The organism is Paenibacillus popilliae ATCC 14706, from assembly GCF_000315235.1.
GTDB lineage: Bacteria > Bacillota > Bacilli > Paenibacillales > Paenibacillaceae > Paenibacillus_B > Paenibacillus_B popilliae.
Genome location: NZ_BALG01000228.1, coordinates 1 through 55,030, shown reverse-complemented (window position 1 = coordinate 55,030; position 55,030 = coordinate 1). Strand labels below are relative to the sequence as shown.

Genomic DNA, 55,030 nt, shown 5'->3' with positions numbered 1-55,030 from the left:
ATTGTGTTTAGATGATCATTTGCTGGTGTACTTAATTCAGACGCAATCAATGCCATGCTTGATTCCACGTCTTGCATCATGCTGTGTAATGCATGCCTTATGATGCAGCTCCACCAACCGTGATAACCCTTGTCATATCACTAGGGAATGCAAAATCCGATATATAGAGAAAGGAGAAACCTTTATTGAAATTGATAATCTTTATTAAAAGTAATCCTTTCCATATTTATCGCAATATGAGATGGATTTTTTAATATTATGAGTGGGAATCGGTTTGGGTGTAGCCCAAAGAAGCATCAAATCATGCTCCGGCCAAAATAATTCAATAAGCCTTGCAAATTGCTGTACTTGTGTATCACAATCAATAGAGATTCGAAGATCAATAAGAGTCAGTTAGCCGGAGAATTAGGTGTAGATCGTTCTTTTATTACAGAGCATACACCCGGGAAAGTGAACGCCAAGTTCGCTCAATTTGCAGCAGACTTTGGATGTAAAGTGAGACCTTGTATTGCGGGCCGACCGCGTACGAAAGGCAAGGTGGAGGCTCAGAGATTCTAGACGAAATTCATGCTTATCAAGGCAAGGTACGGGAAAAGTGCCGATCGTATAAGAAGTTCCTATATGTGTTCCGTTTTCAATGATTGTGCCTTTTTCTAATACCAATATTCGATCAGCATCTTTTATCGTACTTAACCGATGTGCCACAATCATAGCCGTTCTTCCATCAAACCAATCTGTGCAACTCTTGACTCAAAGCAGTATTCATTTGATACATTGCAGTGATTCTCCTTTCCTTTGTTGTTTTTTATTTGCCGTAGCCAAAGTTCAGTCATAATACAACAGATTAGTCCAGAAGCAGATAATGTAAGCTTTGATTTATCATGAATTAATCTTCTCAACTTCTCTGTATCTATGATTCCCACAGTAGCAAGTTTAGAATGAATTAAAAGATCATAAACCTGGGATGCGTTTTTATAAACGTATACTTCTTCCATTGCATTGATAACCTGCCTGTGATTTCTTGAAATAATTTCCTTAGGAAGTACATCTCGGTAGGCAAGGCGCAATACGGGTTTGTCTACCCACTGGCCCCCCGTTGGAATCATACGGTAACCTAATGGTAATTGCAGCGTAAATTCTAATAGCTCTCTTGAGGATAACGGATACATTAGATTCACATCATCGTTAAAAAGTCCGAGTTCCAGAACGGAATCTGTTTCGTTATCAGAACAACGTGTTAGTTCCTCTTCAAAGGAGGCTGCTGGCGGAATAAAAGTATGGGCCTCTTTCATGAGGTTCATAGCCTCATCACTCAAAAAGTGTTGATACCACGGTATTCGTTGTAACATAGGATGATTTCCATCCTTGGTTTCGTTTCTTTTGGCATACCATACCGTTCCCACAGATTCTTTTAAATATTTTGGAATTTCTTGGAGCGGCAATGATCGGATAAGTGATGTAAACGTTACATCTTGATTAGGACCAAATAACACATCCCCTAAATATCCATTGGCTACATATTTCACGCCATCTTCCAAGCATTTCTGTTTCGTTCTTTCAAATAATTTATAAAAACTGTGATTATAAGGAGCTTGAAAACTCCAATCGGTATCAAAATAAGAAGCCGTTCTAATCATATCTCCCACTTCAATATTCCGTTGCATTATCTTATGTTTACTAGAAACAGCATTTGCATAATCGCTTTCATCCGCAGCATGAATACCTGCAAACGACCAATGATAGGCAATCACCTCAAAATTCAATTTATTTAGGCCACAAAGCACAGCGGAAGAATCTACGCCTCCACTTAATAAGACACCTACTCTGTTTTTTCCTTCCATTTGATATTGAATCGAACGATCAACTAATCTGCGAGCTTCTTCAGCAAAATCTAAAAGCCTTCCTCTTTTTTGAGGTGTACGCAACGTTAAAAAATCAATCTTTTTCACCTCTACCTTTTGTTTAGAAAAGATAAGTAAGTGTCCGGCTGGAAGACGATAAATAGGATGATAGAAACTTTGGTGTGGGAGTGGGGATTCCCCCATACATGATAATAACAAAAGTTCCTTGTTAACCAGACGTTGTCCTGTTTCTTCTTCATTGAAAATAAGATCATTAGGTTCGACGGACCAGAATAATTCTTGTTCATGAAGTCGATAATAAATAGACTTTTTATAGAGTAGGCTTTTGTAAATCACAACGCTGTCCCTATTTTGAAGTGAGAAGCAAAATGAACCTTCTATTGCTCTTAGCTCCTCAGGATTGTTTAAAACCATTGCTTCTATTACATTTATAACGTTTTCATTCCCGTGTTTCAGTTCATGAACAAGTTTACCCGTTTTTTGATTATAACCCGGCCAGAGATTACCATTAAATTTCATTTCAGGTTTTGAGAAAAATCTAGACCGTCCCCATACCTTGGTTTTTAAATGCATATCCTATCTTCCCTTTCCACTACGAGGGTAATCGCTCTATCTCCATGAAGTGGGTCTTATTCGAAAAAAAATCATTCACCGGGCTGCCATCCAGTTCTACCCAAGCGTGGAAGTCATAATCACTGGCACTGTTGGCAGATGCCTTTCGTCCGATGATAACTTGAGCAGGTAATCCCATACTTCTCAATGCTGTACAGATTACAGAAGCCCTTTCTAAACAAATGGCTTGCGGGTTTTTATAATTAATAATCATCTGTGCAAATACACATATATTACGAGCAAAGAGTAGACTCTGAGTCGCATTATCGAAACGAATTTTCCGAATTGGCGAAATCCCTTGCAAACGATGTAGTAGATGACGGGCTCCCTTTTTCTTGTATGCTTGTAAAGCAGTTAAGGTTATAGCGAGGATCTTCATTTTGTCAATCCATCGAAAAACAGGTACGACGTATTCCTTTGATTCACCTGTTATTAATTGCTGGTAGTAATTCAATTCAATCCCTCTCCTTACGATTCTTTAAGAAAGACAGAGACTCAGTTAGGCCTGAGTCTCTGCGCGCGGGTCAAATCATTTTATAAAGGCAATCGTGTGAAGTACCAACCATCAGCCCTGATATAACCGCCTTGTCCAACAATTTTCTCAATGGGACCAAGCTTTTTAATCTGAGGTGTAGTAAATGCAATCTTTTTCATAGATTTCACCTCCTACTCAACAATAATTGGGTACCCACTACGATTATATCTTATAAAAATACTAAAAATCAACATAAAAAAGTAAATTGTGATAATTTTTAGGTCAATCTGATGGATGCAGCCCGAAATCTCGTATTTGTGGATGACCGGAAGGCGGTCATTATCGGGGGTAGCGACCTTATCGTCGCCCTGACTTCCAATGGATTGCTCATCTGCCCTAAATCCGAGGAGCCATGGTTGAAAAAATGGCTATCGACGGGAAAGCAAGGGGTCGACAGTCCCAACCTAAAACGATCGGCGCAGCATATTCTGATGATAACCGACTATGAAAGGGAGTGGATTCTCACTGGCCTCGAACTCTGATATCAAAATCGACGTCATCATTCCGGCCATCGACAAAGATTTGGGCACGCTTCCCTATGTAATCGACGGTGTAAGAAAATACGTGCGGCATCCCATCGGCCGGATTTTCGTCGTGGCGCCGGACAGCCCCAAAATCAAAGCCGTCTGCCATCTCAAAGGCTGTGCCTTCATTCATGAAAGTACGGTTCTCCCCCTGCGAAAAAAACAGATCGCGTACCGTTCCAAAAGATGGGAGAGATCCGGCTGGTTATACCAGCAGCTGTTGAAGCTCGGCAGCAGTTCCGTTGCGAGGCAGAGGCATTTCTTGGTTATCGACGCCGATACCGTGTTGATCCGGCCGCACCGGTTCTACGCCGACGGCAAGCAACTGTTCTATTACCGAAACTGGAGCCAGCCTGAATATTTCGTCACCTATCGCAAGCTACTCGGAACAAAAGCCCCACGTCCCCGTTCTTTCGTGACGCACTACATGTTGTTCGACAAAACGAAGCTGCGGTCGCTCAAGAACAAAATCGAAGCGAGGCACGGAACGAAGTGGTTTAAAGCCATTCTGAAAAGCGTCAACCGAAAAAAGCAGTTTGGATTTTCTGAATTTGAGACGTACGGAAATTACGTTTATTCCGTTCACCCCGGGAAAGTTCAACTCAAAAGCGCGCTTAACAAAAGTCTGTCGACCATCCCATCCGCTCTGTCGGGGTCTGCCGTCGGCAAGCTTGCCCAGCGCTACCGATCGCTGTCTTTTCACAAAAGAAAGAGTTACGCCCGAAGCTTGAAAACATCCGCTCGAAAGAACGTTTTAAGCAAATGGCTGAAAACAAAGGCCATTTTGAAAGACCCGAAAGTCCGCATGCTGGTGCCGGAAACCCGCAGAATGAACGAAAAATCGCTTCGCGAGATGCTTCGCCGCTATTCCATGGTTTACATCAAACCGGAAGCGGGCTCTTACGGTAGAGGAGTCATGCGCGTAGAACAAGGCAACGGCTCCTATTCGTATCAGAAGAAAGAAAAGAAGCGCGTATTCGATTCGTTCCCTTCCATGTATCAGTCTATCGTTCGCAACAAACGCAAACGCCCTTATTTGGTTCAGGAAGGAATCCATCTCTTGAAATACAAGGGCCGCCGGTTCGATATCCGCGTTATGGTCCAACGCAAGCGCAAGCGCGCTTGGGAGATGACCGGCATAATCGGGCGGGTCGCACACCCGAGGAAGATCGTGACGAATTACCATAGCGGCGGCAAACCGACGGAAGTTCGGACGTTGCTGAGGCCTTTTGCTTCCGGAGAGAACCTGTCCAAAATCGAGAAGACCCTTTCCAAAGCCGGATATGACGCCGCCAAAGCTCTCAGCCGCACGTATCCCGGACTCAACATGGTCGGCGCGGATATTGGCCTGGACAACCGACTTCGCCCTTGGATCATCGAGCTGAACACGAATCCCGACCCTTATATATTCCGGCATTTGGCCGACAAGAGCATCGCCCGCAAAGTGCTAAGTTACGCCAGAGCCTTGAAGCGTATCCCTCCGGCCAAGTCCAAGCCGAAGCGGTATAGCAATCGATCCCTTTCCCGAAATACTTGACCGCGGCTTGTTAGCCTTTCGCTTCAACGGATCCAAACCTTCTCGATTGGCGCCACGGTGCGTCTACGTCTTCGCCAATTCACGTAGGATGCTTTGTTTCAACCAATCGTACTTTCTAAATCATTGTTTGCAGTCAGGACAGCGAAAGCGAAACACCGGAATCGTCCACCGCTGCGTGAGCGTAAACACCGTCCGCCAGAAACAATTATGACGATGAGGACGCCGGCTGGATGGGCAACGCCCACAGCGCCGGGGCGCTTCGCTTCCGGGAGTCCGTCTTCTATTCGCTTCAAATAAGCCTTTACAACGATAGCAGCATCCACTACGATCGACATGGCAAAAAGCACGATGATTGTCGAACAGGAAGACGGGGCGGCCAGACCTTGCAGTCTCCCTGTTTCTTTTTCTCGCCCTCTACGCCGATTCATCGCACGAAATATCCGAAGAAGTGGTCGAGCTACTTGCGAGCGATGGAGCAAGGCTACTCTCTTCGTAAATGCACCACAGAGTGGCCAATGTTTCTTAAAATAGACTGGGTCAAGTCAAAGACAGCATGAATGCGCCTAACTTGTTTGACGGAGGAAACTTGTTGGATGCCGATCAAATGAAGTCCATCGGCTTCTATTATCAAAGAATCGGCTATGGTTAGCCTTTAAACCAATCCACCCGATGAATGTACCACGGTTCTGGGATATGAAGGAGTTCCCCAATTGGTCTTCCTTTAGAAACGCACTTCATTTCATAATTCTTTGGGAAGCTTCAATTGACGTTTAGCCCGCCGATTGCATTTTTGAAGCACAAGATGAAATGACCTTTTGAACAACTCAAAAGGAACAACCTTAGCTTTCTTTGAAAAAGTCGAATAATCGGCTTGAGTTAGACCGCAAGCAACGGCGCGGTCAGCCCCGTCTCGAAAGCCATCCCATTGTGACGGATTTGAGTACATTGAGTATATAAAGAATAGGTTTGACCTTTAATAAATCTAAGATATGGAAAATCTGCATTAAACCGCGGATGTTCTTTTATCATTAAATCAAGGCTTTCTATACGGTTTATTAGTTCCCCATCGCATTTGTTATTAAAAGCCCTGGACATTTTCATGTTCTTCACCGAAGAAAGTGCGTTGAGATAATTAGCAACTAATTTGAATATGACTAAAGCTAGCAATGAATAGAGAAACATTGGGAAGTCCCCGCCAAAAAAACTATCCACTATAATTTTTGATTAGAAGATATCAAAGTACGTGCCCAGAGAGCTAAATAGTAACACCAGAAGTGTTAGTATCACCGTGGTTTTATCAAATCCATACACTTCAATAAATGAGCGCAAAGAGAAGTTAATTACATTGAATATTCGTCTCATTTTTCACCTTTTCTATAGCACGGATTAAAGGTTGCAATAACTCCACTTCCATGATGGCCACGCGCGTTAGGATCTATTTTTTACCTTCTCCCTTTTCACTAATTCCGTCACATTTTCTATTATCAAATTCGCACATTCCTCAACGGTCATGTCTCGCTTGATGGCCTTTTGTAACGACGTATCTAACATTTCATACAGATCACCATAAAACTCAGTAGATAACCATTCAGGGAATGTGCCCGGATGACCATCGATAGATTGCCTCCAAATATTCGTCAAATCAACTCCTTTGTAATTATTTGCATATTTTTTAAAAGTTGAAACTGTATTAAACCTTTCATTATCCTTATATTGAATGACTGCCTCTTCCCCCATCAACATCTGAATAATTTCCCAGGCTAACTCTTTCTGAGATGAGCCTTCGGGAATGGAGAGCACTCGATAAAAAATTATACTTCGACTTATCGATTTATCGTTTACGCCCACCGGCGAGGAGACAAATCCCCACGAAAATGGATGTTCAGTTCGCAATTTCTCAACGGAATTTACAGGCGCAGCGTAAAGCGCTGATTTTCCTTTGAAAAATAAATCCCCTGCTCCCTCTGCCACCGAATTCGTTTGATTTGCCGTGACAACAGCCTGAACAGCCTTCAGCCATTGCTCTTTGTTCCATGATGTAACTTTTCTTTTTTCATCAATAAAGTTCCATTTGTTCGTCTCCACCATTTGCATAAGTAAAGCGCCCGGGGATGAAATTGTACTTTCAAATCCTACAATGCCTCCGTCAAAACGACTTGCTAGCGCGAGCATTTCGTACCAATCCATCCCATCTTTAGGATAATCAATATGCATATCATCAAATAGCTCTTTGTTATAAAATATGCCATCTATATATACATTAGGTGACAGGCCATATAACTTGCCTGCCGGTTGATCGGTTAGCGCTCGAATCATCTCCGGTTGATAACGTTCGGTATCGAAATGATCCCGCTTGATTAGCGGATTAAGATCCAATAAATAGGAGTTATCCGCCATTTTCCTGTATTCATCTATACCTATAATTACAAGATCAGGTGACTTTTGATTATGTTCCCCATCCTTATCCCAAGCAAAGTCTTTAGAAGTAAGTACCCGCAAATTTAACCCGGGGAACTGTTGCAGAATCAAATTACCGTACATGCTGTAAAAAAACTGTTCATGACTTTCGAAAGCATAAATCGTAATCTCTTGATCGGAGTAATCTTCTTTTTTATCCTTATGATGTGCTGGACTACAACCATACACGATAACAAGCGACAATAACGCAATCGTCATCAGAACTTTTCTCATGTTTCCTCCTGCTAAGCTTTGTTAAGGATTAGACCGGCTCTCTTGCCGGATGATTTCCGCAACATCATGTTCCCATTTCAGAACCGATTCATCTCGTAGCGCTGTATTATCGCTGTCCAGACGTTGGATTTCGGTTCGCAAATACGTTTTTATCGCACCTTTTACACGCAACGGCAAATCATTGCGTTTGGTCACAAACACCGAATCAGGTGCAATCTGATAGAAGGCGGAAATGTTTTTCAATTCCTTATCCTGGACTATGCCGGATCGAATCGGGAGTGTCATAGGACAAAAGCTGCCATTATGCTTTATCTTGGCCATTTCTTGCCCGTTAAGGTATGCCCATACTTCCAAGACCACTTCAAATTGCGATGTGAGATGGTTTATGCCATTCAACGTTTCAAAAGAATAAAATTGACTTTTCGTTGCTCCATCTGGCGAAACAGGAGCCGTGACAAGCGCCCAGTTTATTTTTTTCTTACTTTGCTTCAAGCGGTCAACCAATGCGTAATCATCAAGAACCATGGCAATTTTCCCATCAACAAACCCGTCTGAGTACATATCGTCTGTTGGCGGTATCCGATGATCGTCTTTATCTTTTTGCACCAATTGTTTTACTATCGTTTTCCATGCCTCACTTCCGAACAAGGTCGCATGATTTGCCGGATGATACCAGGTCAATCCTTCGGCAGTCCCAAGATGTAAAAACAAGTCGGCGATCCCATGGTGAGGTGTAGTTAACCCTTGAATAGAATCTTCCCTGCCACGCTCCGCAACTTGATGAGCAAGCGCAAGCACATCCTGCCATGGCATAAAATCTTGCGGCCCAGGGAGCCCATACTGCAATAATAGGTCTTTGTTATAGTAAATGGCTTCCGGAGCAAACGTATTTGATAAGAAATAAAGTTCCCCCTCTCCCATTGCCCGTAATTTTTCCAGTATTGGAGCAGCAATCCCCTGAGCATCATACTGGTTGGCATAACCGGTTATCTCCTTCAACAGATTCGCATCTAGCACACGCTGATATACGGGACATGGAAAGAAGAGAATGTCAGGCTGCTTCGCCTGTATCAACTGGAGCAGCGCTTCCTCATTCCACTCCCCAGATGAGGAGGGACATAATTCACATAATTCATATCATTCCACACCCCCTGCCCGAGAACAGGATTATATTCTATGATGTGAAATGTAAGATCCGGAAATTTTATTTGCAGAAATTTGCCATAGTCCCTATCAAAATCTAATTTGGAGCTATATAAAATAGAAATACTTTTTTTCTCCTCTTGTACATGAGACGGCACGCATCCAACCATTAAAGCGATCAGCAATAGAATTGGGCATCCTTTAAAAATCGTTGAGCAGTAATATCCCATCATATACCAACATCCTTTATGCGAATTTGGAATTCCAGTTGAGTAGAGAACGAGGGTAAAGTACCTCATTTCACTGAATCGTTCTCCTTCTCTTTCTTCTATCATTTCTTATGTGTGAATTAATAAATGTGTAGTAGGTAGTTCCAGCTAAGTTGATAGGGTTGTTTTGGTAGGGCTGTAAATTTTATTGTGAAGGTAATTTTTATTATAGGATAATAAATAAAATTATCAACAATTTATTTTTATATCTTTTTCTCTCTTAAAATGTAAATTTTTATATATATATTTAGAATGATAAATATATAAAGGAAAGTGAGTCCGAAAAACACACGGCACCGTCGAAGCGATCTGGATCCCTTTATCGTATTGCTCTATGCTTCCTGATCAAAAAAACAGACCGGAACTCTCCGGCCTGCCTGTCTTTCGTCCTGATTCCCTTTTTATTCCATACTCAGTTCGAATCTTGAATTCCCGCATATTGAAGGTAGGAGATTCGCCGCCTGCTTCGGCATGGTGAACGACGAATGGGGTGACGACTCTCCATAGCTAAAGCTAGGGGTTTTACGGCGCTAAGTTATAAGCGCCTGTCCCAGCTCCACCGTCAGCCAATGCTCGCTGCGGCACGGTTCAACGGTTGATAGCAACAGCGGCTAGCAGCAGCAACGCTTCACGCCTAACTGCCTGGATTCGCACTCGCTATCGCCTGAGCATGCTCTTCAGCATCCACTTCCGTTCTTCCCGCTTCTTGTAACGCGGCAGCGAGCGATAGATGGCAACAGCCTGGTTCCGTGCCTCCCCGGCTTCCTCCTTGCGGCCAAGCTGTTCGTACAACCGGCCGAGGCGATAATACGATTCGCATGATGACGAATGAACCTCCTGATAAGTCTGCAACGCCTCAATCGCCCGGTTCTTGTCCGCCTCTGCATACAAAGAGGCGAGCCGGAGATGCGGCTGGCCGTATTTGACCCGGGGGTTCAGCTCCAATGCCTTCCTTATCGCGGCTTCTCCCCGTTCCGGCTCGCCGGTGTGCAGCCAGCAGGTTCCGAGATCATCCCAGAATTCAGCCGAATGATCCATCGTCTCCTGCAACGGCTCCAGCCATTGTCTTGCCTCCCGGTAGGCTCTGCGCTCGATCAGCAGCCGGGCAAGCTCCATCTTGGCGGACACCTCATGCGGGTTGGTGCCAAGCTGCTGCTTCAGCTTCCTGATCCGGTTCCTTCGTTTGAGCGGCTTGAACAAGCTCGGTGACAGCCCGATGAAGCGCCGATCAAGCACATATAGAATAAGCAGCAGTACGATGATGGCTACAATCGGATTGCCAAAAAGCCAAAATAGCATGCCAAAGGCCAAAAATTTGCTCACGTTCAAATCACCCCTATGAATAATAATCCGATTATACCATATATTAAGCACCGCCAATGCTTGCCCTGTCCCTATCCCTCGCTAGTCCGTTGCTATGAATTCGGCTGCGGCTTGCGATGGAAGGAGACCATGTTTGGCTCTCCCGTGACGGGAGACCTTATACTATCCGTAGATGATGCCGGAGGATGCTGGCCGCTTGCAACCGGTGCGCCGATGGATTCATAATAAGGAGAGCTTGTGACTTATACTACGACTAGCGGAGGAGACATCCATGGCTTCGGAAAAGGAGAAGATGATTCAGGGCGAGCTGTACCGTGCCGGAGATGAAGAGCTGGTGCGCGACCGCGAGCGGGCCAGACGATTGACCCGGCTGTACAATCAGACCGTGGAAACGGACTACAAGGAGCGGACAAGTCTGCTGCAATCGCTCTTCGGCAGCTTGGGAGAAGGGTTCTATATCGAGCCGTCATTCAAATGTGATTACGGCTACAACATCCATGTCGGAAGCCGATTCTACGCCAACTTCGACTGTGTCCTGCTCGATGTATGCGAGATTCACATCGGCGACGACTGCTTCCTGGCGCCGGGCGTTCATATCTATACCGCAACCCACCCGCTAGATCCGATAGCGCGCATCTCCGGGGCAGAGTTCGGCAAGCCGGTAACGATCGGCGATCGGGTCTGGATTGGCGGCCGGGCCATCATTAATCCGGGCGTCACGATCGGCAACAATGTTGTCATCGCCTCGGGAGCCGTCATCACGAAGGATGTGCCTGACAATGTCGTCGTCGGAGGCAACCCGGCTCGCATCATCAAGACGATCGACGTCAAATAGCACAGCCGAAACGGACAGCGGTTCAGCGAGCAAATCAGCCGAATAAGCACCTTTGCGGCTTCGCATCCGGCTGGCGCCGATCGGTCAGTCCATCATTTCATGCTAAAAATTAGGCTGTGGCGATGTTCGTCTCATACGCCGCGCTTTTAGAGCAGACCAGACGCTCCGCATTCAAAACTTGACGCTTCGAATTGCTCCTGCGGCTGTGATATGATGGTACAAGACCCTAGCGCAAAAAGAAGGGGGACGAGGCATGCAATACCGCAGATTAGGACGGACCGACTTGAAAGTATCCGTCATCGGGATCGGGACATGGCAGTTCGGCGGCGAGTGGGGACACGATTATTCGCAGCAGGAAGTCGATTGTATTTTATATAAAGCAAAGCAGTTCGGCATCAACCTGATCGATACCGCCGAATGCTACGGCGACCACCTGTCGGAAGCCTTTATCGGCGATTTCCTGCGACGGGACAAGCGGGAAGACTGGGTCATCGCCACCAAGTTCGGGCATCAATTCCATTCCCATCTGAACCGCACGGACCGGTATGGGGCAAAAGAGGTGCGCAGGCAACTAGAAGCATCGCTGCAGGCGCTGAAGACCGATTATATCGATCTGTACCAGTTCCATTCGGGCAATGATCAGGCGTTCGACAACGATGACCTGTGGACGATGCTCGATAAGCAGGTGCAGGCAGGGACGATTCGGCATCTCGGCCTGTCGTTGAACAAGCGCAACAGCATGCACCAGACGGCTTCGGCGACGCGAGTCGGAGCGAGCGCGATTCAGCTTGTCTACAATCGGCTCGATCGCGGGCCCGAGGTAGAGGTATTCCCTTCTTGTCTAGAGCAGGATCTCGGCATATTGGCGCGGGTCCCGCTCGCGAGCGGCTTCCTGAGCGGCAAGTACAAGCCGGGAACCGAGTTCGCCACCAATGATGTGCGCCATCGCCATCGCCGCGAAGAGCTCGACGAGCGGCTAAAGCAGGTGGAGGAGATTCGGAGGAACGAAGTGCCCGACGGTATGGACATGGCTGAGTGGGCTCTGTCCTGGTGTCTACGCCATCCGGCGGTCACCTGCGTCATTCCCGGCTGCAAGAACGAAGAGCAGGTGGAGAGGAACGCCCGGGCGGCGCGGCATGCCGCGGACGATCATCCGCAGCTCTGGGCGGTCCAATAACGGATAAGCCGGCATTGGCGACAGCCTTGGCATCCACTGCATGACAAGCAATTTGTATGGAGATACGGAGTTGTCCACAATACAGCACCCATGACCGTCTTACCGGTATGGAGCCTGTTGAACCGGCTCCGCAGGAGAGGATACATCCGCAGAAGCGAAGGAAGGTGTAAGAATGGCAGAACAGCAACATGAGCCGAAGAAAGTTAATTTGGCGGATGCGATGAGAGAAATGCTGGCCAAGAAGAAGCAGCAGCAGGCGAATCAAAGAGGCGGTTTTTCCGGTTCATCGGCAACCAAAATGTTAAAAAGCCAAAATACGAAGAAGCCGAATAACCAGCGGCGCCGCACGGGGGGATCCTAGCAGCGTTCCGCACACAGCTCAAGGGGATGCGCAGGCCGCACCCCCCTTGTTCGCGTTGATCGATACTTCCGCTCTTGATTTGCGCCATTGCTTTGGTCGGCTGCATTCTTTATCATAGAAGCAAGTGTAACCGAGGTAGCTCCTTAAAGGGGCATTTATCAACTCCTTCAGACGATGGGAGCGGTACGAGGAGCTGCGCGACATCAGCGTCGCCATGATGGCGGAGCAGACCGTATTATTTCGATTGATTCCTCATTATGACTAAGCGACTAGAACGTGTTGACACAGGCCAGGTATCATCACGAGATCTTCTACATGTACAGAATGGAGTGGCAGCAATGGCTCAACTTTACTATCGCTACGGGGCGATGAACAGCGGCAAATCGATCGAATTGCTTAAGGTTGCCAACAATTATGAGGAGCAGAACAAGTCAGTGCTTATCTTTACCTCGGCAGTGGACAATCGGGACGGCGTCGGGTATGTATCGTCCCGCATCGGCTTGAAGCGCCCGGCCCGACTTGTTCACGCCGATACGAATATATACCGTGAGGTCTCCCTGCACGGAAGCCCCGTCTCTTGCGTGCTCGTCGATGAAGTCCAATTCCTGAGTAAAGCGCAGATCCTTCAGCTTACCCGCATCGTCGATGAGTTGGATATTCCGGTCATTGGCTTTGGGCTCAAGAACGACTTCCGCAATGAGCTGTTCGAGGGCAGCCGCTATATGCTGCTGTATGCGGACAAAATCGAGGAAATGAAGACGATCTGCTGGTTCTGCCAACGAAAGGCGACGATGAATCTTCACGTCGGCGACGACGGCAAGCCCCTCTATTCCGGCGATCAGATTCAGATTGGCGGTAATGAGCGGTATTATCCGGTATGCCGCCGCTGCTATTTCCATCCGCCCTTGTAACGGATATTCAAGATGGGATCCCCACTTTCTAGAGTGAAAGGAAGGCTAAATCATTTCAGCCCGGCATACCTTGTCGTACAACATATGGTATCTCCTGCTCTTGCTAGTCTTGGCAGCATGACCTCACTTTTCTCGGAGTTGCCACTCCCTATTACATTGGATCGAACGCCATGCTGAAGGAGCGTGTTAATATGAACTGGTTGGCTGAAGTCAAGAAAAGAAAAGAAGAACTGCTGCAAGACCTGCAAGGCCTGCTCCGGATTGAGAGCACGAAGGATAATGCTACGGCAGGGCCGGGACAGCCGATGGGACGAAATATCGCCCAGGCGCTGGACTATATGCTCCGGCTGTCGGAGCGGGAACAATTCCGCACCGGCAATCTTGACGGCTATGTCGGCTATGCCGAATACGGGAATGAGGCCGCCTCGCAATATGTCGGTGTGCTCTGCCATCTGGATGTCGTCCCGGCGACTGGGCAGTGGACTACCCCACCGTTCGAGCCGGATATCCGGGACGGGAAGCTGTTCGCCCGGGGTGCGATCGATGACAAGGGCCCGACGCTGGCAGCGTTCTACGGTCTCAAGATCGTCAAGGACCTAGGATTGCCACTCAAGTGCCGGGTGCGCGTTATCTTCGGAACGGACGAAGAGAGCGAAATGGAGTGCATGAAGACCTATACGGAACGGGAACCGATGCCGGTGTCCGGGTTCACGCCGGATGCGGACTTCCCGATTACTCATGCGGAGAAGGGGCAAGTCAATACGAAGTTCTACCTCTGCAGCTTCGGCGGTTCTTCAGCCGGAGACGCTGCGGCGCCGCAATACGAGCTCGTCCGCTTCGATGGCGGAGGCATCGCTAATATGGTGCCGGAATCGGGGGTCGCCGTCGTCGCGGGCAAACCGGAAGCGCTCGCCTCCCTCGCCAAGCGCTATGAGACGTATTGTTCCGCTGCGGGACTGGCCGGCACCGCGGAAGTGAGCGCAGGTCAAGCGACCCTGCGCATGCGGGGCACATCGGCGCACGGGATGGTGCCGCATGTCGGCGTCAACGCCGCCTTGAAGCTCATCCGCTTCCTTGGCGGTTACACCTTCCAGCCGGACGCCACCCGGTATATCGGGTTCATTGACAAGCATCTGGTCGATGATCATCTGGGCACCGCACTCGGCATCGCCTGTGTCGATGACATTACCGGGCCCCTCACGGTCAATGCCGGTATTTTCCAATATGATGGCACGTCGGTTCCGTTCTTCCATCTCAATATTCGCTTCCCGGTCTCTTACAGCTCTGCCGATGTGCTGAAGCCGCTGCAGGAGAAGATGGCGGAATACGGCTTCGAGATGGATCGCGAGATGGATCTGAAGGAGCCGCATCATGTCGATCGGAACCATCCGATGATTCGGACGCTCCAGAAAATCTATGAGGAAGAGACTCAGTTAGAGCCTGCACTGCTTACGACCGGCGGCGGCACTTACGCGGCCTTCCTCGACAACGGCGTAGCCTTCGGCGCCCTCTTCCCGGGACGCGAAGAGACGGCGCACCAGGTCGATGAGCACATTATCATTGACGATCTGCTGAAGGCAACAGCCATCTATGCCCGCGCCATCTATGAGCTGGCCAATCTGGATTAATTGAAGCGGATGGCTCGCTGTTCCCGTCCTCTCCCTGCCTCGCATTTCAATGAAATCGGACCCTCCTGGGCATATTAGGGATATATCGATGAGGAGGGATTGGGAACGTGAGTGATCTGTTGAAAAAAGCGGTCTCCTTGGGCTGGGGCCTCGCCGTGCTCAGCAAGGAGAAAATCGAAGCCGCCGTCGACGAGCTTGTCCAGAAAGGACAGCTCGCTCCCGAACAGTCCAAGGAGCTCGTTAACCATCTGATGGAACGGGGAGAAGAGGAGCAGGCCTCCTTCAGCACCTCCATTCAGGATATGGTGAAGCGCAAGCTGCAAGACTTCGATGTGGCCGCCATCTCCGACCTGATCGCGTTGAAGCAGCGGATGCTGCTGCTGGAGCAGCGGGTTGCCGCGCTCGAAGGTGCTAGCCCGGAAGAACCCCGCGAGCAAGATGGACATCCGAATATGGAGACGGACGGCCGTGCGGATTAGGCATGCCGGCCGCTACCGTGATATCGCCATGGCACTGATGCATCATGGCTTCGGCTATATTGTGGAGGAAATTGGACTGCGCCGGGTACTGTCCTTGCCCCGCCGCTTGATTACGCATGAGACGCCGCAGACGAAGACGCTGGGCGAACGGATTCGCCTCGTGCTGGAAGAGCTTGGCCCGGCATTCATCAAGCTGGGCCAATTGCTTAGCACCCGGGCCGACCTGCTGCCGGGCAGTATCATTCAAGAGCTGGAGAAGCTGCAGGATCAAGTGCCACCCTTCACGGGCATGGAAGCTGGCCGAATCATCGAGGGCGAGCTGGGCCGACCGCTTGGGCAGCTGTTTCTACGCTTCGATGATATCCCGCTCGCCGCCGCCTCCATCGGCCAGGTTCACAAGGCTTGGCTGCCTAACGGCGACGCGGTGGCCGTCAAGGTGCAGCGGCCCGGGATTACATCCATTATCAAGCGGGATCTGGAAATACTCCAGGGACTGACCGAAGCGGCTACGCGCCATTGGTCCTGGGTGTCCGAATACCAGATCCCGGAGATGGTTCAGGAATTCGCCAAGTCGATGATCTCCGAGCTCGACTATCAGCATGAAGGGCACAACACCGGCAAGATGGCGCAGTTGCTGCGCAGAGACCCGGGCATCCATATTCCCCAGATCGATTGGGATCGCTCCTCAGCTAAGGTGCTGACGATGGAATATGTTGACGGCACGATGCTGAACTATTACACGGAACGGCTCCCGGACGGACCAGAGCGCAAGTCGATCGCCGAGCGCCTCGTGCACGCGATGCTGCATCTGATCTTCATCGACGGCTTCTTCCACGCCGATCCTCATCCGGGCAACATTATGGTGCTCGATCAGAACCGGATCGCCCTGATCGACTTCGGCATGGTCGGCCAACTGAACGGGGAAATGAAAGAGTATTTAGCGGAGCTGCTTATCGCGCTGATGCAGCATCGAACCTTGGGTATGCTCCGGGCGACTGCGCGGCTCTGCCTCATCTCCGACAAGACGGACATGGATGCGCTTCGCCGCGACTTGGACCAACTGCGGAACCGGTATTACGACGTGCCGTTCTCCGAGGTGAGTCTCGGCCAATCTCTTCATGACTTGTTCGCCGTCGCCAAGAAGCACCGGATCGTCTTCCCTCCCGATCTGATTCTGCTGGCCAAGGCGCTGCTCACTTTGGAAGGCATCGTGGAGAGGCTCGATCCAACCCTCTCCATCCTTGATATGGCCGAGCCGTTCGGCATCAAGCTGCTGAAAGAGAGGTACAGCTTCCGCCGCATCCAGAAGAAGCTGGTCGGCGGCACGCTCGATCTGGTGCAAGCGGTGTCCGATCTGCCGATGCAGGCGCACCGGCTCTCCTCCCTAATCAGCCAGGGCAAGATCAAGGCTGAACTGGAGCTGCGCGAGCTGGATCATATGCTGTACAAGCTCGATCAAATCAGCAACCGGCTTTCCTTCAGCATTGTGCTGCTTGCCTTCAGCATCATGATGGTCGGGCTTATCGTCGGCTCCTCCCTCAACGTGAAGCCGACGCTGCTCTGGGACATTCACGTGATCGAGATCGGCTTCATCATCGCGGCCTTGATGTTCATCTGGCTGCTCCTGTCTATCTTCCGATCCGGCAGATTCTAGCCCGGATTCCCGACAGTTCTGTCCTGATAAGAGAAGACCCATCGCGCGATGGGTCTCCTCCCTATCGATAGGGTTAGCGATACACCGGTCTCTTATGCCCTGAGAAGGATGAACGCTTCCCGGGAATCACGACCCTGTGCCGACATGGCCCGCTTGTCTGTCTGGTGCGTAGAGCATGGTCTGAACCCGCGCTATATCCATGCACGCCGCCCCTTTCCCCACTATGATCTTATCGGCCCGCGCCAACGGGAGATTCTGCGGCAGGAGCAGCAATGGGATCAGCTCGAACGGTTCTGGCTGACATAGAACAAGCGGGGCGCCTTGCCACCCGCTTGTTGTTCATCCGTCTTGATGCAGAAAGTCGTTCGTCACGGCCAAACCGTATCCTTATTATCGAAGTCGGGTAAAAAAGATCGTATCTGACTCGCAACCCGTTCCCGCTGCTCCAACGCCACAAAATGCCCGGCCTGTGTTCAGTTCCTCCCATAAACTGCGCATGGTCTGATATCCGAGACGCATATGGAAGAAACCGACAGGCGCTACGTCTTGTACGCGAGAATTTTGTCGCTGCACAAAGAGTCCAAGGGATACCTTCAACTGAATTTCCTGTAAATCACATCTGCCTTAGCTTATCTCATAGCTGCGCTGAATCAATGCTTTCGCCTGCTCCAGTTGATCGGCATTGGCGATCGTAATCTCCAAATCCCCCGTGCCGTAATGGCCAATTTGGCGCACATCTCTCGTAAAGGATGGTTCTAATTCTATCGAATCGGGATTGAGTTTCACATATACAGAAATGCACTTGTTCTGCGGATGAATCTCCACACAGGCAAAGTTCTTTATCCGTTTGAACGCAAAGTAATACTTCAACGTGTTCATCTGCACATCGTCTCCAAGCGCCATCATAAAGGCGCGCAACGCTTCAAACCGATCGGTCAGTTCCTCGCTTGCTTGGGCAAGGTAATCGGAGACGGTCTTGGATGAAGACGGGGTCTTGGCTTGCAGAAGTTCCCCGTCCTCCGTTTCCAAGTGAGCCGTTGTTACATTCACCAAATCGAGCAGTAGCAGTTCGTCACCATAACGTTTATATGTATATAATTCAATATTGCGGTTAATTTGCTGTACGGCATGCTCGTCATACTTGGTAAATCCCCCGGCCACACATAACAGTCTGGGAGCGCTCCAATCGATGGATTGGGCTATCCCCTGACCCAAACGATTCATAACCAGTACCATAAAGTCCGCCTGGTGATCCATCAGCCAATCAAGATAATACAAGCCTTGATTAATGACATTTTCATTTGTAGACCGCTTGTATTCAATAATAACCGGCGAGTTATTCTCATCAATACCAAGCGTGTCGATTCTTCCCCGATGCTTCTTGCCTGTAGAATATTCAGAAGCCAGAAATCGAATGCCTAACAACGCCTCCAAGTTTTTCTCCATCAACGTTTGCAAAGATTTTTCTACCGTAACCGTATATCCGCTTAGCTCTTCTACTCCATGACCTACTAGCCGAAATAATTTCATATCTCCCATTGAACAACAGGTTCCTTTCCTTACTCCGAATCTATAGACAATGCAGCAGCTTTCCGTTCAAAATACCAGCACAGCCGATACTCGCAAATCTCCTTTGTCCACGCATATAATCGTGTCTGATCCGTTTCTTTCGTCGTAATGCGTATGTCGAAAGCACCATCTGAAAAGCGGATCAACTGATTCCCCTTCGCCCAATGGGTCATCGGCATACGGGCGATAAGTTGGGCCGTACGTTCCACCGGATTGTTCCATAACTTTTGCGTCTCATTATCCGAGAAATCAATCTGTTTGCGGTCTGCGTCGCTCATATAATATTGATAAAACAATGGAGCTGCTTCTTCAGCCGTAATCGGCTTCATCCAATCGCTTACGCCTCGCTCCAACATCACAAGCAACAGTACCATCTTATAGCTCTTGCGGATCATTGTGCTTTCTACTTCTTGTAGCCAATCTGCATATCTCCTTGCCGTTCCCGCTTCTTCCTTGGTGAGCTCGCCTGCTTGCCGTAAGAACGCATAGTAGGAATCGAATAACTGCCGATATGCTTGACTATCCGCCTTTCCGAATTGATGCAGTTCCATGTAGGTAGGGCGATGGCCCAATCGCTTCTTGAGCTCGCGGTAGGCACTTACCGCATGTTCTTTTCGTTTTCCCGATCCGATAAGGCGTTTCTCTTCCGCAATCGCATCTTCCAATTGCTTGACGAAACGCTCCACTGTCTTTGAGCCGACACCGCTAATCTTCTCGGTCAGATTCGATAGATCCTCGGGAAGCTCATGAATCGCCGTTACGTTGCACGCATCCTTCAGATATTGCAGCAGACGGGCACAGCCGCTCATAGGCAGGTCATCGAGTCCCATGTCTATCATTGACGCCGGAAAGATCAGCTCCTTATTGTGGAAAGACTTCCGCAACTCCGTTTTCTCGTCGTTGACGCTCTCTAGGTCTCGAGCAGATTGTGTCGCATCTGTATGTATGGATTTTCCTTGAGACGGTGGTCTAACTTGCACTTGCGTTCCGGTCTCTCCCCCTGCCATAGATGATGTGCAATGGCCTTGCCCAGCAAGTTCCTCTAACATTACCGCATGCTCTGTTAGGCCAGGCTCTGCAGATGCTACAACCGCCGCAACGGCTTCCTGCGCAACCGCTACTTCCTCGGTGCTCCCCTCTTCATCTGGGATGTCGACCCAGCGCAATCGGCTCGGGTCTTTCCCCATCATGAACCAGGCAGGCTTCCGCTTCGTCGACTGACTCCCATTCTTGACATACTTGAAAAAGATCCCTTGCGGCTTGAGGGAGAACAATACCTCCTTCAGCTCCCAACCGCCAACAACCCACAGCGCCCCGCCATTAGGCCGCTTGTCGACCACAGTCAGTCCTTGATTGGAGAGGTAGTCACCTACTTCTACCTCTTCTCCCTCTCTATTGTTTGTCGGTTGCTCTGACGACCGACCCGCAGGAATACCTGCTTCGATGTTCGCAACAACCGCATTCATTCCCTGCGGTGGTGTCCCAACGAAGGCCGCAGGGTTCGCAGCCTCTGTCCCCGGTGACGATGTTCCGGTTGTCGAGGCAGCACCGTTCATCCCGGCCACTTGGCTTATCGTTGCATGCAGATGCTTGAACTGCTCCGTAATTGTAGGCAAGATTTTGGCTTCCAACTGCGCACTCAATAACTGTTCCAACTGCTCGCCTACATCCAGCTTCGGTTCATTTGACTCATCATTGCGGCTCACAGGCAGGTTCGGCATCGTATAAGTCGGAAGTTCAATCTCAAGCGGCCCATAGGATTCCACATACCATAAGGCCAACGTGAACATGTGCCGATGGGCGGTTAAGGCCAGATCCGGCGGCACGGGCTTGACATCATGGGCGGCTGTATTCCCGTTCCGGCGCAACCATTCGAAGCTATCCTTCATCTCATCCGCAATAATATCTTTGCGGGCTAACAACTGAACACGTTCGCTGGCTTTAATGAAATAGACGGGTTCAACCTTCTCCAGCTTGGACACTGTCGTCGCCATTTCTTCGCTAAATAATCTGCCTTGGGTCAGGGTCGCGCGCGGGTTGCTCCACATATCCGCCTCCGCTTGTACCGCCACAGCATAGAGCTCCTCGTTCACCTCACCCAAAAATGAAAATACGGATGACATAAGAAGTCGAGTATCCTCCTCTCTTACAACGTTGATTAAATGAGCATATCTTCATAACTAAAATATAAGATCTCAATAGTGGAATTGTTCCAACTCAGACTTCCCCATGACTTCCGCCTGCTCGATTACGAGATCAATCGCCATTTGTGCTAAATCCGGCGGATATCCGTATTTTTTCAGCAAATGCTTCACAATGACTCTCATCTGCGCCCGGACATTCTCGCGCAATTCCCAGTCCACCTTAATATTGCTTTTAATCGCTTGCGTCAGCTCATGTGCGATCTGCTTCAAGACAACGTCACCCATCATCTGCTTCGCAGACTCATTTGCAGCCAGCGCATCATAGAAAGCAAGTTCTTCCTTAATAAGGCCCAGATCTTCTCCGCGCTTGACGGCGGCATTCATCTCCTTCGCCATCTGGATCAACTCTTCGATCACCTGTGTCGTCTCGATCGTACGATTGTTATATTTCCGAATCGCTTCATCCAGCATCGCGGAGAATATGCGGGACTGGACGACACTTGTACGGGACACCGCCTTCACCTTGCCTTGAAGCAGGCGCCGCAAAAGTTCAACAGCCAGGTTCTTCTGCTTCAGACCTCGTACATGCTCCAGAAACTCATGGGACAATATCGCGATATTCGGCTTTTGCAAGCCTACCGCATCCATTATATCCACGACTTCTTCCGAAATGATCGATTTCGAGATCAACTGATTCAATTGCGCATCCAGTTCACTCGTTGTCTTTTTCTTATTCTCTGGTGTAATCAGCTTAACGATTCCAGACTTGACCGCTTTATAGAAGCTGATCTCCACATTCAATTGCTCTGCCGCTTCCGTTGTCGCACACAGCGCAAAAGCGTGCGCCATCTCCACCGTCCAATTCAGGAAATTACGTTTATCCTCTTGGCCTAGACCAAGGATGTAGTCGACTGTCCCCACGATTGCCTGCATCCGTTCCGCTGCTTTCTCCGATGCGAATTTCGTATAGTTGTGACCATACAGCAGCTCACGGATTAATTGAATTCTCTCTACCATATAATCAACGGCCCGATCCGTATCGATGCCCGCGGTTTTGCGATCATGTTCGGTATATTGCTGCAATGCCGATTTGAGGTTATCGGCAATACCGATATAATCGACGATGAGTCCGCCCGGTTTATTTCCAAATACGCGATTGACACGGGCGATGGCCTGCATCAGATTGTGCCCCTTCATCGGCTTGTCGATGTACATCGTACTCATGCTCGGAACATCGAAGCCGGTCAGCCACATGTCACGGACGATGACAAGCTGGAGAGGATCGTTCACGTCTTTCATCCGCTTCGCCAGGTGCTCGCGGCGGCGCTTGTTCCCGATATACGGCTGCCAATCCGCCGGATCGCTGGAGCTGCCCGTCATGACGATCTTCATCTTGCCTTCATTGTCATCATCACTATGCCATTCCGGACGGAGCGCAATGATGGCCTTGTACAGATCAATCGCAATGCGCCGGGACATAACGGCGATCATCGCTTTCCCTGCCATCGCCCCCTGCCGTTGTTCGTAGTGGGTGACGATATCTTGCGCGATTTGGTTAATGCGTTTCTCTGCTCCTGCTAATGCTTCGAGTCGCGCCCACTTCGACTTCAGCTTTTCTTGCTGGCTGAATTCTTGATATTCCGTAATTTCCTCATAGTCATTATCGATCCGCGGACGCTCTTCATCGGATAGCTCCAGGCGAGCAATACGGCTTTCATAGTAAATTTTAACCGTCGTCCCATCTTCGACGGCACGCGTCATATCGTACACATCGATATAATCGCCAAATACGGCTGGCGTATTTTTGTCTGCGAGTTCAACCGGCGTTCCCGTATATCCGATATAAGATGCATTTGGCAGCGCATCGCGCATATATTTCGCATAACCGTATTTAATAGCTGCTTCGGCATCTTTGCCTACCATCTCGGCATGGAAGCCATATTGACTGCGATGCGCTTCATCCGCGATGACGATGACATTCCGGCGATCGGTCAAGACAGGATACGCTGCTTCGCCTTCTTCCGGGGTGAATTTATGTACCGTCGTGAAAATGATGCCCCCGGACTCTACCGACAACAACTCTCGCAGCTGCGCCCGATCGTTGGCCTGCTGCGGGGTCTGCCTGAGCAGTTCCTTCGACTTGCTGAACGTAGCAAAGAGCTGATCATCCAAGTCGTTCCGATCCGTTACCACAACGATGGTAGGATTGTCCAACGCCAGTACGAGTTTACCTGCATAGAAGACCATAGATAAGCTCTTGCCGGATCCTTGCGTATGCCAGATGACCCCGATCTTGCGATCCCCTTCTTGCAGCGTCGCTCGCTCTGTGCTGGCGATTGCTTTATTGGTGGCATGGAACTGATGATATCCCGCCACTATTTTATAAATATGCTGGCCATCGGTCTGGAACAAGACGAAGTGCTTCATCATATCGAGCAGCCGCTGCTTCTCGAACATCCCCTTAATTAATACTTCAAGCTGCGGAATGGTGGCCGCGGCGACATCCTCACCGTCGATCGTTCGCCACATCATGAACCGCTCCTCATCTGCTGTTAGCGTGCCCACTCTGGCATTGACTCCATCGCTTATGACCATAAATGAGTTATAGGTAAATAACGACGGAATCGTCTGTTTGTATGTCTGCACTTGATTGTAAGCGTCGCTGATCCCGACTTCTTCATGGGAGGCGCTCTTCAACTCGATGACGGCAAGCGGCAATCCGTTGACGAAGACAACGATGTCCGGCCGCTTCTCCGCCTGCTGCTCAATGACCGTGAACTGATTGACCACGAGAAAGTCATTATTATGGATTCGATCAGGATGCGAATCGAAGATCCAGACCTTCGCCGTCAAGTAATCTCCGTCGGCATTGCGATAGGGCACATCAATGCCATCGGTTATCATCTTCTGAAATGCTCGATTGTTGATTAACAGACTTGGGCTGCGCGGAATCGTAATGATCCGCACCGCTTCCTCTATGGCTTCTCGCGGTACCTGCTTGTTTATGTGAATAAGTGCATCGCGAAGCCGATCTTCCAAGATAACATCCTGATAGTATTGTCGTTCCGGATATTCGCCTTCCGGGGAAATATCCGGACCATAGGCCTTGTCGTAGTTCAGTTCTTCAAACCATTCTAGCGCGGCTTGCTCGAGATCGCTCTCTACATAGGAAACCGTATATTGCGCCATGCCTTTAACCTCCTATAGTTTATTAGGCCTGATCTACGCGGATCTCTCCCGACATGAGTTTGGGGAGGAGGGTGTCTCTTATAAGATTTAAGCTATGCGTTTCCAAATCATTTTTTTTCATGAGTTCAAATCCAGGGTGAACTGTATTCCCAAATTTCCTAAACAATTCAAATGTATCAGGAATAGCTACTGGATAACTACTAACGCTTGCTTCAGGAACGCGTTGGCGTCCGGAAGTACCTGTCATGTTATTAATAGCATACAATCTAAACTCATCCGATCTTGCAAGAAAATAAGCAAATAAATGGGGAATACCTTGATGGCTTCTCAAAATAATGTATTCAGTTGATCCCCAGCCAACTTGATTTTCTTCCAAAAAATCAACATAGGCCGTCTTTCCATTCTCTAAACAAGGAGTAATCCTAGCTAAGAGGACATCACCATTCATAAACTTTGTCCCAGATTTAAACTCCCTGTTATATTGTTCGGTGACTCTTGCATAGTAATTCGTTATACTTTTCATCTCTACGTACGGAGCATTGACACCTTTTTTTAAAGTTCTTTTGGGATTAACTTCTAAGATTTCAATTAAAGGACGTACCCTCCACCCCTTCGGTATCAATCCCAACTCACTCTCTTCAAACTCACCGCCACTGGACTTATAAGGCTCTCCATTTTCATTAGGAAATTCAAAATCTACAAACCAACGTTTAAACAGAGCTTGGGCCATTTCTTCAAGGTTTTTGTTGATGGCGTTGTTGAGTTCGATTTTGTCATCTATTTTGGAAAATACTTCTGATATTTTCCTTTGTTCCAGGATCACAGGAACGGGCACCTTTAATTTTACTAAATCACTACCTCTTATACCTGCAGCTGCGACTTGTTCAACAATCAAAGAAATAAGCTCTTTTCCTATTTTTGATTTAAATAGGTAGTAATAAAACATTGGATCAGCTATTTCTTTTTGTAACCGTGCTCTTATCAAATGAGATTCAAATGTCATTTCCTCGTCCGTCATTACAATTGAACATTTCCCCGCACCTTTTAGTGTCAGCGACTGTCTTGCAAAAAGCAGATCGCCTTTTTTAAGAATATATTTATCGTATTCTTTTTCAGAAACGGGAACCCTGTCCATATCTTGTTTAAATATTCTATCGTAGGCAAATATCTCGCCCATATTGACCATTTTTATTCCGTCTCCACGAACCCGCTTAGGTCTTGTCAAACCATTTCGAGTAGGTTCTGCAAACAACTGTTCAAATGGCTTAACATCCCAAACTCTTGGGATTCCTTCATTAAAACTCAAACCCGATCCCCCCAAGCTGCTTGCGAATCTCGTCTTCCAACTGCCGCGACTTTGCGAATTGCTCCGCCAACTCCGACGTCAGACGCGCCATCTTATCCCCGAACGGCTCGCTATCTTCTGCCACATCTTCAATGCCGACATAACGGCCCGGCGTCAAAATATATTCATGCTCCTGCACTTCCGCAAGCTTCGCCGCCTTGCAGAAGCCTTTTACATCTTCGTACGTCCCCGCTTCCGCTTGTCCACGCCACGCATGGTACGTATCGGCCACCTTCTGTATATCTTCCGTGCTCAGTTCGCGATGCGTGCGATCCACCATATGCCCCAGTTTCCGAGCATCAATGAACAGAATTTCTCCTCTGCGGTCGCGCCATCCGCGCGGAGTTTTGTTCTTTGCTAGGAACCAGAGACATACCGGAATTTGCGTGGAATAGAACAACTGCCCCGGCAATGTCACAACACAGTCCACAAGATCGGCGTTCACCAGCTTGCTGCGAATCTCCAGCTCCGCCGTCGTGCTGGTGGACATCGAACCATTCGCTAGAACGAAGCCAGCTACACCGCTTGGGGCCAGCTTGTTCACCATATGCTGAATCCATGCATAGTTCGCATTTCCCGCAGGCGGAACGCCAAAGGCCCAACGCACATCTTCCGTCAGTCGATCGCCGCCCCAATCACTAATATTAAACGGTGGATTAGCAAGAATATAATCGGCCTTCAAGCCCTTGTGAAGATCATTATGGAACGTATCCGCATGGCTCTCCCCCAATTTGCTGTCAATGCCGCGAATCGCCAAGTTCATTTTACAAAGACGCCATGTCGTTGGATTCGATTCTTGACCGTATACCGCAATATCTCCACGCTTCCCGTGGTGCTCTTCGACAAACTTCCCGCTTTGTACGAACATACCGCCCGACCCGCAGCATGGGTCATACACCCGGCCTTTATACGGTTCGATCATCGCAACGAGCATCTGCACGACACTGGAAGGCGTATAGAACTCCCCTCCATTCTTCCCTTCCGCGCTTGCGAACTTGCTGAGGAAATATTCATACACCCTCCCCAGCACGTCCTGGGAACGGCTCTCTTCATCCCCCACCTTGAAGGAGAACAAGTCTATGACCTCGCCCAAGCGAGACTTGTCTAGCGCAGGTCTAGCGTAGTCCTTCGGCAATACCCCTTTCAGCGAAGGGTTCTCCCGTTCGATGTCCATCATCGCTTGGTCGATGATCTGTCCAATTTCCGGTTTTTTGGCGTTATCCTTAATATTTTTCCATCTCGCATCCTTAGGTACCCAGAATATATGGTCAGCCAAATATTCATCCCGGTCTTCCAGAACGGCATAAGGCATAGTCTTCAATGCTTCATACCTCTCTTCAAATGCATCCGATACATACTTGAGAAATAGCAGCCCCAATACAACATGCTTATATTCTGCGGCATCCATGCTTCCGCGCAATTTATCCGCCATACTCCATAGCTTCTCTTCAAACCCGAGATTAGCTGTAGCCATAATGTTGTCATCCCCCTTAGAATATCTCGCTGTATAGATTGTTCTTCGCTAGAAGAAATTTACAGGTGTAGTGGTAAAGAACTATCGACATGGCGGTCTTTTTCCTTGAGATTGACTGTTCATCTCTCTAATCGTAACGTGTATGCTGTCGCCCGGCTGTTTGCCAATCTTCGCGCGTATATCCTTAAGAACACCGATGACATAACACACCGAGCCGTCGGCGTTTTTCACACCCATATTGACGATGCTCCCGTCATAAGGCTCACCATCAAATGTCGCGTGAACTTTTACTCTGCCCTTGCCGAATTCCTCACGAACATCGTATGGAAACGGGACATAAGCGCCGCCATTGTCGGCGGGCTGGATTGCCGCGTCGTATTCGTAGATTTTTTCGTTCATTTCGCATTGTACCTCATTCCGATATAGTCGTTGCGCTTTTCATACACTTACTTTCCTGATAGGATGCCGTATTACCGTTTTCAGCTTCTCCGGCGCGACCTTGCGCGGGTCGGAGAGATAAATCTCATGATGACGGCTAACTTCGTTAATGTCTATTGCATAGCCATTTTCGGCGGCATACTGCTCCATCGCAGTGATTGTCGCGGGCTCATCGTCATATGAGCCAATGTGCATGACCTGCACGCACAACCCTTCGGTTCGTTTTTCAAGCCGCGCTTTCGATATGTCGAGGTTCGGCTTTTTCTTTGCGAGCGAGGACTTGGCGGCTTCAAATACCTCCGCAGTAACAAAATCCGGCTGACGAATCGACATCGTCCATACGAACTTATTCTTATCGGTTATAACCGCCCCGCCACCTTTGAAGTCATCGGCAACGCTCCAAAAGCCTTCTAACGGAGGGACGACGTATTCCAAAATCGACTTATTACCCATTTTGATAGCGTAGGACAATCCATACAGCGACTCAACGGCGTCGGCATAATCTGCGCTCGTATTTGGGTCGCCTTTACCGTCAATGGCAATGAAAGTCATCTCAGGCACGTCAATAACTGACGGCGTGGATTTGGGTTGATACAGGGCTTTGAAATCCTTTTTAAAGTCAATCATTTTGGACCCCCCAGTTTTTTCAATGCTTCGCTTACCTCGTTCACGAAATACAAATGCCCTCCATTGTTGCACTCGTACATATATAATCGTGGAGCGGCTTGCTCGTATATCCCGAAAAATCACCAATTATAGCGAGCCGATAATCGTAGTTGACAAATGAACTCTTTTAACTTGTGTGTCAAAATTGATGCTGTCATCAGAAGCGATGATGTCTTTTAACCCAAGACGGTAATGTTGTCATCCCCTATAAAATCTTGCTGTATAGGTTATTCTTCACTTGTTCCCATCTCACCGTAGCCTGTTGTATGGCAGCCAAGTATCGTTCTTTCTCCTGAATATAGCGATGAATCAGCTCGTCCTGCTCTGCTTCCGAACGAAGCGGCAGTTCAATCTCGCCTACATCGGCCGGATTGAAGTTCATGACTGTTGTTCCCCGCTGATAGCTCTGGAGAAGAGCCCTACCCGTTGGACTTTCCAAAAATATTTTGGCAAAATGACTTCGTACCGTCGCCCTAAACCGAATGACGATTATATTCGCAGAAGCAATCACGATGGAATCACACGGTGGAAACACAGCCAGCTTCGTCACGGTTCCCCTACACGTTATCACCAGATCACCAGGGACAATCTCGTACCGCTTCACTTTCCGTTCTTCTTCATCCATCGTGTCAAGTTGCCCGAGCATCACTTCGCCATCCTCAATGTTGGATATATTGAGTACTTTAATCTTGCCCGGCCTCAAGTCATTCTTCATAATCGACTTGCCACGAAATATTTCTGCAATCTCGCTTATTTTCACTTTCGGCACTTGGGCTTCGCGAAATGCGCGCAACGCACCCTGATTGTGATCCAGCAGCAGGTCAATTCGCCAATCGGACAAAGCTGCGAAATGATCGGTAGACATCTCCGCTTCCTGCCCGATGACAAGCCCCGTTCCCTTAGCGTGCATTCGCACCAGCTTCACTTCTTCTGGCGGCCTAGTCCCTGCGATCACTTGATACAAGCGAACAGAAGTGTAGGGACGGAGGAGTCCATCCGGCAACGCCGCTATGGCTTGGACAGGTGCCGCCTTGTGAACCTGCTTGCGCCAGTCCGCATATTCCCCCGCTTGGAACATCATTCGCGCGGGCAGTGTTACGCTTAGCGTCCCGTTATCTTGCAGCAACGGAAGCAAGTGATGAACCGCCACACCTTCCGCATCGCGAACCATTGTGCTCTCTTGCTCACCTATTTTCATACCGAAATGCGGGATCGCCAATATCGCATCGTACTTCTCTTCTAATGGCAAGGGCTGATAGATCGTACCTTGCATGACCGATACGTTGGGATAAGGTGCAAAGTAGGTTCGAAATACTTGCGCCAATATATAACTTTCGGTCAATAATGTTATCTGATAAGATGCCTTCTTATAACACTGTGTCTCCCCTATTCCGCGTATATATTTCTCCGCTTCCGCGATAAGGACGTACTTGTCATTCTTCTGTTCACATCGTTCAATGAACATTGTCATCATACTCGTAGGCACGATGACAGTCCCGGTTATTCGATCCTGCTGTAAGGTTTGAAGCGCATACTCAAGCAGATCCAACGTCTTGCCGGCATGATACAGTTTATAGAATAAATCCCGATCACCGGGAAAATGTCCGAACGGTTGCACTTCAACATGCTCCTTCATCCATTGGAACAGCTTCTCCGGTTCTCTTTCTAATTGAAGAGGCGCTGCCGCACCTCGCTCCAGACTTTGCCTCGTCCTGATCACTCGCAATGCTTCACGAAGGAGCTGATCTCGGGTGTAGATATTATGCAGCAAGCAAATATTCCAAAATTGTTCGATCAAAGTGCCACCTTCTTGCCGCTAGGTATTTTATACCCTAAATATACCATTTACTAATTTAGTATTTCAATACTAAAAAATAATTTGCTAATATTACTAAAGTCCTGCTTTGCCACCCTGTTCAAATATCCTAAAATATAAAGAATATAGTTTCTATTCTATCAAAAAACAGGTGTATATGAATCAGCCATCCCTGCTCTCCGGCAGAGATGGCGCTATGTCCATATTTTAGATGTTCAGGACCCATACCCCTTACTTCACGGCAAACAAATACGCCTGCAGGCTCTCGACCACACATTCCATAATCAAGCTGATAAATGGATGCCATTGACCACGAACGCTCGCTTCTTCCAAGGTCTCATAATACCGCAGCCGAGCGGCATCGGCTGCCTTAACTATCGCTGGTGGATAGCCATGCTCCATAAGGATAAGGTTCATAAGCAGTCGCGCAGTCCGGCCATTTCCATCTGAGAACGGATGGATAAATACAAATCGAAAATGGAACTCTGCAGCTAACAGCACAGGATGAAGCACGTCCCGCTGCTCCATATACCACTTCATCAGCCGCTCCATCTGTTCTGGCATAGCGGTATAATGCGGGGGCACATGTTGTGAACCCGATATCCTGACATTGACCATGCGATACCGTCCGGCATCATCAGCGATGTTTTTGAGCACAAGATGGTGAAGGGATTTGATCACATGTTCTGTAAGCTCTTGCTTACGGTGAACCAGATCTTGAATATATTGTATCGCTTCCGCATGGTTGATCACTTCCAAATGCTCCCGAAGCTTCTTCCCCCCGATGGTTAGCCCCTGTTCCAGCACGAGCTTCGTTTCGAGCAACGTCAAGGTGTTCCCTTCGATCGCATTGGAATTGTAGGTCCACTCCACACGGAATACCTCTTCCAGATTGTGAGCAGCCGCAGCAGGCAAGGGGCGAAGCGAATCCAGTTCTCGTTTCAATCGCTTGATTTGTTCAAGCTCCACACCGTCCACCTGCTTTCTCGTGTTATCGTATGGCTCTATTATATCAGCTCTGTAATGAATTTAGACAACTGAGAAAATATCTCTGGTTTGAATGTTCCGAAGCAATATAGAACAACCGGAACGCACAAGGCGCCCCGGTTGCCGTAATCCGGCTTGCAGCAAGCCGGCGATGATTATTGAATGGCCGCTCCGACTTCTTTCACCATTTCTTCGACGGAGACAAGACCGCCACCCGACAGATACCAGTAGTTCGGATCGAGGTAGACAATATGTCCTTCTTTGTAAGCCTTGGTCGTCTTGACCAGCTCGTTCTCTACCACTTGCTTCGCTGACGATTCACCGCCTACAGCAGCGCCTCTATCGACTATGAACAAATAGTCCGGATTTTTCTCCACAATATACTCGAAGGAAACGGGGTTGCCATGAGTCGATGTTTTGATTTCAGCATCGGCGGTCGGGAAGCCGAATACGTCATGGATGATGCCGAAGCGGGAACCGGCGCCATAGGCGCTGATTTTGCCCTCGTTCGCCATAATAATAAGCGCGTTTTTGTTCACCGCCGTCACTTTCTCATGTAATTGCTTGATATCCATATCGATCTTCGCAAGCTCCGCTTGGACTTCGGATTCTTTATTGAAGATTTTGCCGAGCGTTTCCATGTGCTCTTTGAAAGAATCCATATAACGGTTCGTGTCGATATCCATGTAGATCGTCGGTGCGATTTCCTTGAACTCATCGTATGACGACGCTTGTCTGCCGGCAATAATAATCAGGTCCGGCTTCAGGCTATGAATCTGCTCGAAGTCAGGCTCCTTCAATCCGCCTGCATTTACATACTTCTCGTCTTCGAATTTGTTCAAGTAAGGAGGCAGGCTGTTCTTCGGCAGCGCCGCGATGTCAACTCCCAGTTTGTCCAGGGAATCTACGATTCCGTAGCTGAATACAACGACTTTGGACGGGTTCTTCTTCACCGGCGTGTCGCCAAGTTCATGCTGAACAACGATTTCTTCCACCGGCTTGTTCGCATCGGCTCCAGTTGTTGTCGAACCATTGCTGCTATCTGTCTTATTGGAGCCACATGCGGCAACGAGGGTTGCCATCATGGCAATGACCAGAATCATGACTGTTTTCTTCAATTTCTTTCACCTCTACATCTATTTTTTAAAATATTTATCGTCGTTAATATCACAAATTCGTATTCATATTGCACGACATTGCGATATTATCGAACGGTGTGATCCCGACTCCGCGCTGGCTATGCATAGTAGACACAGATTTTGTTATCATTGAAGTGCTCGATGCTCATGTTCATCTCATAAATGTCCTGAAGAACCTCGGTGTCGATAATATCATTAGTAGTGCCCTCCTTGATGACTTTGCCGTTCTTCAACGCCACGATATGGTCGGAATAGCAGGAGGCAAAGTTAATGTCATGGATGACGATGACAATCGTTTTGCCCAACTCATTGACGAGTCTGCGCAATATTTTCATAATCTGGACCGAATGTTTCATATCCAGATTGTTAAGTGGTTCGTCAAGCAAAATGTACTCCGTATTTTGCGCGATGACCATCGCAATATAAGCTCGCTGCTTCTGTCCGCCGCTCAACTGATCCAGGTACTTGTGCTGCAACTCGGCAAGCCCCATATATTCAATCGCTTCATCGACATACTTCCAATCTTCGTCGGACAATCTGCCTTGCGAATAAGGGAAACGGCCGAACGAGACCAGTTCCCGAATCGTAAGCCGCAGATTGATATGGTTCGACTGCTTCAGAATCGAAATCTTTTTCGCCAGCTCCTTGCTATCCCACTGACTGATTTCTTTCCCGTCAATGAGCACTTCTCCGGAATCCTTCGCAATGAGCCGGCTTATAATAGACAGCAGCGTACTTTTGCCTGCGCCATTCGGACCGATGAAGGACGTGATTTTACCTTTGGCAATCGTAACGGAGATGCCCTCGATCACGTTGTTGCCGCCATATTGTTTGGATACGCCTTTTACTTCTACCATGATTTGTTCTCCTTCAATAGCAGATAAATAAAGTAGACCCCGCCAATGAAATTGATGATGACGCTTAGCGTCGTGGAGAAGGTGAACACCCGCTCCACGATGAGCTGGCCGCCCACAAGGGCGATAATGCTGATGAGAACGGAACCGGCGATAAGATAGCTGTGCCGATGCGTCTTCAGAAATTGGTACGTTACATTCACGACGAGCAAGCCGAGAAAGGTAATCGGCCCGACTAGCGCCGTGGAGATAGAAATAAGAACAGCGACGACAAAGAGCAGCCGCTTCACGACATCGTCGTACTTAACGCCGAGGTTAATCGCCTGCTCTCTGCCCAGTGCAAGCACATCCAGGTACTTGATGAAGCGCAGAAAGTAAAGCGTGACGAGCAGGAGCAGCACGCTCCCCATCAGCAGCAGCTTCGTGTTGATATGGTTGAAGCTGGCGAACATTTTGTCCTGTACGATCATGAACTCTGCCGGGTCGATCAGAACCTGCATAAAGGTGGACATGCTTCCGAAAAAAGTGCCAAAAATAATGCCAATAAGCAGCAGGAAGTATAGGTTCTGATTTTCGCCCTTGAATATGAGCTTGAACAATAGACCCGAGAACAGAACCATCAGGCCGACGGATACCAGGAAATCCACATTGCTGTTCATCATCATCAGCGTCTTCGAGCCCAATACGAAAATAACGATCGTCTGAATCAGCAAATATAGCGAATCCAAGCCCAATATGCTCGGAGTCAGTATGCGGTTGTTCGTAATTGTCTGAAATACGGTCGTGGCAAATGCGATCGAAGCGCCTGTCAGAACAATCGCCAATACTTTGATTATTCGTTTCGGCAGCACGTAGTCCCAGTTGTCCCCCAGCTTGAAGAACAGGAACAACCCTATCAGCGCGAGAGCAAGGACAGCAAGCACCCCCGTTTTCGCTTTATAACCCATGTGCCCTTCTCCTCATTAACATATAGACGAATATGGCGCTTCCGATGACGCCGACTGTCAGGCTGATCGACAATTCGTACGGAAAAATGATGATGCGCCCCAAAATATCGCAGAACAGAACGAATACGGCCCCGAGAAGCGCGGTGTGCAACAAGCTATTCTTCAAATTATCGCCTCTGTATATGGAGACGATATTCGGAACAATGAGACCCAGGAAAGGAATCGTCCCCACCGTAAGTACGACCGTGCACGTAACGAGCGCCACCAAGATCAAACCGATATTGACCACGCGCTTGTAGTTGAGCCCCAGGTTTTTCGAGAAATCCTCACCCATCCCTGCTACCGTGAACTTATTCGCATACAGGTAGGCAATCACGATAAGCGGAATGCTGATATACAGCAGCTCATAGCGCCCCTTGATAATCATCGAGAAGTCGCCCTGCAGCCATGAGGACATGTTCTGAATCAAATCATACTTATACGCGAAAAAGGTGGAAATGGAACTGATAATATTCCCGAACATCAAGCCGACGAGCGGAATAAAGATGGTATCTTTGAATTTAATTCGATCCAATATTTTCATAAACAGCATCGTGCCTAGCAAAGCGAAGACGAACGCAACGAGCATCTTCACCAACGGGCTTGCCGTCGTGAACAGCATCAAGGAGACGAGTATCCCCAAGCGGGCCGAGTCAAGCGTTCCTGCCGTCGTGGGCGAGACGAACTTGTTCCGGCTGAGCTGCTGCATAATCAGGCCGCATATGCTCATGCTGATCCCGGCGAGAATGATGCTGATAAGCCGCGGCACCCGGCTGACGAGAAACGTATGGATCTGGTCATCGTTCAGTTGGAACAAGTCCTGTGGCTTGATGTCTATGGCCCCGATAAACAGGGATATGAAGGCAAACAGGATAAGCGCAATAACCAGATATCTCTTCTTCATGTCTCTTTCCTTGCAATTAATAGTATACGCATCCCGGATGTATAATAATGATATTCATTATCATTAAACGCGTTGTAACAGTTATGATTATAGCGGTTCCCCCAGGAAAGTCAATGGATTGGGGCAAAATAATGATTATCATTATCAATGATAGCGGTTATTCCCGCTGGTGAGGCCGGATGCAACCAAGAAAATAGCCCGGTGAACGTATCACCGGGCTCTCGCCTGTTCCGACTTAAGGATATCATGATGAGCTAGTTGGCAGATGGCTCTTGGCGTACCCGCTTCTTCTTTACGCCGTGAATGATCTGTGCAATCGCACCGTCTCCGGTTACGTTGGCTGCCGTTCCGAAGCTGTCCTGTGCGATATAGAGCGCAATCGCTAGGCTAACCATTGCTTCATCGAAGCCGAGCATCGACTGAAATAATCCAATGGCCGCCATCACTCCGCCGCCTGGCACGCTAGGAGCGGCGATCATCGCGATGCCAAGCATAAGGATGAAAGGCACCATTGTGCTCAACGTCAGTGGCACGCCATAAATGTACAAAATGGCACTCGCGACCGAGGTGATCGTAACCGCCGATCCGGTAATATGAATCGTCGCACACAGCGGCACGACAAAGTTCGCCACCTCTTCGTCTGTCCCGAGCTTCTTCACTTGCTGCATCGTCACCGGTATCGTCGCTGCCGAGGATTGGGTGCCGAGCGCCGTGAAGTACGCCGGCACCATCGTGCGCAGCAGCGCCAGTGGGTTGCGCTTGTTTACTGCGCCCGCGAACGCATACTGGCATAGGATGACAACAAAATGCATCAGGAGGATGACCGCGAATACTTTTATGAATACATGCAGAATGAACGCGACTTCGCCTGCCTGCGTCATATTCATAAAGAGCCCCGCGATATGAAATGGCAGCAACGGTATAATTATCGCTTGTATCGCTCTGGATACGATGTCCTTAAATTCCAGCGAAGCGGTAAGAAGCGCGTTTGTCTTCACGAAGGTGATGCCGACCCCGATCAGGAAGGACAACAGCAGCGCCGTCATAATGTCGAACACGGGCGGCATAGGCAATTCGAAGTAGCTGGTCAACAGCATCTCCTCCGGATTTTGAGCTGCCAGCCCGGAAGCCCCGGACAGTAGCCAGGGAAAAGACGACGCAGTAACGCCATAAGCCAGCATCGCGGATAGTACCGTAGATATATATACGATGAATGTAGTCAATCCAAGGAGCTTTCCCGCCCCCCTGCCAAGCTCCCCGATCCCCGGAACAATAAAGCCCAAAATAATGAGCGGTATAAGGAAGCTCAAGAACTGCCCAAATACGTGATTTAACGTCACAAAAATTCGTATGAACCCGTCCGGCATGATAAGTCCTGCTCCAATGCCGAGTAAAATCGCAATGATAATGCGCGGAAACAATCCCAATCGCATATGTATACCCCTTCTCCCTTCTGCCTCAGAAAAACAAAATCACGATTTGTCTCCCTATCAAATACAATTGTTCCCCTTGTGAGTACAGTTTAATATACTAACATATCATGCATGCGCTTGACAATTCCCAAATAACAAAAAGTCCGATGAATGATTCATCGGACCTTTTCATCGGTTTATTTATACTTGTGCCAATCCATGCTGCTATTGTTCAGCAAATAATGAAAGTCATTGTCCAGCCGCTTCTGTTCTGCCGCTCGGGCTTGCTCCACCTGGCGTCTCGCCTCTTCCTTCCGCTGCGCTTCCTCCGCCTTCAATACGGTAGACTGCGCCTTCAGTTGTGCTACGACATCAGGGCGCAGCAAATCCTTCAGCGTCGCCGGCTGATCTTGAGCAGTATGGGCAGTCCCTTGCACAGCGGCTTTCCGGCCTCTCTTCTTCGCCATCGCACTCACCTCATCCCCATTATAGCAGAATCCCCCTTATGCGGCACCGCGGGCAGGGTCCAATCACGACTCGGACCGAATCCGCAGCCAGCGGGTCCGGGCCGATGAAGACTCCCATCCTGTCCAGTGCACGAGCGGGTGGGAGGCGATGGCTTCGGTTACGCCTCCGCACCTCGCGCCGGATCAACCTGTACCATCGCTTGCTTGCCGCTCAATTGAATGCCGGTGCGCTTCGTTCCCGCCGGACGCAAATCCTGCAGGAGCCGATCAAGCAGCTGCTGCGCCAGCGCGCCTTCCTTACCCTTCATGCGAATGACGAGCTGCACCGAATCTCCGGCGCGCAGGATCCGTTCCGCCTGATTTTTCTTCGTCTCATAGTCATGATCCTCAATCTGCGGCGTCAGGCGAATCTCCTTCACTTTCGGCTGCCGCTCCGCCTTACGGCCCTGCTGCGCCTCCCGCTTGGCCGCTCCCGCTTCGATCAGCTTGCAGGGAGGCGGACTGCTCATCAGCGACAGGCAGACGAGATCTACCTTCAGCTTTCTCGCCATTGCCAGCGCCTCCGGGGTCGGCACGATGCCGAGATGTTCCCCGTTCAGACCGGTCAATTCGACTTCGGCAGCCCGTATCTTCTCATTCTTAATCATTGTGAATCCTCCTGCCCATCCGCTATAATGAACCCATATTACCGTCTGAAAGGAGATATATCAATGTCTCGCAAAGAAATCGAAGAACAAATTATCCACAACTATGAACGGGACGAGCAGATGATGATCCTCGTGTTCGCCCAGTGGTGCGTCAATCATCAGCTCGATCCGGCCGCGCTCTATCAGCAGGCCTATCCGCAGCAGGGCCCCAATCCTGCGCTGCAGCAGGCCATCGGGCTCACCGTTCCGAAGGAGGAGGCCGGCGACATACCGGACGACACGGTGCTCGGCGTCCTGTCGCTCTACGGCAACGATCATCTGGCCTTCGTCGTAACGGAGGCGATTAAGAATCGGGCGGCTCGCACCAAGGCTGCCGGCGATAACGAAACCTCCTGACAGACAGGGCACGCGGCCTGAAATGTGCCGCTCAGCTAATGCAGCAGGAGGCATGACCGCCGTGCTGCGCATACTGACGCCCGCTGTGCAGCAGCGCTATCACCGCCAAGCCCAGCGGGAGAGGCAAACATTCGCGCCCACCATCCCATGCCAAATATCCGCGTCCACTGGTGCGTCCACAGCCACTGCCATAGCCGCTGCCGCAAATGGGTAGTCGCCATTTCCGTCATAGGATCTATACCTTCGCTTCCCGCAGGTTCCGTATTTAATAGGTATGTACGGCACAAGAAGCCTCCCGTTCCATCACGTCCCATGAATGACGCTGTTCACAATATTCCTGCCGAACGCTCTGCACAATTCTTTGTCCGAGTCGGACGGGGTCAGCTCGACTTTCAAGCCGTCCTGGACGATCTCGCTTCCCAACTCCCGTAGCCGTTCCATGAGAATATCGACCGCCTTGCCTACTTGGGCATAGCATGAATCGCAGGAGCCGAACACGGCCGCTTTGGCACCGCTCAGATCAAGCCCTTCCATATCATCGTAAAAATCGAGAAATTCGTACGGAAGCTCTCCGTCTCCCCAAGTGTAGGCGCCAAGCAGGATTCCGTCATATCCGGCCAAGTCAGCCGCATCGGCATCCGTTACCTCCATTACCGTCAGATCCTCTCCGGCTTCACGAACCCCTGCTGCAATCGCATCGGCCATCTCCTCGGTATTGCCGCTCATACTGGCATAAATTAAAATGATTTTCGCCATCCTCTCATCCCATCCTTTCCTTATCTCGACCATAACCTCTCTGGCATCGCCAACGCTGCTATGGGAAATCGTCAAAACTTGTAAATCCCCTTCTCCTGCAAAAAACCGCATGCAAACTGAGTTAGTGATACAGACCGCTGCCCATCGGACCCTCATTCATGACCCCGAGCATCAAGCGCATAAAATCGAGCGAGGGATAATAATGCTCCTCCTTCGGGCGGAAGGCATACACCGAGCCGTTCATCAAGGCATATATTTCGATTCGGTCCGGCAGCCAGCCAAAAGCCTTGTATACGAACACGAGTGCAAATTGGACGTAGGCTTTAAACACTTGCGGCTCATCGGCGACCACATATTTCCGAATGACGAGGGACGAATCGGAGCACTCGGCAACTTGGAGCGTCATCAATAGATCCGCTCCCAATTCCACAGCCTGTACGGTCAGCTTCTCTCCTAGCAGCAGCGCATGGCCGGGGGATTCACCGGTCAAGTATTCATCCAAATAGCGGGATACCGAACGCTTGATTCGCCAATAATGCTGCTCTGATGGGAAACGCTCCCGCTCCAGTGTCCAATATCTCTCCATATCGCATAGGACGGAAGCGACCGTTCTTGCCTCGGGAGCGCGTGAATAATACGCATGCACGATCTGATTAACCGACGCTTGCGCCGCATACACCCAGCTCGATTCATGAGCGTTCCGGCACTTGCGATAATAACAATGCCGGCAGCGGACGAACCGTTCGATGTCCTCATCACTGAGCTGCTCCTTCGGCACCGGTATTCCCGGCAATGACATGGGATTCCTCCTTATCTCATCATTATTTGATAATGATAATCATTATTAATGACAACTCTATTTTATTACAACCAAAGCCACGCTTCAACCCGTAAGATCGCAGCGAAGCTGTACGCAGCAAAAAACACAGGCAGGCCGGCCTGTGTCTGTCCCTTGTATGCCCCAACGTTAGCATAATCCTGGGCGTTTAAGGCGGAAGAATCGTTTTCCTTGACTTTTCCCATATTTCGGCGGTAAAAGCGTGCTCATCCCAGAGCACAAATTTCCTTACTACTTCATCTCTTCGCTCCGTCCTGCGACGCTCCAGCGATGCGCATACTGCCGCAGCCGCGGATGCGTCTCTTCCGGCTCGGATGCCAGTAGGAGACGGAGCCTCCCGATCCATTCCGCGAAGGAGGCGAAGGAGGCGAGTTGGTTCGCTATCTCCGGTGTCACATATAAAAAATATGGAGAGGGGTACTTCTCCGTCAGATGGCGAAGCACGATATCGAACGGGGTATACTTCTTCCGCTTGCCTTCCCAATCTTCGACGGCCGCCTTCGCCCCGCCTCGCTCCCGAGTCCATTGCTCCAACCGGTTCACTCGCTTATAATAGGCGGTCGCGGTTCCCTTTGCCATTCGCCTCAACGTCTCCTCATGAATTGGATACAGCACCAGCATTTTGAAGGCATACATCGCGGCATATTCCGCTGCCCGATCGAGCTCTTCCTCTGTGGCGCATTCGAAAGAATCGTAGTAAATCAGCGTTCCTTTCTCCTTCTCGACCGGCGGCTCATAGCCATACGGTACGGTTATATTGCTGCGTTCCATGGCTGCTCCCTTCTGGGCGAAGATTCTTTATTCGTCCGCCTCGGCATAATGATCGCTGCAGAACAAATTTACCGCCGCTATCTCATCGTCTTCCAGATCGAACTCCAGATAGCGGTCGGTCGTCCGCTCGTACAGTTCGTGCTTCACGATATAGGCTCGATCCTCTTCGACGGCATAGATAACTCTGACGTAGACGCCGTATTCCGAATACAATTCATCTTCCTCGGATACTTCGATATCGAGTCTGAATTCATAACGCCGTCCGGCCAAAATGCGGAACGGATCCTTCACCAGTTCTGCGCTATAGTCTGTTATGTTCAACATGATCTCATCCCTTCGCTGCATTGCCTGCTTGTATTCGGCAGCTTCCTGCCGCACTCTTGTTCCGGTGCACATTTACGATATCGCCAGGATCGATATTCAATTCATTGGCGGCATATGATCGCCAGTTGGTCCAGCCTTCCGGGGCGTCATCGCAGTCTTCCCAGAATCACCAGCTATCCGTTCGACCACCGGATTTATCATAGCAGAAATCGTCTCTTATATAAATTCCTGACGGCCTGTGGTGCCTCTCAAGTATCGGAGTACCTGATTCTCGCGCAACCCTTCCCATAATGAATCGTGACAGCAGCACCGCCGCAACACGATGTAAGCCACATGTATAAACGTTTCGATGAAGGAAAAAGCTATACCGTAGTCTGGAAGAGGCCTCTTTTCCTACAATTCTGTAAAGAAATGAATCAGGCATTATGAGAGCCAATAGTAAGATATACACGTGTCATGAAGCAATGCCTTATCCGCAGCAGATAATAAAAAAATAACATGCGATATTTTTCACAGACACATTCAACATTGTTCCGTAAACTGTTAATCAAGCAAGTACTTACTTGATGGGCGGAAGGGGGGAGGATATCCGTGAAACAGACGGTTAGAGAAAAAATGCTGGCAGCCGCTTTGGACAATATGGCGCTGCATGGATTCAAGGGTACAACAACCAAGTGTATCGCCCAGCAAGCAGCCATTAATGAAGCGACGATATTTAAGCATTTTAAAGGCAAAGATGATCTCATTCATGAAGCGCTAGAACAGCAAATGACCCTGATAAAAACAAAGATCAACACCTTCTTCCATGCCGATCACGAAAACATCCGTGAACTGCTACTGGCGAAAATTGAGTTTATAAATAATATTTATGAAGAACACAAAGCTTTCTTCTTAGTCACTATGAAAGAAATGGGCAGCAAAGAGCTGGCATTTATGTATCCCTCGATATTTGAATATATCACGGAGGAACTTGAAAAAGAGATTGCCAAGATGGCAGATAATTTCATCGCTGAAGATGAAATTAGCGGTATCGCGCTTATTGCGCACAGTGTGCTAATGACCATTATTCTTGAGAAAGTGAAGGCAGAATGTTTTGGATACCCGATTAGACTGGATATGAAAAAGGAGGTGCTCGTTGAATTTTTGCTTCGGCTTTGGGGCGGATATAGATTAACAAAAAAAGAGGTGCACTAAATGAAATGGATGGAGAGAACACTGGAAGATATCTTTAAGACGCTTCGAACCAATAGAGAGAACGGCCTGAGCAGCAAGCAAGCATCCGAGCTGCTGCAACAGAAGGGCTACAATGAGTTTGAAGAAGAGAAGAAAGAGAGCATTTGGGCGAAGCTCTTGCATCAGTTATCAGAGGTTACAACAATAATCTTGATTGTAGCCGCCATCATTTCCACTTATCTTGCGGTGACAGAGGGACATGACTTTGCAGAGCCGATCGTTATCATCGCCATCGTCATCCTGAATGCGGTGCTTGGCATCCGCCAGGAGCTTAGCGCGGAAAAGGCTCTCGATGCGCTTAAAAATATGAATGCTCCTCTCGCCAAGGTTGTGCGTGATGGAATGCTGCAGCCAATCAATGCGAAAGAGCTCGTACCTGGCGATATTATCGTGATCGAAGCTGGAGATATGATTCCGGCGGATGCCCGGATTATAGAGAGTTCCAATCTGCTTGTTGAGGAGTCTGCCCTTACGGGTGAGAGTGTGCCTTCGGAGAAAAACCCACATGCAGAGGTCAAAGAATCTGCTCCGCTCGGAGACCGGGTGAATATGCTCTTCTCCGGCTGTCTGGTCACTAATGGACGCGGCAGAGCGGTTGTCGTAGCGACTGGGATGGAGACCGAAATGGGCAAGATCGCTTCCCTTCTCAACAATACGAAAAAGAACAAAACTCCGCTTCAAACGCGCCTCATGGAGCTGGGGAAGAAGCTAAGCGTTGTTGCTATCGTATCGGGTGCGCTTGTCTTCTTCATTGGCCTCATGCATGGCGAGACGATGATGGAAATGCTGATGACCGCCGTGTCCTTGGCCGTAGCTGCCGTACCGGAGACGCTTCCTGTTATCGTTACCATCACCCTGGCATTTGGCATTCAAAATATGGTGAAGAAAAATGCAATCATTCGCCGTATACCAGCGGTGGAGGCGCTTGGCAGCGCGTCGGTTATCTGTTCGGATAAGACGGGAACACTGACACAGAACCGAATGACGGTTCAGCAAATCTGGGCTCCCTCTCATGAGCCGAAGGAAGCGGGGGCTGAGTTTAATGATACCGAGAACGATCTTCTCGTCATGTTCAGCTTGGCAAGCAACGCATCCATCGAAGTAAAGGATGGAGAAGAGACGATTATCGGTGATCCAACCGAGTCTGCGATTATTCGCCTCATGATGAATAAAGGGATGACCAAGGCAGAGCTTGAAGCGAAATATCCGCGTGTGCATGAGCTTCCCTTTGATTCTTCACGGAAGCTGATGACGACGGTTCACCGTACAGCGGATGGCTATATTTCCATCACCAAGGGTGCCTTCGACCGTATTCCGATGGATCCGAAGGCAGCCTGCACGATTCAGCATCAGGCACAGGCGCATCAGGTTCACGATCAATTCGCAGAGCAAGCCCTTCGCGTCCTTGCACTAGGGTACAAGCACTATGTTGAGCTGCCTGAGAAGCTGGACGCAGAAGAGTTGGAGCAGGGTCTCCTCTTTGCCGGTCTCGTAGGAATGATTGATCCTCCGCGTCCGGAGAGCAAGGCTGCGGTACAAGCTGCCAAGGATGCCGGAATTAAGACGGTCATGATTACAGGAGACCACATGGCAACGGCATCGGCCATCGCCCGTGAGATTGGCATCCTCGAAGAGGGAGACCTCGCGATATCCGGTGAAGAACTTGCACGCATGTCCGATGAGGAGCTCACCCGCAAGGTGAAAAATATTGCCGTATACGGACGCGTCTCCCCGGAGGATAAAATTCGTATCGTACAAGCTTGGCAGGCAAATGATGCTGTCGTAGCGATGACAGGTGATGGGGTGAATGATGCTCCTGCCTTGAAGGCTGCCGATGTCGGTACGGCGATGGGCATTACCGGTACAGATGTAGCGAAGAGCGCTTCGGACATGGTACTGACCGATGATAACTTTGCAACGATCGTCGATGCCGTTGGTGAAGGAAGACGTGTATACGAAAATATACGCAAAACGATCTACTTCTTGCTAAGCTGTAACTTCTCTGAGATCATGATTATGATTATTGCGATTTTGCTCGGTTGGGGCGCACCGGTCATCGCTATTCAATTGCTCTTGATCAACGTCGTCGCGGATGGTATCCCGGGCTTCTGCTTGAGCCGTGAAAAGATGGAGCCTGATGCCATGCGTCAGAAGCCAATCGCGAAGAATGCCGGCATCTTCTCAAATGGCTTGGGCAAGAAGATTGCCTTACAAGCAATAATTTACACGATTCTGACGTTAATTGGCTTCTATGTAGGGAACTTTGTACAAATCTCCGATCAAGTCGGGCCGTCCTATGAAGTTGGACAGACGATGGCCTTTATCATCCTGGGCTGGTCCTCTGTCGTTCATATTTTCAATGTACGCAGCAACAACTTGTCGATCTTCACGATCGGGTTTATGTCCAATCGGCCATTGTTCTGGTGTGCGATGCTGTCACTGGCGATCGTATTTGGTGTAGCCGTCATCCCGGCGCTGATGGACATCTTCCAACTCGTACCGCTTAGCTTGACCCACTGGGTTCTCGTTACGGTTCTATCCGTATTCCCGCTCGTCATTGTCGAGCTTGCCAAGCTCAAGAGACGCGCACAGCTAAGAGCGCAATAATATAGATTCGGATGTGGGGCGGCATTGCGCCGCCCCAAGCATTCGCATAGAAGCTCGATCTTTCATCCGGATGAGATGAAGCGGCAGCACATAGATCCTCAAATTAGGAAATCACAGGGTTCGCAAACTTTCCACGTTATATCCGTCGAATTAGATTAACAACACATATTGCCCTTGATCGTCACAACCTATTGATACTTCATAATGACGCGAATGTTGATTTTCTCCCCGTCGATTATGGCGGGAATTTCCTTAAAATCACGTCGGTTCATCAAGGGGATAGACGTAAAACCCGTACTCAAAATCATCTATTGCGAAATGAATCCCTGCCGTAGACAATCGCTCGATATGGCTGAGTATCAAGTTCGTATACGTGGAATACATCAACAACTCCTTGGTTATCACCGGCCGACATAATGAACCCGTCGCTAATGCCTCCCCATATTCTGGACAGGAACAACACCCATACCTGGTCCCGATTCCAAAACTTTATGCGTCCACCTTTTCCAGATAGAAATATACCAACCCCATAAAGAAACTTCCCCCGATAATATTGCCGAAGGTTACGGGAATCAGATTATGCAGGGCTCCATACACCGAAATGTCGGCTGGATGCTCCGTGAGCAAAGCGATGGAGAAGGAAGTCATGTTGGCGATGCTGTGCTCGAAGCCCGAAATGAAGAAGCAATAGACAAACAGAATCATAGCAAAAAGCTTGGGCCCGTCGCCCTTCAAGCTCATTGGAATAAAGAACGCCATACATACCAGCCAATTACACAGTATCGCCCGAAAAAATAATTGAATTGTCGGGGTTTCCATTTTATGCGCGACTACATCATAGAAGAATGCGTTGCTGTACGACCCACGGAACAAGCCGGTACACCATAATAGAGAAGCAAATAAGAGTGCCCCTATAAAATTGCCGAGATAGCTCGTGGCCCATATCTTTAACGTGTCTCCCCGTGTCGTCGATCCGCGCAGCGTGGAGAAGGTAAAGTAGAACGTATTGCCTGTGAAGAGATCTCCGCCTGCATAGCCAATCAATATAATAGCTGCTCCGAACGTGACGGCAGCCGTTATATAGGCAAACGGAGAATCGCCTTCATCAAACAGATTGCCCGTCTTAAAAGCAACGACAATGCCGAACCCGATAAACATACTCGCCAGGATGGAACGAAGCAGAAATTGAAACTTGTTGTAGTCCCATGCCTTCTTCTTTTTTAATGCCAAAGCCTCCACCTGATCTAATGCTTGCTGTTCCATAGTCTACTCCTTTTCCCTATTTTTTTGTGTAGCATGGCCTCTAAGTAATATGCCCCATACGTGCATATTCATTCATGCGAGCTGGGTCTAATCCAGGCTTCGTTCCTGCATACGGCCCATCACACAAAAACAGCCCCAATGCCAAGTATACGCACCGGAGTGGTCTGATCCAACGAATATTGAGCCTTCCAACAATCTATCGACCATGACTACCCCAGCGCGCGTTATCGCCTCATTCAGCGCGATGCAGGGAGCACGGCCTAACTGATCTGATACGACAAAAGAAGACATTTTCTACCCATTTTCATATATGGGTAATAATGAGATTATATTGGTAGGATACTAGTTTGCGCGAGTATGCTACCCAAAAAACTTTTAGGAGGTTCAGTTATGACATTAAAAGCTATGAATAGTAGAACTGTCATTCTTTTTCTTGTTTTATCCTTGTTCCTTCTCGGCTTAGGAATAAGGGCACCCCATGCAAATGCTGCATCTTGCGGCGCCTATTGTCAGGAGGTAATTCTATCAACAAGTGATCATGAAGCTACGAGTGATCACTTTGTTAACCAAGATGATGGAAAAACAATTTCTTTTGGATTCAAATCAGATTCGACAAGCAAACATAACGTTGCAGTAGGAGTATACAGCACTACGACTGGAAAATTAGTTTCTTCTGTAATGGTGGTGGCTTCAGGAGGTACCGGAAGCGATACCTTTTCTGCACCAAAAACAGATGGATATTATATTCGAGTGGTTTGTGGCGGTAAAGCTCAAACAGGCTGCTCCGGCAAGGGAGAAATAGAAGCATGGTAACTTTTCATTGCCTCTTATGTCAATATAAGGGGTTTTATTTTTTTTCTAGCGAACTTGCAATTTTCAGCAATAATTCTTTTTTAGAACTATTCTTTAGTATTAAACCTAAGCGATATTCATATTCCTCCTTCTTAAAAAACAGGTAATCTGCGAAATATTCATTACGACTCCGTATATATGCTGCATTCGTCCCATCTTGTAATTTTATTTTCTCATATTTTGAAGGGACGTGATGTTCCAAATCATCCTGTGTATAAAACACAGATACTGTTAGGGTATCCTTTGTATCTGAATTATAATAGCTTATCCTTATCCTTTTATTTTGTATATCATACGTCCCCCCCCTATGGGTTACTTTAAACGGTATGTATGTCGGTAGCAATACTTCCTTCTTGTACTTCCCCTTAAAGATCGATACTGTGTCATCTACAGTTTGATTATCGCCTATCGGATTCCTTCCTTCAAGGATTGCACGACTTAACGGATCTTCAGATGCTACTTGTGGAGTAGGTAGCAGGGTAGCGATAAGAACAAATTTTAGAATCATGCAATGGCTCGCCTCCCATTAGTTATACACAATGTTAACGTGTCCAAATGTTTGCAATACTATGCTTGAACACGCAAGAATAAGAAATTAGCCCTGTGGGGGAGTAATCCAGGTATTGCAGATACCACTCCAGTATATCAATCATCTAGAGGCAATGCCTGTAACCTACAAGCAACCCTGTCCGGTGTGCCATTCCGAACAAGATGTGAAGCGAGATGGCAGCAACAAACCGCGTAAGATTCGGCATCTGGCTGTCTTTGGCAGGAAGAGCTATTTGCATGTGCCGTCCATTCGATTAGCCTGCTCTCGCTGTAAAGTCGGTTTTGTTTGGTCCTATGAATTTGTGGCAGCCACCTCTTTCGTTTGCAAACCGTGGAACAGGCACTTGGCTCTACCGCGGCACACAGTGCGAGGATACAAGAAGCGCCTGCCAGCATCCGAATTTTCTTGCGCTGAAACCCAAAGCCGTCGTGATGGATCTGGCTCAGGCGTATCAAAAATGGATCAGCGAATGTTTCCCCAATGCCCTCCGCATTGCGGATCGGTTCCATGTTCTCTGAAAAGAGCCAAAACCAGTTAAACATGCTGCTTTTTGCTTCTCTCCGCTGCTGCTCAGCGTCTGGGAATGGAAAGAAGCCTTTTCCCGTTGGTATGACTGTATGTTTAGCTCGCCTCGGCTTTAACCGTTGGTGCTCATCGACCATGGTTCGGTTCGAAGCACTTAAAAAAAACGATGCGCAATGGGGAGGATGAAATCGTGAACTACCATCGCTGCCGTCGGACTAACGCAACCGTAGAAGGACGCCACAATCGCATCAAATCGTATCAGCGACGACACTACTTTACACGTAATCGGGTTTACTGCAAAGCTGGCATTTTAACCGACACCACTTATTAGGCTGAAAATATCAACCACTAATTTTTAGATTCAGCCATAGTTTATGCAGCAAAAGTAACTGGTTTTATATAGGAGATAGGCATGATAGGCTTACTACTGACCTCTGCGAAGCCTATAGCTTCGCCCCTTCGCAGTGAATCATGCCATAGAGGCTCCATGTCAAACCTATGCATAAACCTTACTTGTTGCTGTATATTGATAAAATTACTTGGCTGCAAAACTCGGCACTTTTCGATTGCCAAAAACACAGAATGAGAGCAATCTAACGGGTGGTATTTCCCCATAAGATAAAGCCGAATCCTTAATTAACAAAAAAACAGGCTTCTTTTGCACAGCTTATATGTGCGAAAGACGCCTGTTTGATTTTCTGACACTCTTTCAGTGGCCTTTCTTATCAATAGGAGGTTCCACTGCGATTATCCCACATTGTAATGCGTTTTTAGCACAACTTCTTGGTTCTTGTCCGACTGATTACGTTGGCTAGGTACTGAGATAAAGATCGCGATCAAGAAAGAGAGCATACACAAGACCGCGATGACTGAAAAGGTAATATGGAAACCACCGAACAAAGCACTAAGAAACGAACCAGCCAAGGCACCTAAACCGAATCCTTGATAAATGATTCCATAGTTCTTGCTTTGGTTCTTCAAGCCGAAATAGTCAGCCACAATCGCTGGGAAGACTGTGATATTACCGCCAAAACAGAATGCGATCACCGCGACACATGTGAAGAAAATGCCCAGGTTCAAAGGTATGAAGCTTAAAGTCATGACGGACAATGCCGTTGCGAAAAGCGCTCCAGCTACAACTTTCATACGTCCTACTTTATCGGACAATGCACCGAGAATGATCCGGCCGGCCGTATTGAAAATCGCCACCATAGCTACAGCATTCGCTGCTGTGCTGATATCAAGAGCGGCAAGCTGCACACCGATGTCTTTGACGATACCAATTAGATACAATCCACTCATACAAGCTGTAAATAGAATAATGAAGAGCATATACGCTTCTTTCGTACGCAGCATTTCTTTGACTGTATAGTTCCGTTGACTGTGCGATTGGGTATTTGCGTTCGCAGGTGTTTCCGTAATTACGGCTTCTTTGATTAGGAACGAACCGGCAACCACCATCACCATCACGATCAATCCCCAGACCAGAAATGCATAGGAGACCCCCATGGTATTGATGAAATTCGCATTGATATATTTAAAAACCAAGCTGCCTGTCCCAAAAGCTCCCACCGAGATCCCCGATATTAATCCTTTGCGTTCAGGAAACCATTTAATTAAATTCGATAGCGATGTGATATATGCTGTACCATCCGCAAAACCAACAACCACACCAGCAAGTAAGTACAACATCCACAACGATGAAACCTGTGAGCTAGCGATTAGCCCTGCACCGAGAACAGCACCTGCAATCATCGTCAAACGCCGAATTCCGATACGATCCTGAATTTTACCGGCGAACAGTGTCGCAAAAGCCAGTGCAAAACTGGTGATGGAAAACGTAATCGATACGGAGCTAAGCTCCCATCCAAATTTGTCAGCTAACGGCTGATTAAATAAACTCCACGTATATATTGTTCCTAATCCCATTTGTACAGTGATTGTTCCAAGGACGATCATCCATCGATTTACCTGCGATTGGGTTGCTTGATGCGTTCTTATGATAGATCCCCTCTTTCCATTCTGCTATGATCAAGATGTGTGCGTTATTTGCAGGGAAGAAAGCCCTCTTACGCCTTGCTTTCACACCCTTATCTTACAAGATAAGACGCTTTCTTGAGCCAAGAGCGACATGAAATGACGGGATTACGGAATGAACTGCATTTATATATGCATCAACTGCCTAAATTCTTTGACTTTACTTCGACTGACGGGCACTTTGGCATCCATATCACGTAGACGCAGCAGGTAGGTATTATTGAACCATGGAACGATTTCGTGTATTTGGGATAAATTAACAGTATAGGAACGATGACAACGATAGAATCGATCTTGAGGCAGCATGGCATGAAAGTCCGAAATACTCATCGGCATCGTATAGATACCGCTCTTCGTGAATACGTTCGTCACCTTCTCTTGTGCTTCCGCATAGTAAATGTCATCGCTATCCGTTACGATATATTTATCATTTTTCTGCAGATTAATGCGTTTCTCCTCAAATCTTTGCCTGCTGTCCACAGGATTTGAACTTCCTCCTTGCTGCAGATCCCGCTCGAAGGCGGTCTCCAGCTTACGTAACATCGCAGCAATCCGGTTCTCGTCATAGGGCTTCAAGATATAATCAAAAGCTTCCAGTTCAAAAGCTTGGGCAGCATGTTCCTTATAAGCTGTTGTAAAAATAACATACGGTTTCTGCGCGAACTTACTGATATTAGTCGCTAGCAGCATCCCGTCCAGAGATGGAATGTTGATATCGAGAAAAATCGCATCGACTTCCTTCTCCTGCAGAAATTTAAGCACATCAAGGCCATCCTCGAATCGCTCTACGATTTCAATGCGGCTATGTTTTGTAATCAGATATTCCAGCTCTTCACTGGCCAATACTTCATCTTCCACAATTATCGCTCTCATCGTGTCTCCTTCTGTATGTCAAAAAAGATATTCGTTCCTTGATCTAGTCGCTCCACTGTAACACCATGCCCGAAAATGAGCTTCACACGCTTATGCACATTGAAAAGACCAATATGGTTCAGTGGAACACGCTCCTCCATCACCTGTTTAATGATATCTTCACGGATACCCACGCCAGTATCCTGCACACCAATCCGAATGTAATCTTCTGTATCTTTGACATAGATGGTGACCGTTCCAGATCCTTTCTCCTTCAATATACCGTGGACAATCGCATTCTCCACTAACGGTTGAATGATGAGACTGGGAATCTTCACAGCGACTTCATCTACATCATAAACGACATGTAACCGATTTCCAAAGCGTGCTTTTTCAATTTCTACATAATTCCGAACCTGCTCCAGCTCCTTATGGATATCGATCAATTCATCCGTTAGCTCCAAATTATAACGTAAATATCCTGATAAATTGACGATCAGCTCCCTCGCTTGATCCGGTCTATTCCGGATCGAGGACCCAATCGCGTTCAACGCATTGAACAAAAAGTGAGGCTGAATTGTTGTCTGCAGTGCTTTGAGCTCAGCTTTATTCGCCATCTCCTTAATCTCTTCCACACGGGAAACTTCCGTTAATGTCGAAATGATCTGGGATAAACCGACGGCCATAGTCTGCAGCGGATAGGTAATTTTATGCGCTTTCCGATAATAAATCTTCAAAGTCCCCGTAACTTCTTCTCGCTCTTTCAGTGGAATAATGAGTAAGGATTGAATGCCGGGTAGCGCATCGTCCAACGCATGGTTGCTTATCATGAACTCCCCGCTCCGTATCGTCTGTTTGGTCATATCACTTATGATCTCATGCCGGAATTGATAGCGGTCTTCCCCAAAACCGACGTAAGCGAGCACGTTCGAGGCATCCGTAATCGCCACTGCATCGGCTTGAATATCTTCTTTAATAATGGAACAGATCTTGTGCAATGATTCGGTATTGATGGAGCGGAAATAGGGTAATGTCTTATTCGCAATGTCCAAAGCTAACTTCGCTTGCTGCGCAGCGATTCCTTCCCGCTCACTTTCTACATTCTGAATTAACAAAATGATCAATCCCACATTCAATTGCCCTAGAATCATCGGTGTTGCAATTTTGGATACAATCTCGATACCTAATGTTGTAGGCTGCGCTATGAATATGATCAACAGCATCGTTAATGCCTCGCAAGCCATCCCGGCAAGAATCCCGATAAACCAACGTTTCGCTTTAGGTGTTCGAAGATGAATATAGCCAGATACCAGCCCCGCAATAATACTCGTGATGAGACATGGAATCGAGGTCACCCCGCCGATATCGATCAAATAACGATGGATTCCGGACACCACGCCCACGACAAGACCGACCCAAGGCCCGAATAAGATGCCTCCTGCCATAATCACGATGATCCGTACGTTGACGAGCGAGCCTTCCACATCGATGCCTGAGTAGGTACCGAATAGTGCAAAGGTACAGAACAGAATCGTAACGACGGCGAACTCCTTCGTTGTCAGCGATTCTTTTTGCAGAATCTGCTTAAAGCTCGGAATACGAGTTAAGAAAAACAAAATAATTAGCAATAATGCTGCCCGCTCAAAGAGCTGAAGCAGCATCGTGAAATCTCCGTCTATGGAAACTACCTCCCGTTATCACAAGCTGTTGTTTATTTATTTTATCAAAGTTTGCTCTGTTTTCACGTTCCAAATCCATACAAAATATTCAACATACACTCGTATGGAAGTCTATGAAACTTGCAAGAAAAGTCAAACGGGTGGTAGATCTATGCTTCTTGTATGGAGCGTTCGTGACAGCCGCAAAAACTCGATCATTTTCTCAAGTAATGAGAAACTATATAAGTTGAATCAATCAAGCGATTCAGAAAACCTGGTTTCTTCGCGGGAAGCAACGAATCATTCCAACCACGGGCAAGCATCGCGGGGTCAAGCTACTCGCGACGGTTGACTATAGCCCGCAGTTAAACATCGTGGAAGGACTCTGGAAATGGCTCAAGTCCAGTGTGATCAACAATGTGTCCTATTCCACCGTTTCCGAAATCCGTCTGCGTGTCGGACAGTTTATGGATGAAATCATGAAGTACCCTCATACAATCATTGACCGCCTATGCGTTCGACTTTGATTGCTATCTTCTTTCGTTCAACTTATATTAGAGTTAAAGTTCATATTGATTCAAAAGGCAATATTCACGGGTATCCTATACGATAATGGAGGTATCATATGAGAGATGACGTACTGAGTAATATTGAAAGACTATATAGCAAGGGTGACTTTCAATATATACTAGCTAAATACGTTGATAAGCAATATTGGATAAGTAAATTCAAGGAAAAGTTAGAAGAGGTTTTTGTTGATAATCTTACCGATTTTAGTTATTCTACGTGTTTTTCTTATTTTATTCAATCTTCATTAAATCCAAAGTTAAGATTAGGTAGTGATGAGTTTAACGATTACCTCAAGAAGAACTTTGAGATAAAGGGTGTTATGGTCTTAATTTCTGTAATTGCTCCGTATTCAGTGGTTAAATATGTTAGGTACCACTACAACGATAAGGCTATTCAATTACATGAAGATTATTCTCCACTGGATAAAGAGACTAAGCGAATCGGTAAGTGTATTTTAGAGTTACTTAATAAAAAAGGGATAATGAATCTCGATGAAACTGTACTTAATGTTGGAGTACCAAATATTTCATTAGAATTAAGAGAGGAGGGTGTTACAATTTATAATTGTCTTTTTGAGGATAGTTATTAAATGATAAAACCTTGATTGGCTCAGTGCCATTCAAGATTTTCTTGGGTCTGTCAATAACTTTGTGTAAACTCGTTTATAGAGAATCTCCCCCGAGAGGGAGATCGACCCTCACGGCAGATGCTGGCCGATGCGCTCTGGAAAGAAAACGGAGAGCTGCAGCAGCATTTGGCCCCAGTTTTGCACGCGGCCCGTCCATTTGCGAGTGACATCCATAGTAACGAGGTATAGATGAGCTTGCGGATCTCTAGCGGATACTTGAATAAGGTCGCGAGCTCATTCCAATTGTTGCGCCAGGAACGGATAATGCTCCATGTCCTTCAGGGTGTTAATGAAGTTCTATTTTTGTACGAAATGCTCGCATCTCTCATCGAAGTGTAACAGGGCGGGCCATTTTTATAACACAAGCCCCGGAGCGATCCGGGGCTTGTGTTTTTCAGTATGACGGATTGTCAAGCCAAGTGCGACAGTTCTTCTGAGAAGGATTCGTGAGCAGTCTTCTAGCCCAAACATTTTCGTGGTCGTTGATTGATCAGGTGAAGAGCTTTCTCCAAAGCCTCATCTGTAATCTGGGCGAAATCCGTCCCTTTGGGGACAAGCCATTGGCGTTTTCATTGGAACCTCGTTGGATCAGCAAAATAAACCTGCACGCCATGGGTGGCCTCCAAGCTCGCATAACAGGCAAACTCTTTGCCACGGTCAGCCGTAGCGGTTTGGAACGCTCCCGTGGGGTACTGGGCGGCAGCCACGCCAAAGGCAATCTCCATCGACAACGCCGTGCGATCTGGCATTAGAATGGCTGTGTACAGGCGGGTTTTTCGTTCCACAAACGTAGCTACACAGCCCTTGCTTTTCCCACGGCCAGAGACGACCGTGTCGAGTTCCCAATGACCGAATGTTTCCCGAGATCGAACCTCTTTAGGACGCTGGGAGATCGCCTGTTTTTGGCAATCGAAAAGTGCCGAGTTTTGCAGCCAAGCAATTTTATCAATATACAGCAACAAGTAAGGTTTATGCATAGGTTTGACATGGAGCCTCTATGGGCATGATTCCCTGCGAAGGGGCGAAGCCACAGGCTTCGCAGAGACCAGTAAGCCTATCATGCCCATCACTCCATATCAAACCAGGCTACTTTTACTGCATAAGCAATTGCTGCAAAACTGAGCACATCTACCCTGCAACAAACAATCGCCTTTCCTACGGTAAACTTACCACGCGTCTCCACAGGCTTTTGACGCTTGCCTTTATGCCGGAGGACGGCCAGAACACCTTTCATCAAATGGCCAGCATACAGCCAGCGATAGATCGTTTTAAAGCACACGATCGCTTGTCCCTCCTGACGCAACCGCTCCATGATCTGCTCAGGAAACCAGGTGGCCTGAAGCTTCTCTTCGATGACCATGGTCAGCTCGAGGCCACTGAAGAACTTGCGTTTTTCTTCGGAGGCGGTGCAGATAGTGTAAAAAGAAGACATTCACCCCGCGTTTTGGAGATGAATGTCTTCTTTTTGTCTTCATAATGCTGTATTCACCAGTAGTTCTTAGTCTACTAATTTCAGTATTCGCTTGAGATTTACAGCGAATATGGCCATCGCACCTTGCAGTTGCATGCCAAGCAGACCCGAGGATGTGGCT

Annotated in this window: 46 protein-coding genes and 7 pseudogenes; 18 read left to right on the top strand and 35 right to left on the bottom strand. The window is 48.3% G+C overall.

The annotated features are described in order from the left end of the window. Nucleotides 1-429 precede the first annotated feature (429 nt). Nucleotides 430-584 (top strand): annotated as a pseudogene (locus tag PPOP_RS22125) (IS21 family transposase); the annotation flags it as partial. A 123-nt stretch (nt 585-707) separates the two neighbouring features. Here the strand turns inward: PPOP_RS22125 and PPOP_RS14800 are convergent. Further along, on the bottom strand, nt 708-2,045 hold the full coding sequence (locus tag PPOP_RS14800; RefSeq protein WP_267879078.1) for an asparagine synthase-related protein: 1,338 nt from the start codon (nt 2,043-2,045) through the stop codon (nt 708-710). A 409-nt stretch (nt 2,046-2,454) separates the two neighbouring features. Continuing rightward, nucleotides 2,455-2,928 (bottom strand): lasso peptide biosynthesis B2 protein, encoded by a 474-nt coding sequence (locus PPOP_RS14795; protein WP_006287339.1) that lies wholly within the window; start codon nt 2,926-2,928, stop codon nt 2,455-2,457. Nucleotides 2,929-3,239: 311 nt separating this feature from the next. On the opposite strand from PPOP_RS14795, the gene PPOP_RS22840 reads away from it, so the two are divergent. Next, nucleotides 3,240-3,491 carry a hypothetical protein gene (locus PPOP_RS22840; protein WP_006287337.1) on the top strand — a complete coding sequence of 84 codons (252 nt, stop codon included), beginning with the start codon at nt 3,240-3,242 and terminating at the stop codon, nt 3,489-3,491. Next, the gene (locus tag PPOP_RS25470) at nt 3,454-5,070 is read left to right on the top strand and encodes a DUF6492 family protein (protein WP_006287336.1); all 1,617 of its coding nucleotides are present in this window, start codon (nt 3,454-3,456) and stop codon (nt 5,068-5,070) included. The genes PPOP_RS22840 and PPOP_RS25470 overlap by 38 nt, the downstream gene beginning before the upstream one ends. 1,428 nt (nt 5,071-6,498) lie before the next feature. Here the strand turns inward: PPOP_RS25470 and PPOP_RS14770 are convergent. From PPOP_RS14770 to PPOP_RS14755, 4 genes are all read right to left on the bottom strand, one after another. Then, entirely contained in the window at nt 6,499-7,761 is a 1,263-nt protein-coding gene (locus PPOP_RS14770; protein ID WP_006287335.1) for an ABC transporter substrate-binding protein, read from the bottom strand. A gap of 21 nt (nt 7,762-7,782) precedes the next feature. Next, complete coding sequence (locus tag PPOP_RS14765; protein ID WP_042229045.1) at nt 7,783-8,835, bottom strand: ABC transporter substrate-binding protein; 1,053 nt, start codon at nt 8,833-8,835, stop codon at nt 7,783-7,785. Next, nucleotides 8,832-9,137, bottom strand: coding sequence for a hypothetical protein (locus tag PPOP_RS14760; protein ID WP_042229044.1), 306 nt, complete (start codon nt 9,135-9,137; stop codon nt 8,832-8,834). The genes PPOP_RS14765 and PPOP_RS14760 overlap by 4 nt, the downstream gene beginning before the upstream one ends. A 693-nt stretch (nt 9,138-9,830) precedes the next feature. Then, nucleotides 9,831-10,496: a tetratricopeptide repeat protein gene (locus PPOP_RS14755; protein WP_042229042.1), complete on the bottom strand. Its 666-nt coding sequence runs from the start codon at nt 10,494-10,496 to the stop codon at nt 9,831-9,833. 271 nt (nt 10,497-10,767) lie between these two features. Here PPOP_RS14755 and PPOP_RS14750 point away from each other — a divergent pair, with 271 nt between their 5' ends. The 8 genes from PPOP_RS14750 (at nt 10,768) to PPOP_RS14715 (ending at nt 17,847) form a co-directional block, all read left to right on the top strand. Continuing rightward, entirely contained in the window at nt 10,768-11,331 is a 564-nt protein-coding gene (locus PPOP_RS14750) for a maltose acetyltransferase domain-containing protein (RefSeq protein WP_006287332.1), read from the top strand. Nucleotides 11,332-11,584: 253 nt separating this feature from the next. Continuing rightward, nucleotides 11,585-12,508 carry an aldo/keto reductase gene (locus tag PPOP_RS14745; protein ID WP_006287331.1) on the top strand — a complete coding sequence of 308 codons (924 nt, stop codon included), beginning with the start codon at nt 11,585-11,587 and terminating at the stop codon, nt 12,506-12,508. Nucleotides 12,509-12,680: 172 nt separating this feature from the next. Continuing rightward, nucleotides 12,681-12,869, top strand: coding sequence for a hypothetical protein (locus PPOP_RS14740; RefSeq protein ID WP_006287330.1), 189 nt, complete (start codon nt 12,681-12,683; stop codon nt 12,867-12,869). A gap of 338 nt (nt 12,870-13,207) precedes the next feature. Continuing rightward, nucleotides 13,208-13,780, top strand: coding sequence for a thymidine kinase (locus tag PPOP_RS14735; RefSeq protein WP_006287329.1), 573 nt, complete (start codon nt 13,208-13,210; stop codon nt 13,778-13,780). A 191-nt stretch (nt 13,781-13,971) separates the two neighbouring features. Further along, the gene (gene pepV / locus PPOP_RS14730; RefSeq protein ID WP_052516628.1) at nt 13,972-15,408 is read left to right on the top strand and encodes a dipeptidase PepV; all 1,437 of its coding nucleotides are present in this window, start codon (nt 13,972-13,974) and stop codon (nt 15,406-15,408) included. Nucleotides 15,409-15,515: 107 nt separating this feature from the next. After that, a complete protein-coding gene (locus PPOP_RS14725; RefSeq protein WP_006287326.1) occupies nt 15,516-15,887 on the top strand; it encodes a phasin family protein in 372 nt (123 codons plus the stop codon). After that, nucleotides 15,847-17,541: an ABC1 kinase family protein gene (locus PPOP_RS14720; protein ID WP_199898979.1), complete on the top strand. Its 1,695-nt coding sequence runs from the start codon at nt 15,847-15,849 to the stop codon at nt 17,539-17,541. The genes PPOP_RS14725 and PPOP_RS14720 overlap by 41 nt, the downstream gene beginning before the upstream one ends. A 48-nt stretch (nt 17,542-17,589) precedes the next feature. Then, nucleotides 17,590-17,847 carry a hypothetical protein gene (locus tag PPOP_RS14715; protein ID WP_306304726.1) on the top strand — a complete coding sequence of 86 codons (258 nt, stop codon included), beginning with the start codon at nt 17,590-17,592 and terminating at the stop codon, nt 17,845-17,847. 318 nt (nt 17,848-18,165) lie between these two features. On the opposite strand, the gene PPOP_RS14710 is transcribed toward PPOP_RS14715, so the two are convergent. The 17 genes and pseudogenes from PPOP_RS14710 to infC form a co-directional block, all read right to left on the bottom strand. After that, nucleotides 18,166-19,080 (bottom strand): DUF5655 domain-containing protein, encoded by a 915-nt coding sequence (locus tag PPOP_RS14710; protein ID WP_006287322.1) that lies wholly within the window; start codon nt 19,078-19,080, stop codon nt 18,166-18,168. A 20-nt stretch (nt 19,081-19,100) separates the two neighbouring features. Further along, nucleotides 19,101-21,233 (bottom strand): homing endonuclease associated repeat-containing protein, encoded by a 2,133-nt coding sequence (locus tag PPOP_RS19545; protein ID WP_052516627.1) that lies wholly within the window; start codon nt 21,231-21,233, stop codon nt 19,101-19,103. Nucleotides 21,234-21,305: 72 nt separating this feature from the next. Then, the gene (locus PPOP_RS14700; RefSeq protein ID WP_006287319.1) at nt 21,306-24,443 is read right to left on the bottom strand and encodes a type I restriction endonuclease subunit R; all 3,138 of its coding nucleotides are present in this window, start codon (nt 24,441-24,443) and stop codon (nt 21,306-21,308) included. A 22-nt stretch (nt 24,444-24,465) separates the two neighbouring features. After that, nucleotides 24,466-25,749, bottom strand: a complete 1,284-nt coding sequence (locus tag PPOP_RS14695) for a restriction endonuclease subunit S (RefSeq protein WP_006287317.1) — start codon at nt 25,747-25,749, stop codon at nt 24,466-24,468. Next, entirely contained in the window at nt 25,739-27,262 is a 1,524-nt protein-coding gene (locus tag PPOP_RS14690; RefSeq protein ID WP_006287315.1) for a class I SAM-dependent DNA methyltransferase, read from the bottom strand. The genes PPOP_RS14695 and PPOP_RS14690 overlap by 11 nt, the downstream gene beginning before the upstream one ends. A gap of 81 nt (nt 27,263-27,343) precedes the next feature. Continuing rightward, on the bottom strand, nt 27,344-27,661 hold the full coding sequence (locus PPOP_RS14685; protein WP_006287313.1) for a DUF1905 domain-containing protein: 318 nt from the start codon (nt 27,659-27,661) through the stop codon (nt 27,344-27,346). 39 nt (nt 27,662-27,700) lie between these two features. Next, complete coding sequence (locus PPOP_RS14680) at nt 27,701-28,327, bottom strand: GyrI-like domain-containing protein (protein ID WP_006287312.1); 627 nt, start codon at nt 28,325-28,327, stop codon at nt 27,701-27,703. A gap of 40 nt (nt 28,328-28,367) precedes the next feature. After that, nucleotides 28,368-28,472, bottom strand: a pseudogene (locus tag PPOP_RS26010) (hypothetical protein); the annotation flags it as partial. Nucleotides 28,473-28,571: 99 nt separating this feature from the next. After that, nucleotides 28,572-30,164, bottom strand: a complete 1,593-nt coding sequence (locus PPOP_RS14675) for a restriction endonuclease subunit S (protein ID WP_042229038.1) — start codon at nt 30,162-30,164, stop codon at nt 28,572-28,574. A 249-nt stretch (nt 30,165-30,413) separates the two neighbouring features. Further along, on the bottom strand, nt 30,414-31,160 hold the full coding sequence (locus tag PPOP_RS14670) for a Fic family protein (RefSeq protein ID WP_006287310.1): 747 nt from the start codon (nt 31,158-31,160) through the stop codon (nt 30,414-30,416). A 164-nt stretch (nt 31,161-31,324) separates the two neighbouring features. Next, the gene (locus PPOP_RS14665) at nt 31,325-32,287 is read right to left on the bottom strand and encodes a siderophore ABC transporter substrate-binding protein (RefSeq protein ID WP_006287308.1); all 963 of its coding nucleotides are present in this window, start codon (nt 32,285-32,287) and stop codon (nt 31,325-31,327) included. 119 nt (nt 32,288-32,406) lie between these two features. Further along, complete coding sequence (locus PPOP_RS14660; protein WP_006287306.1) at nt 32,407-33,165, bottom strand: iron ABC transporter ATP-binding protein; 759 nt, start codon at nt 33,163-33,165, stop codon at nt 32,407-32,409. Next, on the bottom strand, nt 33,159-34,109 hold the full coding sequence (locus PPOP_RS14655) for an iron chelate uptake ABC transporter family permease subunit (RefSeq protein WP_006287305.1): 951 nt from the start codon (nt 34,107-34,109) through the stop codon (nt 33,159-33,161). Before PPOP_RS14655 ends, PPOP_RS14660 begins: the two co-directional genes overlap by 7 nt. Then, the gene (locus PPOP_RS14650) at nt 34,099-35,052 is read right to left on the bottom strand and encodes an ABC transporter permease (RefSeq protein ID WP_006287304.1); all 954 of its coding nucleotides are present in this window, start codon (nt 35,050-35,052) and stop codon (nt 34,099-34,101) included. Before PPOP_RS14650 ends, PPOP_RS14655 begins: the two co-directional genes overlap by 11 nt. Before the next feature lie 254 nt (nt 35,053-35,306). Then, entirely contained in the window at nt 35,307-36,485 is a 1,179-nt protein-coding gene (locus PPOP_RS14645; RefSeq protein WP_042229033.1) for a dicarboxylate/amino acid:cation symporter, read from the bottom strand. 176 nt (nt 36,486-36,661) lie between these two features. Beyond that, nucleotides 36,662-36,931: a YqkE family protein gene (locus PPOP_RS14640; protein ID WP_006287301.1), complete on the bottom strand. Its 270-nt coding sequence runs from the start codon at nt 36,929-36,931 to the stop codon at nt 36,662-36,664. Nucleotides 36,932-37,089: 158 nt separating this feature from the next. After that, nucleotides 37,090-37,578: a translation initiation factor IF-3 gene (gene infC, locus PPOP_RS14635; RefSeq protein WP_006287299.1), complete on the bottom strand. Its 489-nt coding sequence runs from the start codon at nt 37,576-37,578 to the stop codon at nt 37,090-37,092. Between the two features lie 63 nt (nt 37,579-37,641). Between infC and PPOP_RS14630 the strand changes: the two genes are divergently transcribed. Then, complete coding sequence (locus tag PPOP_RS14630) at nt 37,642-37,974, top strand: hypothetical protein (RefSeq protein WP_006287297.1); 333 nt, start codon at nt 37,642-37,644, stop codon at nt 37,972-37,974. A 303-nt stretch (nt 37,975-38,277) separates the two neighbouring features. Here PPOP_RS14630 and PPOP_RS14625 read toward each other — a convergent pair whose 3' ends face one another. The 4 genes from PPOP_RS14625 to PPOP_RS14610 all read right to left on the bottom strand — a co-directional run bounded on the left by PPOP_RS14625 (nt 38,278) and on the right by PPOP_RS14610 (nt 40,663). Then, nucleotides 38,278-38,730 (bottom strand): flavodoxin, encoded by a 453-nt coding sequence (locus PPOP_RS14625; protein ID WP_006287294.1) that lies wholly within the window; start codon nt 38,728-38,730, stop codon nt 38,278-38,280. A gap of 121 nt (nt 38,731-38,851) precedes the next feature. Further along, nucleotides 38,852-39,529, bottom strand: coding sequence for a hypothetical protein (locus PPOP_RS14620; RefSeq protein WP_006287292.1), 678 nt, complete (start codon nt 39,527-39,529; stop codon nt 38,852-38,854). Nucleotides 39,530-39,799: 270 nt separating this feature from the next. After that, the gene (locus PPOP_RS14615; protein WP_006287291.1) at nt 39,800-40,339 is read right to left on the bottom strand and encodes a hypothetical protein; all 540 of its coding nucleotides are present in this window, start codon (nt 40,337-40,339) and stop codon (nt 39,800-39,802) included. Nucleotides 40,340-40,366: 27 nt separating this feature from the next. Beyond that, the gene (locus PPOP_RS14610) at nt 40,367-40,663 is read right to left on the bottom strand and encodes a DUF6509 family protein (RefSeq protein WP_042229054.1); all 297 of its coding nucleotides are present in this window, start codon (nt 40,661-40,663) and stop codon (nt 40,367-40,369) included. Between the two features lie 591 nt (nt 40,664-41,254). Between PPOP_RS14610 and PPOP_RS14605 the strand changes: the two genes are divergently transcribed. Further along, a complete protein-coding gene (locus PPOP_RS14605) occupies nt 41,255-41,857 on the top strand; it encodes a TetR/AcrR family transcriptional regulator (protein ID WP_006287289.1) in 603 nt (200 codons plus the stop codon). Further along, the gene (locus PPOP_RS14600; RefSeq protein ID WP_006287288.1) at nt 41,858-44,503 is read left to right on the top strand and encodes a cation-translocating P-type ATPase; all 2,646 of its coding nucleotides are present in this window, start codon (nt 41,858-41,860) and stop codon (nt 44,501-44,503) included. It begins immediately after the preceding gene. 489 nt (nt 44,504-44,992) lie between these two features. On the opposite strand, the gene PPOP_RS14595 is transcribed toward PPOP_RS14600, so the two are convergent. Next, nucleotides 44,993-45,766 (bottom strand): formate/nitrite transporter family protein, encoded by a 774-nt coding sequence (locus PPOP_RS14595; protein WP_006287287.1) that lies wholly within the window; start codon nt 45,764-45,766, stop codon nt 44,993-44,995. Nucleotides 45,767-46,156: 390 nt separating this feature from the next. Here PPOP_RS14595 and PPOP_RS14590 point away from each other — a divergent pair, with 390 nt between their 5' ends. Beyond that, nucleotides 46,157-46,579: a hypothetical protein gene (locus tag PPOP_RS14590; protein ID WP_006287286.1), complete on the top strand. Its 423-nt coding sequence runs from the start codon at nt 46,157-46,159 to the stop codon at nt 46,577-46,579. 34 nt (nt 46,580-46,613) lie between these two features. On the opposite strand, the gene PPOP_RS14585 is transcribed toward PPOP_RS14590, so the two are convergent. After that, nucleotides 46,614-47,126, bottom strand: coding sequence for a hypothetical protein (locus PPOP_RS14585; protein WP_006287285.1), 513 nt, complete (start codon nt 47,124-47,126; stop codon nt 46,614-46,616). A gap of 121 nt (nt 47,127-47,247) precedes the next feature. On the opposite strand from PPOP_RS14585, the pseudogene PPOP_RS26005 reads away from it, so the two are divergent. Next, nucleotides 47,248-48,024: pseudogene (locus tag PPOP_RS26005) on the top strand (transposase). 416 nt (nt 48,025-48,440) lie between these two features. Here the strand turns inward: PPOP_RS26005 and PPOP_RS14580 are convergent. The 3 genes from PPOP_RS14580 to PPOP_RS14570 form a co-directional block, all read right to left on the bottom strand. Beyond that, on the bottom strand, nt 48,441-49,652 hold the full coding sequence (locus PPOP_RS14580; RefSeq protein ID WP_006287284.1) for an L-lactate MFS transporter: 1,212 nt from the start codon (nt 49,650-49,652) through the stop codon (nt 48,441-48,443). Nucleotides 49,653-49,856: 204 nt separating this feature from the next. Further along, the gene (locus PPOP_RS14575) at nt 49,857-50,603 is read right to left on the bottom strand and encodes a LytR/AlgR family response regulator transcription factor (RefSeq protein ID WP_006287283.1); all 747 of its coding nucleotides are present in this window, start codon (nt 50,601-50,603) and stop codon (nt 49,857-49,859) included. Then, nucleotides 50,600-52,243 carry a sensor histidine kinase gene (locus tag PPOP_RS14570; protein WP_006287282.1) on the bottom strand — a complete coding sequence of 548 codons (1,644 nt, stop codon included), beginning with the start codon at nt 52,241-52,243 and terminating at the stop codon, nt 50,600-50,602. The genes PPOP_RS14575 and PPOP_RS14570 overlap by 4 nt, the downstream gene beginning before the upstream one ends. Nucleotides 52,244-52,497: 254 nt before the next feature. Here PPOP_RS14570 and PPOP_RS23480 point away from each other — a divergent pair. Together PPOP_RS23480 and PPOP_RS14565 are read left to right on the top strand one after the other, a co-directional pair. Further along, nucleotides 52,498-52,767 (top strand): annotated as a pseudogene (locus tag PPOP_RS23480) (IS630 family transposase); the annotation flags it as partial. Between the two features lie 98 nt (nt 52,768-52,865). After that, on the top strand, nt 52,866-53,399 hold the full coding sequence (locus PPOP_RS14565; RefSeq protein ID WP_006287281.1) for a hypothetical protein: 534 nt from the start codon (nt 52,866-52,868) through the stop codon (nt 53,397-53,399). Nucleotides 53,400-53,507: 108 nt separating this feature from the next. Here the strand turns inward: PPOP_RS14565 and PPOP_RS20810 are convergent. The 3 pseudogenes from PPOP_RS20810 to PPOP_RS20805 all read right to left on the bottom strand — a co-directional run. Then, nucleotides 53,508-53,704 (bottom strand): annotated as a pseudogene (locus PPOP_RS20810) (IS256 family transposase); the annotation flags it as partial. Between the two features lie 192 nt (nt 53,705-53,896). Continuing rightward, a pseudogene (locus PPOP_RS14560) lies at nt 53,897-54,334 on the bottom strand (IS30 family transposase); the annotation flags it as partial. 254 nt (nt 54,335-54,588) lie between these two features. Continuing rightward, nucleotides 54,589-54,807 (bottom strand): annotated as a pseudogene (locus PPOP_RS20805) (IS30 family transposase); the annotation flags it as partial. Nucleotides 54,808-55,030: the final 223 nt, after the last annotated feature.

Excerpts from the sequence above, each read along its gene's own strand:
- PPOP_RS14615 (WP_006287291.1), bottom strand. The coding sequence starts at position 40,339 with ATGGAACGCAGCAATATAACCGTACCGTATGGCTATGAGCCGCCGGTC.
- PPOP_RS14565 (WP_006287281.1), top strand. The coding sequence starts at position 52,866 with ATGAGAGATGACGTACTGAGTAATATTGAAAGACTATATAGCAAGGGT.
- PPOP_RS14690 (WP_006287315.1), bottom strand. The coding sequence starts at position 27,262 with ATGGCTACAGCTAATCTCGGGTTTGAAGAGAAGCTATGGAGTATGGCG.
- PPOP_RS14590 (WP_006287286.1), top strand. The coding sequence starts at position 46,157 with ATGACATTAAAAGCTATGAATAGTAGAACTGTCATTCTTTTTCTTGTT.
- PPOP_RS14750 (WP_006287332.1), top strand. The coding sequence starts at position 10,768 with ATGGCTTCGGAAAAGGAGAAGATGATTCAGGGCGAGCTGTACCGTGCC.
- PPOP_RS14575 (WP_006287283.1), bottom strand. The coding sequence starts at position 50,603 with ATGAGAGCGATAATTGTGGAAGATGAAGTATTGGCCAGTGAAGAGCTG.
- PPOP_RS14585 (WP_006287285.1), bottom strand. The coding sequence starts at position 47,126 with ATGATTCTAAAATTTGTTCTTATCGCTACCCTGCTACCTACTCCACAA.
- PPOP_RS14745 (WP_006287331.1), top strand. The coding sequence starts at position 11,585 with ATGCAATACCGCAGATTAGGACGGACCGACTTGAAAGTATCCGTCATC.
- PPOP_RS14655 (WP_006287305.1), bottom strand. The coding sequence starts at position 34,109 with ATGGGTTATAAAGCGAAAACGGGGGTGCTTGCTGTCCTTGCTCTCGCG.
- infC (WP_006287299.1), bottom strand. The coding sequence starts at position 37,578 with ATGATTAAGAATGAGAAGATACGGGCTGCCGAAGTCGAATTGACCGGT.
- PPOP_RS14740 (WP_006287330.1), top strand. The coding sequence starts at position 12,681 with ATGGCAGAACAGCAACATGAGCCGAAGAAAGTTAATTTGGCGGATGCG.
- PPOP_RS14660 (WP_006287306.1), bottom strand. The coding sequence starts at position 33,165 with ATGGTAGAAGTAAAAGGCGTATCCAAACAATATGGCGGCAACAACGTG.
- PPOP_RS14645 (WP_042229033.1), bottom strand. The coding sequence starts at position 36,485 with ATGCGATTGGGATTGTTTCCGCGCATTATCATTGCGATTTTACTCGGC.
- PPOP_RS14580 (WP_006287284.1), bottom strand. The coding sequence starts at position 49,652 with ATGATCGTCCTTGGAACAATCACTGTACAAATGGGATTAGGAACAATA.
- PPOP_RS14570 (WP_006287282.1), bottom strand. The coding sequence starts at position 52,243 with ATGCTGCTTCAGCTCTTTGAGCGGGCAGCATTATTGCTAATTATTTTG.
- PPOP_RS14685 (WP_006287313.1), bottom strand. The coding sequence starts at position 27,661 with ATGAACGAAAAAATCTACGAATACGACGCGGCAATCCAGCCCGCCGAC.
- PPOP_RS14680 (WP_006287312.1), bottom strand. The coding sequence starts at position 28,327 with ATGATTGACTTTAAAAAGGATTTCAAAGCCCTGTATCAACCCAAATCC.
- PPOP_RS14630 (WP_006287297.1), top strand. The coding sequence starts at position 37,642 with ATGTCTCGCAAAGAAATCGAAGAACAAATTATCCACAACTATGAACGG.
- PPOP_RS14720 (WP_199898979.1), top strand. The coding sequence starts at position 15,847 with ATGGACATCCGAATATGGAGACGGACGGCCGTGCGGATTAGGCATGCC.
- PPOP_RS14650 (WP_006287304.1), bottom strand. The coding sequence starts at position 35,052 with ATGAAGAAGAGATATCTGGTTATTGCGCTTATCCTGTTTGCCTTCATA.
- PPOP_RS14770 (WP_006287335.1), bottom strand. The coding sequence starts at position 7,761 with ATGAGAAAAGTTCTGATGACGATTGCGTTATTGTCGCTTGTTATCGTG.
- PPOP_RS14735 (WP_006287329.1), top strand. The coding sequence starts at position 13,208 with ATGGCTCAACTTTACTATCGCTACGGGGCGATGAACAGCGGCAAATCG.
- PPOP_RS14800 (WP_267879078.1), bottom strand. The coding sequence starts at position 2,045 with ATGGGGGAATCCCCACTCCCACACCAAAGTTTCTATCATCCTATTTAT.
- PPOP_RS14710 (WP_006287322.1), bottom strand. The coding sequence starts at position 19,080 with ATGGGAGATATGAAATTATTTCGGCTAGTAGGTCATGGAGTAGAAGAG.
- PPOP_RS25470 (WP_006287336.1), top strand. The coding sequence starts at position 3,454 with ATGAAAGGGAGTGGATTCTCACTGGCCTCGAACTCTGATATCAAAATC.
- PPOP_RS14760 (WP_042229044.1), bottom strand. The coding sequence starts at position 9,137 with ATGATGGGATATTACTGCTCAACGATTTTTAAAGGATGCCCAATTCTA.
- pepV (WP_052516628.1), top strand. The coding sequence starts at position 13,972 with ATGAACTGGTTGGCTGAAGTCAAGAAAAGAAAAGAAGAACTGCTGCAA.
- PPOP_RS14595 (WP_006287287.1), bottom strand. The coding sequence starts at position 45,766 with ATGGAACAGCAAGCATTAGATCAGGTGGAGGCTTTGGCATTAAAAAAG.
- PPOP_RS14640 (WP_006287301.1), bottom strand. The coding sequence starts at position 36,931 with ATGGCGAAGAAGAGAGGCCGGAAAGCCGCTGTGCAAGGGACTGCCCAT.
- PPOP_RS14620 (WP_006287292.1), bottom strand. The coding sequence starts at position 39,529 with ATGTCATTGCCGGGAATACCGGTGCCGAAGGAGCAGCTCAGTGATGAG.
- PPOP_RS14700 (WP_006287319.1), bottom strand. The coding sequence starts at position 24,443 with ATGGCGCAATATACGGTTTCCTATGTAGAGAGCGATCTCGAGCAAGCC.
- PPOP_RS22840 (WP_006287337.1), top strand. The coding sequence starts at position 3,240 with ATGGATGCAGCCCGAAATCTCGTATTTGTGGATGACCGGAAGGCGGTC.
- PPOP_RS14610 (WP_042229054.1), bottom strand. The coding sequence starts at position 40,663 with ATGTTGAACATAACAGACTATAGCGCAGAACTGGTGAAGGATCCGTTC.
- PPOP_RS14600 (WP_006287288.1), top strand. The coding sequence starts at position 41,858 with ATGAAATGGATGGAGAGAACACTGGAAGATATCTTTAAGACGCTTCGA.
- PPOP_RS14715 (WP_306304726.1), top strand. The coding sequence starts at position 17,590 with ATGGGTCTCCTCCCTATCGATAGGGTTAGCGATACACCGGTCTCTTAT.
- PPOP_RS19545 (WP_052516627.1), bottom strand. The coding sequence starts at position 21,233 with ATGTCATCCGTATTTTCATTTTTGGGTGAGGTGAACGAGGAGCTCTAT.
- PPOP_RS14625 (WP_006287294.1), bottom strand. The coding sequence starts at position 38,730 with ATGGCGAAAATCATTTTAATTTATGCCAGTATGAGCGGCAATACCGAG.